This is a genomic window from Frankia sp. CcI156 (assembly GCF_001983015.1).
Classification (GTDB): Bacteria; Actinomycetota; Actinomycetes; order Frankiales; family Frankiaceae; genus Frankia; species Frankia casuarinae.
Map to the genome: position 1 here is coordinate 1 of NZ_MOMD01000014.1, position 57,671 is coordinate 57,671.

At 69.2% G+C, this 57,671-nt stretch carries 49 protein-coding genes; 23 read left to right on the forward strand and 26 right to left on the reverse strand.

All coding sequences use genetic code 11. The features are described from left to right. Nucleotides 1–658: 658 nt before the first annotated feature. On the forward strand, nt 659–1,855 hold the full coding sequence (locus CcI156_RS06325) for a Fic family protein (RefSeq protein WP_076804746.1): 1,197 nt from the start codon (nt 659–661) through the stop codon (nt 1,853–1,855). Nucleotides 1,856–1,887: 32 nt separating this feature from the next. On the opposite strand, the gene CcI156_RS06330 is transcribed toward CcI156_RS06325, so the two are convergent. Then, complete coding sequence (locus CcI156_RS06330) at nt 1,888–2,148, reverse strand: hypothetical protein (RefSeq protein ID WP_035730898.1); 261 nt, start codon at nt 2,146–2,148, stop codon at nt 1,888–1,890. 206 nt (nt 2,149–2,354) lie between these two features. Here CcI156_RS06330 and CcI156_RS06335 point away from each other — a divergent pair, with 206 nt between their 5' ends. After that, on the forward strand, nt 2,355–2,630 hold the full coding sequence (locus CcI156_RS06335; RefSeq protein WP_011435128.1) for an SCO4848 family membrane protein: 276 nt from the start codon (nt 2,355–2,357) through the stop codon (nt 2,628–2,630). Nucleotides 2,631–2,885: 255 nt separating this feature from the next. Here CcI156_RS06335 and CcI156_RS06340 read toward each other — a convergent pair whose 3' ends face one another. Then, complete coding sequence (locus CcI156_RS06340) at nt 2,886–3,650, reverse strand: SDR family NAD(P)-dependent oxidoreductase (protein ID WP_011435129.1); 765 nt, start codon at nt 3,648–3,650, stop codon at nt 2,886–2,888. Between the two features lie 348 nt (nt 3,651–3,998). Here CcI156_RS06340 and CcI156_RS06345 point away from each other — a divergent pair, with 348 nt between their 5' ends. Beyond that, nucleotides 3,999–6,218, forward strand: a complete 2,220-nt coding sequence (locus CcI156_RS06345; protein WP_076804858.1) for a RecQ family ATP-dependent DNA helicase — start codon at nt 3,999–4,001, stop codon at nt 6,216–6,218. Between the two features lie 17 nt (nt 6,219–6,235). On the opposite strand, the gene CcI156_RS06350 is transcribed toward CcI156_RS06345, so the two are convergent. The 6 genes from CcI156_RS06350 to CcI156_RS06375 form a co-directional block, all read right to left on the reverse strand. Then, the gene (locus CcI156_RS06350; RefSeq protein WP_011435131.1) at nt 6,236–6,934 is read right to left on the reverse strand and encodes a succinate dehydrogenase iron-sulfur subunit; all 699 of its coding nucleotides are present in this window, start codon (nt 6,932–6,934) and stop codon (nt 6,236–6,238) included. Then, nucleotides 6,934–8,688 carry a succinate dehydrogenase flavoprotein subunit gene (sdhA, locus tag CcI156_RS06355; protein ID WP_076804860.1) on the reverse strand — a complete coding sequence of 585 codons (1,755 nt, stop codon included), beginning with the start codon at nt 8,686–8,688 and terminating at the stop codon, nt 6,934–6,936. Before sdhA ends, CcI156_RS06350 begins: the two co-directional genes overlap by 1 nt. Nucleotides 8,689–8,736: 48 nt before the next feature. Then, nucleotides 8,737–9,198, reverse strand: coding sequence for a succinate dehydrogenase hydrophobic membrane anchor subunit (locus CcI156_RS06360; RefSeq protein WP_011435133.1), 462 nt, complete (start codon nt 9,196–9,198; stop codon nt 8,737–8,739). Continuing rightward, nucleotides 9,198–9,593 carry a succinate dehydrogenase, cytochrome b556 subunit gene (sdhC, locus tag CcI156_RS06365; RefSeq protein ID WP_011435134.1) on the reverse strand — a complete coding sequence of 132 codons (396 nt, stop codon included), beginning with the start codon at nt 9,591–9,593 and terminating at the stop codon, nt 9,198–9,200. The genes CcI156_RS06360 and sdhC overlap by 1 nt, the downstream gene beginning before the upstream one ends. Before the next feature lie 250 nt (nt 9,594–9,843). Further along, nucleotides 9,844–11,868, reverse strand: coding sequence for a serine/threonine-protein kinase (locus CcI156_RS06370; protein ID WP_011435135.1), 2,025 nt, complete (start codon nt 11,866–11,868; stop codon nt 9,844–9,846). A 93-nt stretch (nt 11,869–11,961) separates the two neighbouring features. Then, nucleotides 11,962–14,103, reverse strand: a complete 2,142-nt coding sequence (locus CcI156_RS06375) for a serine/threonine-protein kinase (RefSeq protein ID WP_076804863.1) — start codon at nt 14,101–14,103, stop codon at nt 11,962–11,964. A 76-nt stretch (nt 14,104–14,179) separates the two neighbouring features. Between CcI156_RS06375 and CcI156_RS06380 the strand changes: the two genes are divergently transcribed. From CcI156_RS06380 to CcI156_RS06395, 4 genes are all read left to right on the forward strand, one after another. Next, on the forward strand, nt 14,180–14,659 hold the full coding sequence (locus CcI156_RS06380) for a cytidine deaminase (RefSeq protein WP_011435137.1): 480 nt from the start codon (nt 14,180–14,182) through the stop codon (nt 14,657–14,659). Continuing rightward, nucleotides 14,656–15,960 (forward strand): thymidine phosphorylase, encoded by a 1,305-nt coding sequence (locus CcI156_RS06385; protein WP_076804747.1) that lies wholly within the window; start codon nt 14,656–14,658, stop codon nt 15,958–15,960. The genes CcI156_RS06380 and CcI156_RS06385 overlap by 4 nt, the downstream gene beginning before the upstream one ends. Before the next feature lie 87 nt (nt 15,961–16,047). Next, on the forward strand, nt 16,048–17,148 hold the full coding sequence (locus tag CcI156_RS06390) for an adenosine deaminase (protein ID WP_011435139.1): 1,101 nt from the start codon (nt 16,048–16,050) through the stop codon (nt 17,146–17,148). A 191-nt stretch (nt 17,149–17,339) separates the two neighbouring features. Further along, complete coding sequence (locus tag CcI156_RS06395; protein WP_035730889.1) at nt 17,340–17,930, forward strand: DNA-3-methyladenine glycosylase I; 591 nt, start codon at nt 17,340–17,342, stop codon at nt 17,928–17,930. Between the two features lie 102 nt (nt 17,931–18,032). Here the strand turns inward: CcI156_RS06395 and deoC are convergent, their stop codons facing one another. Beyond that, nucleotides 18,033–18,812, reverse strand: a complete 780-nt coding sequence (deoC, locus tag CcI156_RS06400; RefSeq protein WP_108913196.1) for a deoxyribose-phosphate aldolase — start codon at nt 18,810–18,812, stop codon at nt 18,033–18,035. 40 nt (nt 18,813–18,852) lie between these two features. Between deoC and upp the strand changes: the two genes are divergently transcribed. Beyond that, complete coding sequence (gene upp, locus CcI156_RS06405) at nt 18,853–19,491, forward strand: uracil phosphoribosyltransferase (protein ID WP_011435142.1); 639 nt, start codon at nt 18,853–18,855, stop codon at nt 19,489–19,491. On the opposite strand, the gene CcI156_RS06410 is transcribed toward upp, so the two are convergent. Next, on the reverse strand, nt 19,437–21,479 hold the full coding sequence (locus tag CcI156_RS06410) for a phospho-sugar mutase (RefSeq protein ID WP_076804749.1): 2,043 nt from the start codon (nt 21,477–21,479) through the stop codon (nt 19,437–19,439). The two genes, upp and CcI156_RS06410, sit on opposite strands and share 55 nt — an antisense overlap. Nucleotides 21,480–21,497: 18 nt before the next feature. After that, nucleotides 21,498–22,310 (reverse strand): purine-nucleoside phosphorylase, encoded by an 813-nt coding sequence (locus CcI156_RS06415; protein ID WP_076804751.1) that lies wholly within the window; start codon nt 22,308–22,310, stop codon nt 21,498–21,500. 39 nt (nt 22,311–22,349) lie between these two features. Here CcI156_RS06415 and CcI156_RS06420 point away from each other — a divergent pair, with 39 nt between their 5' ends. The 4 genes from CcI156_RS06420 to CcI156_RS06435 all read left to right on the forward strand — a co-directional run bounded on the left by CcI156_RS06420 (nt 22,350) and on the right by CcI156_RS06435 (nt 27,440). Beyond that, a complete protein-coding gene (locus CcI156_RS06420; RefSeq protein ID WP_076804753.1) occupies nt 22,350–22,736 on the forward strand; it encodes a hypothetical protein in 387 nt (128 codons plus the stop codon). Between the two features lie 190 nt (nt 22,737–22,926). Then, entirely contained in the window at nt 22,927–24,777 is a 1,851-nt protein-coding gene (gene aspS / locus CcI156_RS06425) for an aspartate--tRNA ligase (protein WP_023839884.1), read from the forward strand. A 221-nt stretch (nt 24,778–24,998) separates the two neighbouring features. Beyond that, complete coding sequence (locus CcI156_RS06430) at nt 24,999–26,147, forward strand: glutamate--cysteine ligase (RefSeq protein ID WP_076804754.1); 1,149 nt, start codon at nt 24,999–25,001, stop codon at nt 26,145–26,147. Between the two features lie 75 nt (nt 26,148–26,222). Further along, on the forward strand, nt 26,223–27,440 hold the full coding sequence (locus tag CcI156_RS06435) for an amidohydrolase (protein ID WP_076804865.1): 1,218 nt from the start codon (nt 26,223–26,225) through the stop codon (nt 27,438–27,440). A 106-nt stretch (nt 27,441–27,546) separates the two neighbouring features. Here the strand turns inward: CcI156_RS06435 and CcI156_RS06440 are convergent, their stop codons facing one another. Further along, nucleotides 27,547–27,987 carry a gamma-glutamylcyclotransferase gene (locus CcI156_RS06440; protein WP_011435148.1) on the reverse strand — a complete coding sequence of 147 codons (441 nt, stop codon included), beginning with the start codon at nt 27,985–27,987 and terminating at the stop codon, nt 27,547–27,549. 193 nt (nt 27,988–28,180) lie between these two features. On the opposite strand from CcI156_RS06440, the gene CcI156_RS06445 reads away from it, so the two are divergent. Further along, nucleotides 28,181–29,662 carry an NAD(P)H-quinone dehydrogenase gene (locus CcI156_RS06445; protein WP_076804756.1) on the forward strand — a complete coding sequence of 494 codons (1,482 nt, stop codon included), beginning with the start codon at nt 28,181–28,183 and terminating at the stop codon, nt 29,660–29,662. Between the two features lie 190 nt (nt 29,663–29,852). On the opposite strand, the gene CcI156_RS06450 is transcribed toward CcI156_RS06445, so the two are convergent. The 4 genes from CcI156_RS06450 to CcI156_RS06465 all read right to left on the reverse strand — a co-directional run bounded on the left by CcI156_RS06450 (nt 29,853) and on the right by CcI156_RS06465 (nt 34,181). Next, entirely contained in the window at nt 29,853–30,263 is a 411-nt protein-coding gene (locus CcI156_RS06450; RefSeq protein WP_011435150.1) for a DUF5313 family protein, read from the reverse strand. A 71-nt stretch (nt 30,264–30,334) separates the two neighbouring features. Beyond that, complete coding sequence (locus CcI156_RS06455) at nt 30,335–32,092, reverse strand: biotin carboxylase N-terminal domain-containing protein (protein WP_076804867.1); 1,758 nt, start codon at nt 32,090–32,092, stop codon at nt 30,335–30,337. Between the two features lie 116 nt (nt 32,093–32,208). Further along, nucleotides 32,209–32,460: an acyl-CoA carboxylase subunit epsilon gene (locus CcI156_RS06460; protein ID WP_076804758.1), complete on the reverse strand. Its 252-nt coding sequence runs from the start codon at nt 32,458–32,460 to the stop codon at nt 32,209–32,211. A 125-nt stretch (nt 32,461–32,585) separates the two neighbouring features. Beyond that, nucleotides 32,586–34,181, reverse strand: coding sequence for an acyl-CoA carboxylase subunit beta (locus CcI156_RS06465; protein ID WP_076804760.1), 1,596 nt, complete (start codon nt 34,179–34,181; stop codon nt 32,586–32,588). Between the two features lie 190 nt (nt 34,182–34,371). Between CcI156_RS06465 and CcI156_RS06470 the strand changes: the two genes are divergently transcribed. Then, nucleotides 34,372–35,322 carry a biotin--[acetyl-CoA-carboxylase] ligase gene (locus CcI156_RS06470; protein ID WP_023839886.1) on the forward strand — a complete coding sequence of 317 codons (951 nt, stop codon included), beginning with the start codon at nt 34,372–34,374 and terminating at the stop codon, nt 35,320–35,322. Nucleotides 35,323–35,371: 49 nt separating this feature from the next. After that, complete coding sequence (locus CcI156_RS06475) at nt 35,372–35,881, forward strand: PH domain-containing protein (RefSeq protein WP_011435155.1); 510 nt, start codon at nt 35,372–35,374, stop codon at nt 35,879–35,881. A 38-nt stretch (nt 35,882–35,919) separates the two neighbouring features. Here the strand turns inward: CcI156_RS06475 and CcI156_RS06480 are convergent, their stop codons facing one another. The 3 genes from CcI156_RS06480 to CcI156_RS26635 form a co-directional block, all read right to left on the reverse strand. After that, on the reverse strand, nt 35,920–36,633 hold the full coding sequence (locus tag CcI156_RS06480; protein WP_011435156.1) for a hypothetical protein: 714 nt from the start codon (nt 36,631–36,633) through the stop codon (nt 35,920–35,922). Between the two features lie 29 nt (nt 36,634–36,662). Then, nucleotides 36,663–37,928 (reverse strand): hypothetical protein, encoded by a 1,266-nt coding sequence (locus tag CcI156_RS06485; protein WP_139341431.1) that lies wholly within the window; start codon nt 37,926–37,928, stop codon nt 36,663–36,665. Between the two features lie 874 nt (nt 37,929–38,802). Further along, complete coding sequence (locus CcI156_RS26635; protein WP_049760828.1) at nt 38,803–39,255, reverse strand: hypothetical protein; 453 nt, start codon at nt 39,253–39,255, stop codon at nt 38,803–38,805. Between the two features lie 315 nt (nt 39,256–39,570). Between CcI156_RS26635 and CcI156_RS26640 the strand changes: the two genes are divergently transcribed. Next, the gene (locus CcI156_RS26640; protein WP_254847292.1) at nt 39,571–40,032 is read left to right on the forward strand and encodes a hypothetical protein; all 462 of its coding nucleotides are present in this window, start codon (nt 39,571–39,573) and stop codon (nt 40,030–40,032) included. 216 nt (nt 40,033–40,248) lie between these two features. Here CcI156_RS26640 and CcI156_RS06495 read toward each other — a convergent pair whose 3' ends face one another. Both CcI156_RS06495 and CcI156_RS06500 read right to left on the reverse strand, forming a co-directional pair. Then, nucleotides 40,249–40,845 (reverse strand): TetR/AcrR family transcriptional regulator, encoded by a 597-nt coding sequence (locus CcI156_RS06495; RefSeq protein WP_023839889.1) that lies wholly within the window; start codon nt 40,843–40,845, stop codon nt 40,249–40,251. 358 nt (nt 40,846–41,203) lie between these two features. Further along, nucleotides 41,204–41,776 carry a GtrA family protein gene (locus CcI156_RS06500; RefSeq protein ID WP_011435160.1) on the reverse strand — a complete coding sequence of 191 codons (573 nt, stop codon included), beginning with the start codon at nt 41,774–41,776 and terminating at the stop codon, nt 41,204–41,206. A 335-nt stretch (nt 41,777–42,111) separates the two neighbouring features. Between CcI156_RS06500 and CcI156_RS06505 the strand changes: the two genes are divergently transcribed. Then, nucleotides 42,112–42,729 carry a carbonic anhydrase gene (locus CcI156_RS06505; RefSeq protein ID WP_011435161.1) on the forward strand — a complete coding sequence of 206 codons (618 nt, stop codon included), beginning with the start codon at nt 42,112–42,114 and terminating at the stop codon, nt 42,727–42,729. A gap of 78 nt (nt 42,730–42,807) precedes the next feature. Here CcI156_RS06505 and CcI156_RS06510 read toward each other — a convergent pair whose 3' ends face one another. From CcI156_RS06510 to CcI156_RS06525, 4 genes are all read right to left on the reverse strand, one after another. Then, nucleotides 42,808–44,142: a UDP-glucose/GDP-mannose dehydrogenase family protein gene (locus CcI156_RS06510; protein ID WP_076804764.1), complete on the reverse strand. Its 1,335-nt coding sequence runs from the start codon at nt 44,140–44,142 to the stop codon at nt 42,808–42,810. A 159-nt stretch (nt 44,143–44,301) separates the two neighbouring features. Next, a complete protein-coding gene (locus CcI156_RS06515) occupies nt 44,302–45,207 on the reverse strand; it encodes a TIGR03089 family protein (RefSeq protein ID WP_011435163.1) in 906 nt (301 codons plus the stop codon). Then, nucleotides 45,204–46,784: an LCP family protein gene (locus CcI156_RS06520; RefSeq protein ID WP_083718352.1), complete on the reverse strand. Its 1,581-nt coding sequence runs from the start codon at nt 46,782–46,784 to the stop codon at nt 45,204–45,206. Before CcI156_RS06520 ends, CcI156_RS06515 begins: the two co-directional genes overlap by 4 nt. 275 nt (nt 46,785–47,059) lie before the next feature. Next, nucleotides 47,060–48,709 (reverse strand): LCP family protein, encoded by a 1,650-nt coding sequence (locus CcI156_RS06525; protein WP_023839891.1) that lies wholly within the window; start codon nt 48,707–48,709, stop codon nt 47,060–47,062. Nucleotides 48,710–48,993: 284 nt separating this feature from the next. Between CcI156_RS06525 and CcI156_RS06530 the strand changes: the two genes are divergently transcribed. Both CcI156_RS06530 and CcI156_RS26645 read left to right on the forward strand, forming a co-directional pair. After that, nucleotides 48,994–49,869 carry a glucose-1-phosphate thymidylyltransferase gene (locus tag CcI156_RS06530; RefSeq protein WP_254847293.1) on the forward strand — a complete coding sequence of 292 codons (876 nt, stop codon included), beginning with the start codon at nt 48,994–48,996 and terminating at the stop codon, nt 49,867–49,869. Nucleotides 49,870–49,894: 25 nt separating this feature from the next. After that, nucleotides 49,895–50,206 (forward strand): hypothetical protein, encoded by a 312-nt coding sequence (locus CcI156_RS26645; RefSeq protein ID WP_254847294.1) that lies wholly within the window; start codon nt 49,895–49,897, stop codon nt 50,204–50,206. On the opposite strand, the gene CcI156_RS06540 is transcribed toward CcI156_RS26645, so the two are convergent. Next, a complete protein-coding gene (locus CcI156_RS06540; RefSeq protein ID WP_371681768.1) occupies nt 50,190–52,136 on the reverse strand; it encodes a glycosyltransferase family 39 protein in 1,947 nt (648 codons plus the stop codon). The two genes, CcI156_RS26645 and CcI156_RS06540, sit on opposite strands and share 17 nt — an antisense overlap. Before the next feature lie 149 nt (nt 52,137–52,285). Between CcI156_RS06540 and rfbD the strand changes: the two genes are divergently transcribed. The 4 genes from rfbD to CcI156_RS06560 all read left to right on the forward strand — a co-directional run bounded on the left by rfbD (nt 52,286) and on the right by CcI156_RS06560 (nt 57,625). Continuing rightward, nucleotides 52,286–53,194, forward strand: coding sequence for a dTDP-4-dehydrorhamnose reductase (rfbD, locus tag CcI156_RS06545; RefSeq protein WP_254847295.1), 909 nt, complete (start codon nt 52,286–52,288; stop codon nt 53,192–53,194). A gap of 297 nt (nt 53,195–53,491) precedes the next feature. Further along, nucleotides 53,492–54,370 (forward strand): TetR family transcriptional regulator, encoded by an 879-nt coding sequence (locus CcI156_RS06550; protein ID WP_076804765.1) that lies wholly within the window; start codon nt 53,492–53,494, stop codon nt 54,368–54,370. Nucleotides 54,371–54,419: 49 nt separating this feature from the next. Further along, entirely contained in the window at nt 54,420–56,114 is a 1,695-nt protein-coding gene (locus CcI156_RS06555) for an MDR family MFS transporter (protein WP_076804766.1), read from the forward strand. A gap of 98 nt (nt 56,115–56,212) precedes the next feature. After that, entirely contained in the window at nt 56,213–57,625 is a 1,413-nt protein-coding gene (locus CcI156_RS06560) for a hypothetical protein (RefSeq protein ID WP_076804767.1), read from the forward strand. Nucleotides 57,626–57,671 lie beyond the last annotated feature (46 nt).

A 57,671-nucleotide genomic window follows, 5' to 3' on the forward strand; every position in this document is an offset into this window, starting at 1 on the left:
GCCATCCTCACTCTCGACAACCCCGCTGACCTGCATCAATGACTTTGCGGGTCACCCTGTCGGCTCCCACCCGAAAAGCACAGCCTGACTCTTCGGCTTTTGCTGAYGGAAGTGCAGGGCTCGGTAAATACCGTCTAGTCTTACCGTTTCGCACGTAGGAGCAAACGCAGATTTTCTTCTACCGTTCGCGAGTCGAGGGCTTTCGTGTGTCTACGACAATGGAATGCGATATTTTCTCGATTTCGGCACTTCACGTGATCTGTTCAGGATTGACGCCAATCAATCTCTTCCTGGATTGGATCTTGAATGGGAAGCTACTGCGGGGGTCGGGGTAGCGAGACGAGATAAGCGCCGATCCCGTGCGCAGGCCCCGTACGGGACGTGTGACTCAGGGGCGCTTGGGCGCCAAGCGACCGTGTACACAACCCGACTTGCAACGGCCAAATTTGTAGAGCCTTCACTCATGACCTAGGTACTCCAGCCCGCCGTATCGCAGTCAGTGACGGATGGGGTGGTTTTGGCGACGGCCTGTGCTCGGACCGAGGCGAGTCAAGGGCATGTCGTGCGATGGGTCGGCGGGGTGGCGCTGGGACGGGCTCTGCAAGCGGACTTGGAGCCGCGTGGGAAGATTTCAAGTTCTTGCCCGTAGACTTGGATTGTGGATCGGGATCGGTTCGAGCGCAGCMCTACTGGACATCTCGTCAAGATCACTGGAACTGACGGGCGGTCGGGCGTCGCGTACGAACATGTGGCCTTCCAGCCGGACCCGCTGGCGGGCGCCGAGCCGGCGCTGGCGGGAGGGACGTGGCGGAACGTGGCCCGCGCGGGGCGCGCTCTCGGTCGTCTCGATCAGGCTGGTCGACAGATTCCTGAGCCCGCCTTGCTACTGCAACCCACGCTTCGGACGGAGGCGCAGAGCACGTCCGCGTTGGAGGGGACCTTCGCTCCCCTGGAGGACKTGCTTGCGGCTGAGGTCACAGAGCCGACCTCGCAGAGCGAGGAGGTTCGGGAGGTCCTCAACTATGTCCGGGCGGCGGAGGCGGCCTTCGCGTGGATAGGCGATGGTCGCCCACTCACCGTAGCCGCGCTTTGTCAGGTGCATCGAGATCTCGTGCGTGGAACTCCTGCGGACACCCGTGATGCGGGGAGGATCCGCTCGATTCAGGTTGCGATCGGAAGCCGCGGTGGTGCGATCGACACCGCTCGCTTCGTCCMGTCGCCGCCCGGACTGGAACTGGACGCGGCTGTACGTGATCTGCTGGACTGGATCACCGTGGATTCGAAGTCCATTGACCCGGTCGTGGCTGCGGCGATGGCGCACTATCAGTTCGAGACTCTTCATCCATTCAACGATGGAAACGGCAGAATCGGGCGGCTTCTCGTGGTCCTCGATCTTTGTTGGAAGGGGATACTCTCGGAGCCGTTGCTGGCTGTGTCGCCCTGGTTCGAGGTGCGTCGGGAAGAGTACCAGGACCATTTGAGGGAAGTTAGCGCAACGGGAGACTGGGACGGCTGGATCTCGTTCTTCTCCGAAGGTCTGGTCGAGTCCTGTGAGCGGACTATTCGGACAGTCGACGACCTCCTCGGTCTCCAGGCCGAATACGTGCGACGACTCAAGGTGGCGGGTCTGACCGGTGGGTTGGTCCGCGATATCATCGACGGGCTGATCGGGAGTCCGTTTGTCACGGTGCGTTCGGTCAGTGAAGATACCGGGAGGACTTTGCAGGCGGCGAGCAACGCCGTCGCCAGGCTTGTGGAGCTGGAAATTCTGCGGGAACGTACCGGGCGAAGCTATGGTCGTGTCTTTGAGGCGGTGGAGGTCACCTCAGTGCTACGGGCCCAATCGGGCCGCTGAGGGTTCGCCGGTACCGGCGTCGACTACGAGGGCTATGACGCCACCTCGTTGGAGAGGATCTCCTCCATGCGTTCGGAGATGTCCTGCCGGCCGCTGTGGCCTGCGCCCCGGGCGCCGAGCACGCGCCGTCCGTTGGTCGTCTCGCCCCGTTCGAGGAGTTCGGCGAGACCGGCCGGCACGATGGCGGCCAGCCGCTGGCCCTTGTCCGTCAGGTAGACGACCTGACCAGATGCGGCAGCCTCTCGGACGACCTCGGCAAGTTGGTCATCGGGTGGGAGCGGCATCTCCGTCATGGCGACATCGTAACTTYGGTTCACCCGCCCTACCCTCCGTCGATCATCTTGCCCCGGGGTGGGCCCATGTGGTCCCCTCGCCCAAGAACGGTTCGGCAGCTGGTCGTCGAAAATCTGGCTGCCATCTCACCCTATGGTCGATCAACGTGGCTGAAATCGCGCGCCCACGGAGAGGCCACGGCGCCTGTGAGTGCGAGGCTGGTGAGGTGACTCTGTCGAAGCGTGCGTCCTGGTTCTTGATCGCGGTCGGCGTCTGGACGTGGGCCATCTGGCCAAATTTCCTGCGGAACGTGTGGAAGGATGATCGTTCCTGGGACGACGGCCCGACTGGCTTCTTCACGGTCCACCTGGTCCTGACTGTCGCTTCCCTCGCCATCGGCTCCGTCGTTGGCTGGCTCGGCATCCGCGGCGCACGGGCCGTCCGCCATGGCGATACCGGTGATGATGCCTCATCCAGGCGGCTGATCAATTCGGGTCGTTGACATGCCGAAAGCGGCGGTAGTCTTCGAAACCRCTCCGTTTCATGATCGGCTCTACGTCGTGTGATTCTCCTGGCGTTGGGAAACAGGGGCTGACCTGCGCGGCTGCTTCGCGTTGATCGTCGTGTGTGGTCGCACCGAGTCCCAATTGAGTGATTGAGCGCGTGGGCCCACTCCGGGGGCGCGGAGCGGCGTGTCCCGGAAAATCCGGGACACGCCCGACCAGTCCGGCGCCAGGGGTTCCCGCGCGACGCGGTGTCAGCCGACCTGCTCGGTGGGCCGCATGAGCAGTTCGTTGATCGCGACCCGCCGCGGCCGGGTGACGATGTAGGCAACGGCGTCCGCGATGTCCTCGGACTGCATCGGCTCGATGTCGGCGATGCGGCGCATGACGATATTCCGGATCTCCTCGCGGATATGGGACCTCAGCTCGGTCTCGACGGAGCCCGGTTCGACCACCGAGACGCGCACGTGCCGGGCGGTGACCTCTTGGCGCAGCGACTCGGTGAACGCGTTCACCCCGAACTTGGTGAGGTTGTAGATGCCGGCGCCCATGGTGGCGTGCCGTCCCGCCACCGAGCTGATGTTCACCAGGTCCGCGACCTGGCGGGGGCCGCCGTCCGCGGCAGTGAGCAGATGCGGCAGCGCCGCATGGGTGACGTACAGCAGGCCCTGCAGGTTCAGGGCCACCATCCGGTCCCACTCCTCGGTCGGCGCGTCGAGGATCGGCCCGGGCAGCATGATACCGGCGTTGTTGACGACGGTATCGAGCCGGCCGAGCTCCGCCACGGTGCGCTTCACCGCGTCGGCGGCCTGGGCCTGGTCGGTGATGTCCAGCGGGAGGGGGAGGGCGGTGCCGCCGGCGCCGGTGATGTCGGCGGCGAGGCGCTCGAGCCGGTCGCCGCGCCGCGCGACCAGCGCCATCGCGGCGCCGTGCCGGGCCAGCTCGCGGGCGGTCGCCTCACCGATGCCGCTGCTYGCACCGGTCACCAGGGCAACGGTGCCGTCCAGCCGTTCGCTCATGTGTACGCGCTCCTGAGTCGTGGGCGAGTCGCCGGGTCAGTCAGCGTGGTCAGGCGCCCTACCTGGAGCGGCTGGAAGAGGGTGCCGCGGCCGGCCGCACGAACCGGTGGAACCCGGCGACAGGCACTGTCCGGTCATGCCGGGCGAAGCCTACCGTGATCGGGTATCTGCCGAGCCGTCACGGTGACTCCGTCCCGCTGTGACCTGGGACGATCCGATCTTGTCGGTGGCATCGGGTAGACACCTCTCATGGCAGCAGACGAGACGACCTCCGCGCTTCCGGGGGCTTCCGGCCCGGCGTCGCCGGTCGCGCATGCCCCGGATCGGGCGGAGGCCTGGCCGGGCCCGATGTTCCCGGCGGGCCTGGCGGACCCGGCGGAACCGGGGCCCGGTGGGCTGCGGGAGCGCGCGGAGGAGCTGCTGCGGGCGCTTGCCGGGCCGGCCGCGGCGCTGCGCGAGGACCAGTGGCAGGCCATCGACGCGCTCGTGACCCACCGGCGCCGGGTGCTGCTCGTCCAGCGCACCGGTTGGGGCAAGTCGGCGGTGTACTTCCTCGCCACGGCACTGCTCCGCGGCGCAGCGGGACGCGCTGCTCCGACGGTGATCGTCTCCCCGTTGCTCGCGCTCATCCGCAACCAGGCGGCGGCCGCGGCGAGGCTGGGCATCCGCGCCGGCGAGATTCACTCCGGCAACGTGACCGAGTGGGACGAGGTCTACGCGGCGTTGCGGTCGGGCGAGCTCGACGTGCTGCTCGTCGGGCCGGAGCGGCTGAACAATCCGACCTTCCGGGACGACTACCTGCCCGAGCTCGCCGCCACCACCGGGTTGCTCGTCATCGACGAGGCGCACTGCATCTCCGACTGGGGGCACGACTTCCGGCCCGACTACCGGCGGCTGCGCACTCTCGTCGCCGGGCTGCGTCCGCGGGTCCCGGTGCTGGCCACGACGGCCACCGCCAACACCCGCGTGGTCGAGGACGTCAGTGAGCAGCTCGGAACCTCCGCTCCCGCCGGCCCGGCGTCCGCCGGGACGTTGGTGCTACGCGGGAGTCTCGATCGGGAGAGCCTGCGGCTCGCGGTCGTGTCGCTGCCGCAGGCCGAGCACCGGTTCGGCTGGCTCGCCGACCATCTCGGCGAGCTGCCCGGATCGGGGATCGTCTACACGCTGACGAAGGCGGCGGCGGAGGAGCTGACCATCTTTCTGCGCGGTCAGGGTCATGCCGTCGCCACCTATCACGGTGGCATCGAGGCGGCCGAGCGCATCGTCGCCGAGGAGGATCTGCTCGCGAACCGGGTCAAGGCGCTGATCGCCACCAGCGCGCTCGGAATGGGCTTCGACAAGCCGGACCTCGGCTTCGTCGTCCACATCGGAGCTCCGTCGTCGCCGATCTCCTACTACCAGCAGATCGGCCGGGCCGGCCGGGCKCTCGACACGGCCGAGGTCGTGCTCCTCCCGGCGGCTGAGGACCGGGACATCTGGCGCTACTTCGCGGACACCTCTTTTCCGCCGGAGCACGTCGTCCGCCGGGTGCTCGGAGTGCTCGCGGGCGCCGACCGGCCGCTGTCGACCCAGGCGTTGCTCGCGTCCGTCGACCTCGGCCCCAGCCGACTCGACCAGATGCTGAAGGTTCTCGACACCGACGGGACGGTCCGGCGAGTCAGGGGCGGCTGGGTGAGTACCGGTGAGCCCTGGTTGTACGACGAGGAGCGTTACCGGCGTGTCGCCGCGGCGCGCTCTCGGGAGCAGCAGGCGATGCTCGACTACATCGTGACGACCGGCTGCCGGATGGAGTTCCTGCGCCGGCAGCTCGACGATCCCCACGCGGCGGCCTGCGGGCGGTGTGACCGGTGCACCGGTCGGTCGTGGTCGTCCGCGGTCTCGGAGTCCTCGCGGACGCGGGCCCGGGATGAGCTGCGCCGGGCGGGCGTCCCGGTCGAACCGCGGCGGATGTGGCCGACTGGGATGGGCCGGCTCGGGGTCGACCTGGCCGGGCGTATCCCGGCGTCGGCCGCTGCCGAGCCCGGGCGGGCGCTCGCCCGACTCAGCGATGTGGGCTGGGGCAACCGGCTGCGCCCGATGTTCACGTCTGCCACCCTCGCTGTGCCCGGCGCCGCTGTGCCCGGCGCCGCTGTGCCCGGCGCCATCGACGGCCCGCTTCCCGGCGATCTCGTCGAGGCGGTGGTCGCAACGCTCGCCGGTTGGGGATGGCAGCGGCGGCCGGTGGCCGTCGTGTCGATCGCGTCCCGCAGCCGGCCCCGGCTCATCGCGAGCCTCGCCGAGCGCATTTCCACCATCGGACGCCTGCCGCTGCTGGGGCAGCTCGACCGGGTCGCCGGCGGGCCGCACACCGGGCAGGTGCACAACAGCGCGCACCGGCTCGCCGGCCTGTGGGATGCGTTCACGGTCTCCCCGGCCCTTGCCGCCGCCCTGGGCGAGCTCGGCGGCCCGGTGCTGCTCGTCGATGATCGGATCGTCACCGGCTGGACGATGACGGTCGCCGCTCGCCTGCTCCGGYAGGCCGGAGCGCCGTCGGTGCTGCCGTTCGCGCTCGCGGTGGACACCGCATGACCGGCCGGGAGGAAGGCTCAGACGCGGCGGAACAACAGCGCCCGCTTGACTTCCTGGATGGCCTTGGTCACCTGGATGCCGCGTGGACAGGCGTCGGTGCAGTTGAAGGTGGTCCGGCAACGCCAGACCCCCTCGCGTTCGTTGAGGATCTCCAGGCGCTCGTCGGTACCGGAGTCACGGCTGTCGAAGATGAACCGGTGGGCCGCGACGATCGCCTGCGGGCCGAAGTAGTCGCCGTCGGTCCAGAACACCGGGCACGCGGTGGTGCACGCCGCGCACATGATGCACTTGGTCGTGTCGTCGAAGCGGGCCCGGTCCTCGGTGGACTGCAGCCGCTCGCGGGTCGGCTCGTGGTCGTCCGTGATCAGGTAGGGCTTCACTGCCCGGAACGCGTCGAAGAACGGTTCCATGTCGACGATGAGGTCCTTCTCTACCGGCAGACCTTTGATCGGTTCGATGGTGATCTCCGAGCCGAGGTCCTTCACCAGCACCTTGCAGGCGAGGCGGTTRGCGCCGTTGACCCGCATCGCATCCGAGCCGCACACCCCGTGCGCGCAGGACCGGCGGAAGGCGAGCGTCCCGTCGAGGTTCCACTTGACCCACATGATTGCGTCGAGCAGCCGGTCGCTCGGATCGAACGGCACCTGGTAGCTCTCCCAGTGCGCCTCGTCGACCGTCTCCGGGTCGTAGCGACGGATCTTGAGGGTGACTGTCATCAGTACTTGCGCTCCATCGGCTGGTAGCGGGTCATGACAACCGGCTTGTAGTCCAGGCGGATCTCCGCCTCCGGCGAGGCGRCCACCAGCGGCCCCGACCGGTAGGCCATCGTGTGGCGCATGAAGTTGACGTCGTCCCGGTTCGGGTAGTCCTCACGGGAGTGGCCGCCGCGGGACTCGTTGCGGGCCATCGCCCCGATGACCAGGACCTCGGCGAGGTCCAGCAGGAAGCCGAGCTCCACCGCTTCGAGCAGTTCGGTGTTGTAGCGACGCCCCCGGTCGGACACGCCCACCCGCTGGTAACGCGTCTTGAGGCCGGAGATGTCGCTCAGCGCCTGCTTGAGCGTCGCCTCCGTCCGGTACACCGAGGCGTTGACGTCCATCGACTCCTGCAGTTCGCGCCGGATCGCGGCCGCGTTCTCGGTTCCGGCGCCCGCGCGCAGGCGCCCGAGCAGGTCCTCGACGAACGACGCCGGGTTCTCCGGGAGGTCGACGTGCTGTGCGTTCGCGTTCGCATACTCGGCGGCGGCGATGCCAGCCCGCCGGCCGAATACGTTGATGTCGAGCAGCGAGTTGGTGCCCAGCCGGTTCGCGCCATGCACGGACACGCACGCCACCTCGCCGGCCGCGTACAGACCGGGCACGACCGTGTCGTTGTCCGCGAGCACCTGCGCGTCCACGTTGGTCGGGATGCCGCCCATCGCGTAGTGCGCCGTCGGCTGGATCGGGATCGGGTCGTTGTACGGTTCGATGCCGAGATAGGTCCGAGCGAACTCGGTGATGTCGGGCAGCTTTGCGTCGAGGTGCTCCGGCGGCAGGTGGGTGAGGTCAAGGTAGACGTGGTCGGCGTCCGGGCCGCAGCCGCGGCCGGCACGGATCTCGGTGTAGATGGCGCGAGCCACCATGTCGCGTGGCGCAAGGTCCTTGATGGTCGGGGCGTAGCGCTCCATGAAGCGTTCGCCGTCCTTGTTGCGTAGGATTCCGCCCTCGCCGCGGGCACCCTCGGTGAGGAGAATCCCCATCTTCCAGATGCCGGTCGGATGAAACTGGAAGAACTCCATGTCCTCCAGCGGGATGCCCCGCCGGAACGCCAGACCCATTCCGTCACCGGTCAGTGTGTGCGCGTTGGAGGTGACCTTGAAGACCTTGCCGAAACCGCCGGTGGCGAACACCACCGACTTGGYCTGGAAGATGTGGATCTCTCCGGTCTTCAGCTCGTAGGCGACCACCCCGGCCGCCGCGCCCTTCTGTAGTAGCAGGTCGAGGACGTAGAACTCGTTGAAGAACTCGATGTCGTGCTTGACGCACTGCTGGTACAGCGTCTGCAGGATCATGTGCCCGGTGCGGTCCGYCGCGTAGCAGGAGCGGCGCACCGGGGCCTTGCCGTGGTCGCGGGTATGGCCGCCGAACCGGCGCTKGTCGATGCGACCCTCGGGCGTCCGGTTGAACGGCAGCCCCATCTTCTCCAGGTCGAGGACAGCGTCGATGGCCTCCTTCGCCATGATTTCCGCGGCGTCCTGGTCGACCAGGTAGTCACCGCCCTTGATCGTGTCGAAGGTGTGCCACTCCCAGTTGTCCTCCTCGACGTTGGCCAGGGCGGCACACATGCCGCCCTGCGCCGCGCCGGTGTGCGAGCGGGTGGGATAGAGCTTGGTGAGCACGGCGGTCCGGCAGCGGGTGCCCGCCTCGATGGCGGCACGCATGCCGGCTCCACCCGCACCGACGATGACTGCGTCGTACCTGTGGACCTGCACGCCTACCTCCATCCGTCCGATGCTGGGGTCACGGGATCACCGGCGCGTTCAGATGTCGGGATCGAAGGTGAAGATGACGAGGGTGCCGAGGGCGACGACCAGGAACGCCGAGGTATAGAGTAGCGTCTTCAGCCAGAACCGGGTCTGGGGCCGCCCGGCGTAGTCGTTGATGATCGTGCGCAGGCCGTTGGTGCCGTGCAGCTCCGCCAGGAGCAGCATCACCAGGTCCCAGGTGCGCCAGAACGGTGACGCCCAGCGGCCGGCGACGAATCCGAAGTTCACCCGCTGCACCCCGCCGTCGAGGATGTTCATGATGAACAGGTGGCCGAGCACCAGAAAGAACAACAGCAGGCCGCTGACCCGCATGAATACCCAGGCGTAGAGCTCGAAGTTGGTGCGCGCCTTGGCGCTGCCCGGCTTCCCCCGCCGGCGGGAGAGCCCGGGGGTGCGGGGCGCGACGAGTTCCGGCGCGCGCGGGCCCGCCGGGCCACCGGGGGGAGCGGTCGTCATCAGGTCGTGCTCCCGAACAGCGTCTCGAAGGTGTGCAGCAGCATGCGGGAGGCGGCCGCAACCAGCAGCACGACGAAGATGACGAGCTCGACGTACAGCATCTGCTTCTGGTATCTCGGGCCGGACTCCCAGAAGTCGATCAACATGATCCGGATGCCGTTGAGGGCGTGGTACAGCACCGCCGCGACCAGGCCGACCTCGAGCAGGTTGACGATCGGGCTCTTGTAGACCTCGATCACCTCGTTGTACGACGTGGGGGAGACCCGGACGAGAGCGGTGTCGAGCACGTGGGCGAAGAGGAAGAAGAAGACCAGGACACCGGTGATCCGGTGGGCCACCCAGGACCACATACCCTCTCGACCGCGGTACAGCGTGCCCGCTGGTGCCTTCGGCAATGAAAGCTCCTCCGGATCGGCCCAGCCGATGGGCCGGAAAGGTCATGTCTGGGGGCGCTCTGGCGACCCGACACATCGTCGAGACGATGGTGCATCTCACCCAGATGCTAGTGCCGGGCCTGGTGGAGGGCATGTTCGGGCCGGGCGCGTCCGGGTGAACTCGGCCACAGGCGGCACTGGGACGCCCCACCCCCGGTTCCGGCGCCGTCCGGTGCCGGCCCGCTCCCCGAGCCGTCCCTCGACCGGGTCGTCAGGGCACGAAGGTGGTGGTTCCGGTCGGCGCCGGTGCCGTCGTCGAAACGACGGGCGGCGTTGTGCCCCCTGGAGAGGCCGGCGCCGTCCGGCTCGGCGAGGGGGTGACCCTGGGGGGTGGTGTCTGGGTCGGCGGCGGGGAGGTCTGAACCTGGGTGCTCGGCTGGGGAGTCGGGGTGGGTGTCTCCGTCGTCGGCGTCGTCGTTGGGGTCGCGGACGACGACGGCCGGGGGCGGGGGGTATAGCGCGGGGAGTCCGGGGCGACTACCTCAGACGCGGCGGACCGTGAAGTCACGGCCGGGGGGGATGAAGCGATGGTCGCGATGGGCGGTGGCGTGGTCTGCTGCGCGGTGACATCGTTCGGCCCGGGGGTCGAGCCGCCGGAGGTCAGACCGACGGTCAGGGCGATGGCCGCGCCCATCACGAGCATGGCCGCTCCGGCCACGACCGCGATCGTCCGCTGCCGACGCCGCTGGGGGTCGCCCGGTCCGCGACCGTGTCCGTCGTGGCGGGCAGGCTCGGCGCGGCGCCGGGCCTCGCCGAGGGGCAACAGTCCGGCGGCGTGATTGTCGTCGTCGAACAGATCCAGGTCGGAGGTCGCCGACACGGGGGTGACCGCGCCGATGCGGGTCACGTCGTCGTCCACCGAAGGCCCCGCCACGCTGTTGAGCCCGATGCTGGTCGGCGCGTCGTGGTCGGGGTCGGGCCGCGTCCGGCCGGGCGGTGCTGCGCGGTTCTGCGGCGTGGTCCGATCCGGCGGGATCACGCGGTTCGATGGGCCGGCGCGGTCGGGTTCCCTACGACCGGTGCGCGACCCGGCAGCGCCCGCGGCCGCCACGGCGGCCCCGCCAAGGGGGTTGAGCAGGGGATCCACGGTGACGTCGCGGTCAGCGGGGACGGGCGGCGCGGCGGCGGACGCCGGGCGGTTCGCCGGGCCCGGGACAGCCCCCTGGTCTCCCACGGCCGCCGAAGCTGCCTCGCCCGCCTGGACTCCCGCGGTCCCGGCGACACCGCCGCTCGACCCCGACCGGGAATCCGCGGCCGGTCCGGCGCCTGCTGCCGGCTCGGCCGGGTCGTCGAGGTTCTCCAGGCCGACGTCGACGGAACTCGCGTCCGTCTCCTCGTCAGTCCGAGGACGGGCGTGCATGACCGAAGCCGGTACCGGATTCGCATTGCGCGCGATCGGGATCAGCCGCCGGCGGATCTCCGTCACGTCGGGCCGCTCCTCGGCCGGCCGGTCCATCAGGTCACTGAGCAGGTTGCGCAACGGACCGGCTAGCCGGAAGGCCCGCCGGCGGCCCTCCACCACGGCGGTCAGTACGGCGTAGGTCTCCGGGCCCTCGAACGGAGGCTGACCCTCGACGGCCGAGTACAGCGTCGCGCCGAGCCCCCACAGGTCGCTCGCGGGAGTACCGGAGGAGCCCCGGACCCGCTCGGGAGCGATGTAGGCCGGGGAACCGACCAGGGCCCCAGTGCCGGTCAGGGTCACGTCGCCCTCGGTCGCGGCGATGCCGAAGTCGGTGAGCCGCACCCGGCCGTCCCGCCCGAGCAGGACGTTCCCGGGCTTGACGTCGCGGTGGAGCACGCCCGCCGAATGAGCCGCGGCGAGCGCGTCGGTCAGCGCCAGCCCGATCGCGGCGACCTGGTCGAAAGGCAGCGGGCCCTGGTTGCGGATCACATCGCCGAGGCTGTCCGCGTCGACGAGTTCCATGATGATCCAGTGCCGCTGATGTTCCTCGACCACGTCGTACACCGAGACGATGGCGGGACTGTGCAGCCTGGCCAGGGCGCGGGCCTCGCGAAGAACCCGGGCCCGAATCGCGTCGCGCTCGTTCTGCGCGCCGGCCATCGGCACGAGGATCTCTTTGATGGCGACCGGACGCTGGAGTAGTTCGTCCTCACCGCGCCAGACGACACCGGCTCCACCACGCCCGATGGGCGTGTCGAGCCGGTAGCGTTGCGCTACGTAGCGAGGTGTGCCGTGCCGGGAGGTGTCCGGGGGCACGCTTGCMGATTTAGCCATCGTGTCAAGTCTGACAGATGGACTGATGCGCGCGCCGGACGGCCCGCATCTTTCCGAACACTACGKGCACCGCAAATCCATCGATGACCGACATCACGGACCGGGCCGGAAGGTGGCGAACAACYGGCGCATCAACGGTTGATCCTGCAGCCACAGATCCTCCCTGGTATGCCAGTACAGGGCATATCCGTGGCCGTTGCGAATCGCACCCCGGTTGAGCACATGCACCATGACCCCGTCCGACCCGCGGTACCCGAACTCCCAGTCGGCCTGGTTGGTGCCATCCCCACCATCGCTGGGAGCCAGCCGTATCTGCCGATAATCCCGCACGCTCTGCCGGAAGCCGGCCTCGTTGCGTTGCCAGTCGCCGATGGCAGAGGTGTTTGCCTGCCTGACGCTACCGACACGTAGGAAGGACCGGGTAGCCGGGTCCACGAAGTCGACGTTTCCGGGTCCGCCGGGCCCCTCGCGGCGCTGCCAGTCCGAGGGGTACGCCACGGACCAGCCGGCGGTGGGATCGACGTAGGACACCCAGCCAGGCGGGCCCGTAACCGGGGTGGTTTCCCGGGCGACGGGGTCCCTGGCCGCCGCCGGATCCGCCAGGGCCGACCCGCCGGCTCCGRTCGGCGACGAGATGCCGCCGGTCTGGTTGGCCGAGGTGTCGCGGCTCCTGTCGTCCGGGCCCCCTGTCACCACGATCACGATGCCAATGATCGCGGCGGCGACCAGCGCCACGAGCGTCGCCACGGCGATGGTCACGCGACGTCGATCCCCGGCGCCGGGGTCGCGTGGCGGATCTTCCGCCGGCCCGATTCCTGCCGGCTCGATTCCCGCCGGCCCGTCGGGCGCCGGCCGCAGCCGGGCGGTCGACGGCGGGGAGGCCGGTGCGGCAGTGGCGAAGAGATTAGCCAGTTCGACGTCGCCGCCGGTGAGACCGTTGCCGTGCCCTCGGCCGATGAGCCGGGCCCGGGCCGGGATTCCGCCCAGGGCACGCATCCGGTCGATCGAGTGCATGCGCTCCAACGGCCCGGTGGGACGGGACCGAGGTGTCCGCGACGGCGTGGCCTCCTGACGCGTCTCGGTGTCCTGACGCGTCTCGGTGTCCTGACGCGTCTCGGTGTCCTGACGCGTCTCGGTGTCCTGACGCGTCTCGGTGTCCGGCGTGGTCAGGGCGGCCACCGGTGCCGGGACGGCACTGATCCCGGAGACGGCACTGGTCTCCGACCGGACCTCGGTCTCCGGGAACCCGGTGACGTCGCCGGAGGGGACGGCTTCGGTGGCGGACTCGGCCGGTGTGGTCGGTATGGCCCGTGCGGCCGGGGAGGTGGTACGTGTCGATGAGCGGGGGCGAGTGGGCCGAGAAGGACGCGAGGGCCGGCGGACCGCATCTCGTTCGACTATCTCGCGCAGTCGCCTGCGTACGACGGTGAGCGGTGGTCGGCTCGCCTCGTGCGGGGCCATCAGGTCGTCGATCACCGGTATAAGCGGTCCGGCCAGCCGGAAGGGCTGGCGTCGTCCCTGAACCAGGGCGGCGAGCACCGAAATCGGGTCACCGCCGGTGAAGGGCGGGTAACCTTCGACGGTGGTGAACAGCGTGGCGCCCAGTCCCCACCGGTCACCCGCGGCGCTGCCGGCATCGCCACGGGCGCGTTCCGGCGGCAGGTAGGCGGGGGAGCCCATCACCATCCCGGTGCTGGTAAGCCGGGGATCCCCCTGGCTGACCGCGATGCCGAAGTCGGTCAGCCGGGCCCGGCCGTCCGCGGTCACCAGCACGTTGCTCGGCTTGACGTCGCGGTGCACCACGCCGARCCGGTGCGCGGCCTCCAGGGCGTAGGCGAGGCTGATGCCGATCCGGCACGTCTCCTCGACCGGCAGCGGTCCGCGATCGTTGATGATTGTGGCGAGGGACCGGCCGTCAACGTATTCCATGATGATCCAGGGCAGCTCGCCATCGTCGATGACGTCGAGGACGGCGACGGCACCGGGATGATGCAGCCGACCGGCGGCGCGCGCCTCGCGCAGGACCCGCTCGCGGGTCAGGCCGCGTTCGTCCGCGTTCTCCCCGAGCGGCAGCCGTACTTCCTTGACTGCAACCACGCGCTGGAGCAGCTCGTCGGTGGCCCGGTGCACGACGCCGAATCCGCCGCGTCCGATGACCCCGTCGAGCCGGTACCGTCCCCCGACGAGGGTCACCGCCCTGGCCGAACCCGGATTGTCCGGGGACTCGCCTGCCATCCCGTCGTCCCTTCCGATCGCCGGTGGGGCCCGCGTCCATGGGATCACATCGTGGCCGGATCGTGGGGGGTCGGGCATGCTGGCGACAGCGACCGAACGGACCACGGACATGGGGTGGAGTGTGAACGACAAAGACTGGGAGCGGTTGCGGAACGCTGCTGTCCGTGTCGCACAGAGTGCCTACGCGCCCTACTCGGGTCTGCGGGTTGGTGCTGCCGCACTGGTCGTGGATCTGCCGGACGCCGCCGGACGTACCACCGGTGACGACCCGTGGATCGTCGTCGGCTGCAATGTCGAGAACGCGTCCTACGGCCTCGGGCTGTGCGCCGAATGCGGTCTCGTCTCGGCGCTGCACGCCAGAGGCGGTGGTCGGCTGCTGGCGTTCGCTTGCGTCGACTCCGACGGTGCGCCGTTGGCGCCCTGCGGACGGTGCCGTCAGCTGCTCTACGAGCACGGCGGGCCGGATCTGCTCGTCGCCATGGGCGACGGCGTGCGCACCATCGCGGACCTGCTCCCCGCAGCGTTCGGACCGCACGATCTGCCGGGTGTCGCGTGAGCGGAAGCTTCGACGTCGTCGATCTGATCCGGGCCAAGCGGGACGGTCGACCCGTCGATCCCCGGGCCGTCGACTGGCTCGTCGACGCCTACACCCGGGGTCTGGTTGCCGACGAGCAGATGTCGGCGTACCTGATGGCGGTGGTGTGGCGCGGGATGACTCCCGCCGAGCTGGACCGCTGGACCGCCGCAATGATCGACAGTGGGGAGCGCCTGGATCTGACCGGTGTGGGACGTCCCACCGTCGACAAACACTCCACCGGAGGGGTCGGCGACAAGGTCTCGCTCGTGCTGGTGCCGCTGGTCGCCGCCTGTGGGGCCGCGGTCCCACAGCTCGCCGGGCGGGGGCTCGGTCACACCGGTGGAACGCTGGACAAGATGGAGGCGATCCCCGGCTGGCGGGCGGATCTGTCGGCCGCCCGGATGCGTGAGCTCCTCGCCRAGGTGGGTGCGGTGATCGCCGCCGCGGGTGCCGGCCTCGCCCCGGCCGACCGCCGGCTCTACGCGCTGCGGGACGTCACCGGAACCGTCGAGTCGATCCCGCTCATCGCATCGTCGATCATGAGCAAGAAGATCGCCGAGGGCACGTCGGCGCTGGTCCTGGACGTCAAGGTCGGCTCCGGGGCCTTCATGACGTCGGTGGATGAGGCCCGTGAGCTCGCCCGGACGATGGTTCGGATCGGCGTTGCCGCCGGGGTCCGCACCGAGGCCCTGCTGACCGGGATGGACCATCCCCTCGGCCGGACCGCCGGGCATGCGCTGGAGGTGGCCGAGGCCGTGGAGACCCTCCGTGGTGGTGGGCCGGCGGATCTGGTGGAGGTCACCGTCGCGCTGGCCAGGGTGATGATCGACCTCGTCGCCGCCGAACTCGGCCACCGGTCCGGTGCTCTTCATGATCCCGCGCAGGTACTGGCTGCCGGGGACGCTTTTGCGGTGTGGCGGGCGATGGTCGCGGCCCAGGGCGGCGATCCGGACGCGCCGCTTCCGGCGGCGAGCCATGTCGAGACCGTCCCCGCGCCGGCGACCGGCCATCTCCACCGCCTGGACGCCCGAGCGGTCGGCCTGGCGGCCTGGCGGCTTGGCGCGGGCCGGGTCCGCAAGGAGGACGCGGTCTCCGCGACGGCGGGCGTGCGGTGGCGGGTGGGAATCGGTGACCCGGTCACGGCCGGCGAGCCGTTGCTGGAACTGCACACCGATGACCCGGCCAGCGTCGAGCGGGCCCGGGAGGCCCTGGCGGGAGCGGTGGAGGTCGCCGCGACGCCGCCCCCGAGCACACCGCTTGTCCTCGATCACATCAGCTGAACCGGTCCCGGCGGTCCGGGTCGTCATCGTGCCGTCGCTGTTCTGTCGTACCCGTGGCCTACCGTCGAGACGATGACGGAGGACATGATGACGAACGACGCACGGTCCCCGACGATCACGGTCGAGGATATCCGCCGGGTACCGAAGGTACTGCTTCATGATCATCTTGATGGCGGGCTCCGGCCGGCCACGGTGGTAGAGCTCGCCGACGAGACCGGTTACCGCGATCTGCCGACCACGGACGTCCACGCCCTGAGCACCTGGTTCCGTGGCGGCGCGCACAGCGGTTCGCTCGTCCGCTACCTGGAGACGTTCCGGCACACGGTGGGGGTGATGCAGACCCAGGATGCGATCATGCGGGTGGCGCGGGAGTGCGCGGAGGATCTCGCGGCCGACGGCGTCGTCTACGCCGAGGTACGGTTCGCACCCGAGCTGCACCTCGAGCGCGGGCTGTCCCTGGACGCGGTGGTCGAGGCCGTGCTTGACGGGTTCCGAGCCGGTTCGGCCGGCACACCGCTGCACCTTCGCGCCCTGCTCACCGCGATGCGCCATCAGGCCCGTTCGCTGGAGATCGCGCAGCTCGCGGTCCGGTGGCGCGATGCCGGCGTGGTCGGGTTCGACATCGCGGGCGCCGAGGCGGGTAATCCGCCCACCCGTCACCTGGATGCCTTCCAATACATCCAGCGGGCGAACGGCCACTTCACGATCCATGCGGGCGAGGCGTTCGGCCTGCCGTCGATCTGGGAGGCCGTGCAGTGGTGCAACGCCGATCGGCTGGGGCACGCAGTGCGCATCGTCGATGACATCACGGTCGATCCGGACGGTAAGGCGATCCTCGGTGATCTCGCGAACTACGTGCGCGACGTCCGGGTGCCGCTGGAGATGTGTCCCTCGTCGAACGTGCACACCGGAGCCGCGCCAAGCATCGAGCGGCACCCCATCGGGCTGCTTCGCCGRCTGCAGTTCCGGGTCACGGTCAACACGGACAACAGGCTGATGAGCGGCGTGTCGCTGTCGAGTGAGTTCGCGACCCTCGTGGACGTCAACGGCTACGGCTGGTCCGACATCCGCTGGCTTACCCTCAACGCGATGAAGTCCGCCTTCCTGCCCTTCGACCGGCGGCTCGATTTCATCAACGACGTCATCAAGCCGGGCTATGCGGAGCTCGTCTCCGCGGAGTCAGCCTGATGAGCGGTGGTCCGCTGAGCGGTGGTCCACTGAGCGGTGGTCCGCTGAGCGGCGGTCCGCCGGGCGCTGAACCCGATCTGCTCGGTAGCGGGATCTCCGGGTCCGGGACGTCCGGGCCGGTGAGGCCCGCCTCGGATGTCCCGGTGAGGCCCGCCTCGGATGTCCCGGTGAGGCCCGCCTCGGATGTCCCGGTGAGGCCCGCCTCGGATGTCGTGGTGGGAGCCGATGGTTGCCCGCGATGCCCGTGGGGTCTGTCCACGCCGGAGTACGTCGCCTACCACGACTACGAGTGGGGGCGTCCGGTCAGGGACACGGTCGGTCTGTTCGAGCGGCTGACCCTGGAGGCGTTCCAGTCCGGCCTGTCGTGGTTGACGATCCTGCGCAAGCGGTCGGCGTTCCGGGCGGCGTTCGCCGGATTCGACCCGGCAGCCGTGGCCGCGTTCGGTTCCGCGGATGTCGACCGGTTGCTCGCCGACGCCGGCATCGTCCGAAACCGTCGCAAGATCGAGGCGACGATCGTCAACGCCCGCGCCGTCCTTACGCTCGACCATCCTCTGGAGGAGCTGATCTGGTCGTTCCAGCCGGAGCCGACGGGGCGGGCGGCGCCGGCCACCCTCGCCGACGTGCCGGCGAAGACCCCCGAGTCGGTGGCGCTCGCCAAGGGGCTGCGCGCGGCCGGGTTCGTCTTCGTCGGTCCGACCACCGCCTATGCTCTGATGCAGGCCTGCGGGCTCGTTGATGATCATCTGTCTGGCTGCTGGGTGGCGGGGGGCGTGGGCTAGCCGTCAGATCTCGGCTGTGGCCGTCGGCGGCGGTTCAGTCCGTGGCCGTGAACCGGCCGGATGGGCTGGGTGGAGCTCCGGCGGATCATCCGGGGAAGCCGGTCACCTGGGAAAGCCGGCGAGCACATCCGCGGAGGCGGACAGCCCGAGCCGGGTCGCGCCGGCCTCGATCATCTCGATCGCCTTCTCGGTGGTGCGGATGCCGCCCGAGGCTTTGATGCCGAGCCGGCCACCCACGGCCGCCGCCATCGCCCGCACTGCGCGCACGCTGGCCCCGCCGGCCGGGTGGAAACCGGTGGAGGTCTTGACGAACTCGGCGCCGCCGGCCTCCGCTGCCCGGCAGGCGGCGCCGATGCTCTCGTCCGGCAGCAGGGCCGTCTCCAGGATGACCTTGAGCACGACGTCCGGCGGCACCGACAGCCGGACCTCGGTGATTTCGGTCTCGATCGCTCGCCAGTTCTCGTCCATCGCGTTGGCGATGTCGATGACCATGTCGATCTCCGTGGCGCCGTCCGCGACCGCCCGCCGCGCCTCCTCGGCCTTGATGACGGTCAGGTGCGTGCCGTGCGGAAAGCCGATGACAGAGGCGACGCCGAAGGCCGGCCTGACCTCACCGCGGTCCCGTCGGGTACTCGCGGCGGCCAGGTAGACATGGGTCGGCGCCACACAGACGGCACCGACACCCAGCTTGGCAGCCTCCCCGCACAGCGCGAGTATCTCCTCGCCGGTGGCGGACGGCTGTAGCAGTGTGTGGTCGACCATCCGGGCCACCTCGGCGCGCCGCAGGGTGGGGCGAGCGCCGGCGGCCGGTCGGGAGGGGGACTTCTCGGGTTCCTCGCCGGGACGGTCCGATCCTGCCGGAGCCGTTGTCATACGTTGCATCATTGCCGATCGCCCGGCTTCGCGTACGAGGAGTCCTTCCGTGCAGCTGCACATCGTCGACCATCCCCTCGCGGCCTCGTCGCTGACCGTCCTGCGGGACGAGCGCACGCCTCGGTCCCGGTTCCGGCCCGTCCTGTACGACCTGGCGATGATGCTCGTGTACGAGGCGACCCGTACGCTGCCGACGATGCCGGTCGCCGTCACGACTCCGCTGGCCACGACCTCCGGGGTGCGGCTGGCCGCGGAGCCGGTCGTCGTCCCGGTGCTGCGGGCCGGGCTCGGCATGCTGCCGGCGGCGCTCAACCTGCTTCCCGACGCCCACACCGCGTTCATCGGGCTCTCCCGCGACGAGACGACCTTCGAACCCACGGTCTACCTGGAGGCGGTGCCCAGCGATCTGGCCGGCCGCCCGGTGCTGCTGCTCGACCCGATGCTCGCCACCGGCGGTTCGGCCCTGCACTGTCTGCGGCTGCTCGCCGACCGCGGGGCGCGGGGCGTCACCGTGGTCTCCGTGGTGGCAGCACCGGAGGGCCTTGCGGCGCTGGAATCCGGTGGCCCTGCGGTCGGCACGGCGGACCTGACCGTTGTGACCGCCGTGGTCGACGAGAGATTGAACGAGACGGCCTATATTGTGCCCGGGCTCGGCGACGCGGGTGATCGGATCTTCGGCGAGATGTGATCTCCGTCGCGTCCGTCGAGCAGATTGCCCGCGGCCGTATGCAGGTGGAGCAGGCGTGCCGCGGCCTGGTCCCGAGCCGCGGGCACCGCGTCAACGGCATGCCCCGGCACCGGCTCCACGGTCTCGAGGTACACCTTCAGTTTGGGTTCGGTCCCGCTCGGGCGGAAGATCACCCGGTCCTCGTCGAGGAACAGCATGAGCACGTCGGCGGGTGGCAGAACCGGATGCGCCGCGTCGGCGCGGTCCACGGGGCGTGCGGGTCGAGGGGGAATGCCTCCCGCCGGTGCGTCCCCGTCCCGCGGACCGGCCAGCAGGTCACGGACCGCGGTGACGGGACGCCCGGYGAGGCTGGTCGGCGGCTGGGCCCGCAGGCGGTGCATCGTCTCGTCGATCTGGGTGACGTCGTCGAAGCGCGCCGAGCGTTGCCCCGTGAGATGGACACCGAGTCGTGCGGACAACTCGTCGAGCAGGTCTGGCAAGGTCCGGCCTCGTTGCTTCGCCCGCGCGGCGACCAGGGCGATGGCGAGGGCGGCGGTGATGCCGTCCTTGTCGCGGACCAGCTCCGGGGCGACGGCGTAGCCGAGTGCCTCCTCGTAGCCGAAGACCAGCCGCGCGTCCGCACGCATGATCCACTTGAATCCGGTCAGCGTCTCGGCGTAAGGAACGCCGACCTCGGCGGCCAGCGCACGCAGACCGGAGGAGCTGACGATGGTGGTCGCCACCGGACCGGGGCAGGAGTGCAGGACATGATCGGCGAGAARCAGACCGACCTCGTCGCCGCTGAGTACCCGCCMTCCGACGGCGACGGCGCACCGGTCGGCGTCGGGATCGTTGGCGAGTACCAGATCGGCGTCGATGCGCTCGCCGAGCGCCAGAACCCGGTCCATCGCCCCCGCCTCCTCGGGGTTCGGCCACTGGACTGTCGGAAACTCCGGATCGGGTTCGGCCTGCTCGTGGACGACCCTGGGTGCGGCGAGACCCGCGGCGGTGAACACGGCGCCGAGAACGCCTGCGCCGACACCGTGCAACGGGGTGTACGCAACGGTCAGGGCCGTCGGGTCTGTGGTCACGTCTGTGCGTAGGTCGGTGGCTGTGGCGGTGGCGGTGGCGGTGGCGGTGGCTGCCCGGCCGGCCGTGGCCGCCGCGTGTATGTAGTCGTCGACGACATCCGCATCGAGCCTCCGCCAGGTCTCGGCGAGTGGGATCGCCCGGGCGGGGCCGGCAGCCGCGATCATTCCTTCGATCTCACGGTCCGCCGGAGCCACGAGCTGCGCTCCCCTCGCGGCGTCAGAGGAAGCATCACCCAGGTAGACCTTGTAGCCGTTGTCGGTGGCCGGATTGTGGCTGGCCGTGACCATCACGCCGGCGTCCGCGCCCAGCCTGCGCACGGCGAAGGCCAGCACCGGAGTGGGTAGCGGCCCGGGGAGTACCAGCGCCCGCAATCCGGCACCGGCGAACACCCGGGCGCTGTCGAGGGCGAACGCCTCGCTGCGATGCCGGGCGTCGTAGCCGACGACGACGGTCGCCGTCGAGGAATTCGGGGCCGCGGCCGAGCCCGGTGCGGCGTTCATGGAGCTCCCGGCCGTGGCCGGATCCGGCTTCGGTGCCGCCGGTGCTGGTGGTGCCGGTGCTGGTGGTGCCCTGCTCGTGAGCCAGGTGGCGAGTCCGGCGGCGGCGCGGCGCACCACGGCAGTGTTCATGCCGGCTGGACMGGCGCGCAGTGGCCCGCGCAACCCGGCTGTGCCGAACCGCAGCGGTCCGTGGAAACGTGTGGTCAGTTCCGCGAGCAGCGTGGCATCGTGACCCGCGCCGTCGCGCAGCCGGGCCAGTTCGGCCCGGTCGGCGGGATCCGGATCATCGTTCAGCCAGGCCTCGACCTGCTCGGCGAGCGGGCTGGGCAGGGACGTCGGGCTGGGCAGGGACGTCGGGCTGGGCAGGGACGTCGGGCCGGGCAGGGACGTCGGACCGGGTCGGGACGCGGACGGCATCGCGATTCCGCCGCGGTCCTACAGCCGGGTGACGATGTCGGCGAGCAGGATACCCAGGCGTTCCGCGGCGGCGGCTCCCGCGGTCAGCACCTCGAGATGATCCAGCGGCTTGCCGCTCATCCCCGCCGCGAGGTTGGTGACCAGGGACAGGRCCAGCACCTCCGCTCCGGCGGCCCGCGCCGCGATCGTCTCGTGCACGGTCGACATGCCGACCAGGTCGGCTCCCAGGAGCCGCAGCATGCGGATCTCCGCGGGTGTCTCGAAGTGCGGACCGGGCAGTCCCGCATACACCCCTTCGGTCAGGGTGGGATCGACCTCGCGGGCAAGCGTCCGTAGCCGGGGGGAATAGGCGTCGGTCAGGTCGGTGAACGCCGGGCCGACCAGGGGCGAGCGGCCGGTCAGGTTCAGATGGTCAGCGACGAGGACGGGCTGGCCGACGTACATGTCCGCGCGCAGACCGCCGGCGGCGTTCGTCAGTATGACGGTCGACGCGCCGGCCRCACAGGCCAGGCGGACCGCGTGGACCACCCGGGACAGGTCATGGCCCTCGTACGGATGCACGCGACCCAGATAGATCAACAGGCGACGGTCGCCGAGCTGGACGGAGCGTGCGGTCGGCTTGTGCCCGGGAACGTCGGTGTTGGAGGGGAAGCCGCCGAGTTGGGTAAACGTGACCTCGGTGACGTCGGTCGCCTGCCGGGACAGTACATCGKCGGCCGGGGGCCAGCCCGATCCCAGCACAATCGCGATGTCGTGCCGGTCGGCTCCGGTCAGCTCGGCCAGGGTGGCGGCCGAGGCCGCCGCATTCGGTYCGTCCGCCTGTGCCCTCACCCGGCGACTGTACGGGGTGTGTGGAGGACACTGACGCCCGTGCCCCTGATACCGTCCCACCGTCGTCTCCCGGCAGTGCCCCTGGAGTCCGGCGAGTTCACCGAGGTCGTGCTGCGCGGTCGGCTCACCGACCCGAGCGGACCCGGACGGTTCAYGGCGAAGGTCGAATCCTTCGTCGGACACCGGTTCGGGGCCTCGCGCTGGATCGTGCTGACCGATCGGCGGCTGCTGGTCCTCGCCCCCTTCCCGCGGGAGGGCGACTGGTTCGACGTCGTCTTCGACCGTCGTGAGGTGACGGCGTCCCGAGGCGTCAAGCACGGAGATGTGATCACCGTCGAGCTCACCACTCCCCGCGGCCGTCAGGTTCTGCGCATCCCGGCCCGGCTACGCGGGGAGGCGAGCCGTTTCATCCGCGCGCTGCGCTAACAGTGAACGATCTCGCCGTGCGGCCTGTGCGGCCTGTGTGGCCCGTGCGGCCGCCGGGAGCGGCGGTCTCGCGGTTACCGGCCGATAGGGTCAGGACTGGATCCCGCGACGGGCGCGGTGACATCGCCACACATCTGGCGAGAAAAGTACCCGGCGGGCCGGACCAGACTGCGATGGGAACAACGGATCGATGACTACGACCCAGTCGACCACCGGCGAGCTACCGATCCCGGTGGCGGGGGCCGCCACCTCGGGCGGGCGGCAGCGCACGGCCATGCGCACACATATGTGCGGTGATCTGCGATCGGATCACGTTGACCAGACCGTGACGGTGTGTGGCTGGGTGGCGCATCGCCGTCAGCATGGCCAGTCGCTGACCTTCGTCGACCTGCGTGACCATTCCGGGATCATTCAGGCGGTCGTCGACGGCTCGGTCGACGTCCGGACCGAGTACGTATTGCGGATCACCGGTACCGTCGCCGTCCGCCCGGAGGGGACCGCGAACCCCGCCCTGGCCACGGGCGAGGTCGAACTACGCGACTGCGAGGTGCAGGTGCTCTCGGTCGCGACACCGCCGCCGTTCCCGCTGGACGATCGAGCCGACTCCGTCGATGAGGCCACTCGTCTCGCCTACCGCTATCTCGATCTGCGCCGTGACCGGATGCAGCGCAACCTGCGGATCCGCTCGGCGGTTCTTGCGGCGATGCGCTCGGCGCTTGCCCCGCTGGACTTCGTCGAGGTCGAGACGCCGCTGCTGATGCCCTCGACCCCGGAGGGAGCACGGGAGTTCATCGTTCCGTCGCGCCAGTTCCCAGGCAGTTTTTACGCCCTCCCGCAGTCACCCCAGCTTTTCAAGCAGCTGCTCATGGTGGGTGGGACGGATCGCTATTTCCAGTTCGCCCGGTGCCTGCGCGACGAGGACCTACGGGCCGACCGGCAGTACGAGTTCACCCAGCTCGACCTCGAGATGAGCTTCGTGGACCAGGACGACGTGCTCGACGTGACGTCGGCGGCGGTTTTGGCCGCGGCCCGGGCGGTGACCGGCGGCCCCGTGCCGCCGATCGAGCGGATGTCCTGGCACGAGGCGATGAACCGCTTCGGGGTCGACAAGCCGGACCTGCGGTTCGGCATGGAACTCGTAGAGCTGACCGCGGTCTTCGCGGGTAGCGGTTTCAAGGCGTTCGCCGGGGCCGAGGCCGTCAAGGGAATCCGCGTACCCGGCGGATCGGCCTCGCACAACCGGCGCAAGCTCGACGATCTCACCGCGCGGGCGAAGGGACTGGGCGCGAAGGGCCTGGTCTGGATGCGGGTCGGTCCCGGCGGTGAACTGGAGTCCCCGGTGGCGAAGTTTCTCTCCGCCGAGGAACTCGCCGGCATCGTCGCGGCAACCGCGGCGGTGGCGGGAGACCTTCTTCTCCTGGTCGCCGACGAGTGGGCGACCACCTGCGAGGTACTCGGCCAGCTTCGCAACGATCTGGGCCGCCCACCGGCCGGCGAAGGTCCGTTGCGGTTCGTGTGGGTCGTCGACTTCCCGCTGTTCGTCGGGGTGGACCCTGGCACCGGACGGCCGAAGCCGGGGCATCACCCCTTCACCCGTCCGCACCCCGACGATGTGGACAAGCTGGAGACCGATCCGCTCGCGGTGCGTAGCCGGGCGTACGATCTGGTGCTCAACGGCTGGGAACTCGGATCCGGTTCGATCCGGATCCATGAGAGCGGTCTCCAGCAGCGCATCTTCGGGATCCTCGGAATCTCGCCGGCGGAGGCGAAGGCTCGATTCGGCTTCTTCCTCACCCCTTTTGGCTACGGGGCACCACCGCACGGCGGATTCGCGGTGGGGATCGACCGGTTGGTGGCGATCCTCGCCGGTGAGGAGAACATCCGGGAGGTCATCGCCTTTCCCAAGACCCAGTCGGGACTCGACCCGTTGACGGGCGCCCCGACGCCCGTGACCGATCGTCAGCTGCGTGAGCTGGGGGTGCGGGTGGTCACGGCACCGGCACCGGCACCGGGACAGGGGCAGGGCCCGGTAGCCGTCTGAGTGCGTCGGGCCTGGCCGATGAGCGGTGCGGTGGTCGGGGCCGGGCATTGCCGCGACCAGGCCTTTGGCCAGCTTCCCCGGTGGGGTGGTGGGGTAGGAACGGGCCGAATGGGGTAGTCACCTTCTGCTGCCCGTGAGCCGAGCCGGTGGGTGACGGCTGTCTGGTGCTGTTACCGACCCCGAGCTGTTACCGACCCCGAGACCCGACCCCAGGAGGCCAGGTGCAGATCCCTTTCTCGTCGTCGTCGAGCACCAGTCTCGGCATCGAATGGGAGCTGCAGCTCGTCGACCAGCAATCGCGCGAACTTCGCGGCGAGGCCAGCGGGATTCTTCACGAGCTGCGGGCGAAGGTCGGGGAGTGCGAGGCGGCCAAGGCCAAGCACGAGCTGTTCGAGTCGACCATCGAGGTCATCACCGGGGTCTGCGACTCGGTGGAGGAAGCGACCGCGGACCTGTCTGGAACCGTCTCGCTGCTGCGCGATCTGGCGGAACGGCGCGGGATCGGGCTGATGTGCAGCGGCACGCACCCAGCCAGTGACTATATGGGACAGCGCATCACCGAGGATCATCGCTATTTCCGGTTGGTCAGCCAGATGCAGTGGTTGGCCCGGYGGCTGCTCATCTTCGGCGTCCACGTACATGTCGGAGTGCGGTCTGCGGACAAGGCCATGCCGATCGTGAACGCTCTGATGGCCTATGTCCCACATTTTCTCGCCTTGTCGGCGTCGTCGCCCTACTGGCTGGGCGGAGACACCGGGCTGGCCTCATCGCGATCACAGGTCTTCGCGAGCCTGCCCACCGCGGGGCTGCCGTACCCGTTGGAGGACTGGCCGGGTTTCGAGTCGTTCATGGAGACACTGATTGTCTCCGGCACCATCGAGACGATCCGCGAGGTCTGGTGGGACATCCGTCCACATCCCAACTTCGGCACCGTGGAACTGCGGGTCTGCGATGGTCTGCCGTCCCTGATGGAGGTGGGGGCGGTTGCGGCTCTCGCGCAGTGCCTGGTTGACCGCATGAACACCCAGATCGATCGTGGGTATCGTCTCCCGACCCCGCAACGATGGCTCGTGCAGGAGAACAAGTGGCGGGCGGCCCGGTACGGTCTGGACGCGCAGATCATCGTCGATGGTCGGGGCGGTATCCGGCCGGTCCGGGATGACATCACCGATCTCGTGGAGGATCTGCTTCCGGTCGCCCACCGTCTCGGTTGTTCATCCGAGCTCTCCGACACGCTGACCATCCTGCGGACGGGCGCGAGCTATATCCGGCAGCGGGACGCCGCCCGGCGGGCCGGTGGAGATCTCACCCGGGTCGTCGATACCCTTCTCGAAGAGATGAACACCGGCCGTCCGGTAGTCGACGGCTAGACACGCCGGCGAATACCCCGAACCGCCTGCGTTCAGGGCCCGCGTGGCGTGTGCAGGGAGGAGCCCGGCCGGCAGATGAAGGTTGACGAGACCGCGGCGGTCGCCGGGTGGGTGGCCGCGCACGAATCCGAGCTGATCGCGTTGCGTCGCGATCTCCACGCTCACCCGGAGCTCGGCCGGCAGGAGCACCGCACCGCCGRGCAGGTCGAGGCGCGGCTTCGGGCCGCGGGACTGTCGCCGCAGCGCCTGCCGGACCTTCCTGGCCTGTGGTGTGACATCGGTGCCGGCGTCGATCATGATCCAGGCGCTCCCGTGATCATGCTGCGGGCCGACATGGACGCTCTTCCGCTCTCGGATATCAAGGACGTGCCGTACCGCTCCACCGTTCCGGGTGTGGCTCACGCCTGCGGACATGACGTACACACGACCGTGGCGCTCGGCGCCGGACTCGCGCTTGCCGAGGTCGCACGCGTGTCCACGCTGCCCGGGACCGTGCGCCTGGTGTTCCAGCCCGCGGAGGAGCTCATGCCGGGCGGCGCGTTGGACATCATCGACGCGGGCGTGCTGAAGCCGGTGACCACGGCGATCGCGCTGCACTGCGATCCGGCGCTCGACCTGGGCATGATCGGTCTGCGGACGGGTCCGATCACCTCTGCCGCCGATGCCGTCGAAATCACGCTGGCCGGGCCCGGCGGTYACACCTCCCGGCCACAGAACACAGTCGACCTGGTGTACGCGCTCGTCCGCCTTGCGGCCGATCTCCCTGCCGCGTTGGGGCGACTGGTCGATCCCAGGTCGGYGCTCTCCCTGGTCTGGGGTCAGGTGCAGGCGGGAACCGTTGCCAACGCCATCCCTCGTACCGGTCAGCTTCGAGGCACGGTCCGCACCCTGTCCCGGGAGACCTGGGAGAGCGTGCCGGCGCTGGTCACTCAGGTTGCCGAGCAGCTCGTCGCACCGTACGGAGCACAGATCGTGGTCGACTACCGCCGTGGCGTGCCGCCCGTGGTGAACAGCGTGGATGTCGTCGAGGTCCTTCGGACCGTCGTCGACCGCGTGTTTGGTCATGGGGCCTCCACCATGGTGGCGCAATCGCTTGGTGGCGAGGACTTCGGTTGGTATCTGAACCACGTGCCGGGGGCCTTGGCCCGATTGGGCACTCGGACACCCGGCGGCCACACCTACGACCTTCACCAGGGCAGCTTCGACGTGGACGAGAGGGCGATCGGTGTGGGCGTGAAGCTGCTTGCCGGCGCGGCTCTCGATCTGCTGACCCATACGCCCCCGGCGCCGTGACGCTACGTCCGCCTCTGTCCGGATCCGCGGCCGCGCCTCATGGTGTGATGCGTCACGCTGCCGTGATGCGTCACGCTGCCGTGATGCGTCACGCTGCCGTGATGCGTCATGCGGTCGGTCGCGAACGGAGTTCGGCCACGTAATCGGCGGGTGCCCCGGCCTTCTCCGCGGAATCGGCGATCATCTCGAGGTACCGGCGCGACGGGAGTCCTCCCTCGTAGGCGTCGAGAACATAGGTCCAGGCGAGGGCCTCCCCATCAAGGGTGGAGACCCGCACCCGGATGCGGGTGTACAGGCCGGTGTCCGCGCCCTCCCAGACGTCGAGCCGTTCCAGGTCGTAACGGTCGAGGTCGTACAGAAGGACGTACGCGTGAGCACCCGGAGCCTCGACGATGGTCGGCAAGGCTCCATCCCAACCGACGTTTTCACCGCCGAACGTGAGACGCCAGCCATTGATCCATCCAGTGCCGGTCACGGGCGAGTGCGGGGCCCGCTCCTTCATCTGCGCCGGGTCGAGGTTGCCGGCGTAAGCCGCGTACAAGGTCATTGTGATCTCTCGGAGGGTTACGGTGCGTGATTGTAACTGTAATTTCCGCTCATGAAAGGAGGAAGATGGCCCTACCTGACATCGCCGATGTCGGACTCCGTCTGCGATCCTACGGAGCCTCCCGCACCGGCAGGAGAGCGGCCGCGGCGGCGGGGCAAGATGATAAGGAAGCGATACCGGATCGGGAGGGCACGTGACTCGCATCGTCATTCTTGGTGGAGGGMCCGGAGGCTACGAGGCGGCTCTCGTCGGCGCCTCACTCGGCGCGACGGTCACCGTCATCGACTCGGAGGGGGTCGGTGGTGCCTGTGTGCTCACCGACTGCGTTCCCTCCAAAACCTTGATCGCAACTTCGGAGACCATGACGAACCTCGCTCTAGCTCCCGGCCTGGGTGTCCGCCCGCATAGTCTTGGCTCTGGGCCGGAACCGGCGTTGCCCCCCGTGGCCTGGGGGATCAGTACCGGCACGGACTCGGGCACCCGGCCGCTCACGCCCCCGGAGGTCGTCAATGTGGATGCGGAGCAGGTGTACGAACGGGTCCGTGATCTAGCCAAGGCCCAGTCCCTGGACATCGAGCGCCGGCTCGAGCGCGAGAAGGTCGATGTCGTGCACGCCTCTGGGCGCCTCGTCGGGCCGCACGCAGTCGAGACCAGCACCGGTGAAACCTTCGTCGGTGATGTGATTTTGATCGCGACCGGCGCCTCACCACGCKACCTCCMCACGGCCCGGCCAGATGGTGAGCGGATTCTCACCTGGCGCCACCTCTACGACCTCAAGGAGATACCCGAACATCTGGTCGTCGTCGGTTCCGGCGTCACCGGAGCCGAGTTCGCCAGCGCGTATCGGGCGCTTGGCGCCGAGGTCACGCTGGTTTCCTCGCGCGAACGCGTGCTGCCGGGGGAGGACCCGGATGCCGCCCGGGTCATCGAGGATGTGTTCGTGCGGCGTGGGATCGAGGTGCTCAACCGATCGAGGGCGGCGTCGGTACGGCGCATCGGGGACGGTGTGATCGTCGAGCTGACCGACGGCCGGACCGTTACGGGAAGCCACGCTCTGATGGCGGTTGGTTCGGTACCACGCACCAAGGGCCTGGGACTGACTGACGTGGGGGTACGGCTTGGGCCTGGTGGGCATGTGAACGTGGACCGGATGTCGCGGACCTCGGTGCCGGGTGTCTACGCGGCCGGTGACTGCACCGGAGTCCTCCCGCTCGCATCGGTCGCCGCGATGCAGGGGYGTATCGCCATGTGGCACGCCCTCGGCGAGGCCGTCACACCCTTGCGGCTCGGGACGGTGTCGTCCAACATCTTCACCGAGCCGGAAATCGCCACCGTCGGAGTCACGCAGGTGATGAAGGACACCGGGGCAGTCGCAGCCGAGGTGACCACAGTTCCACTCTCGCGGAATCCGCGGGCGAAGATGATGGGTATTGAGGACGGCTTCGTGAAACTGTTCTGCCGTCCGGGGAGTGGAAGTGTGCTTGGCGGTGTCATTGTCGCGCCGCGTGCATCCGAACTCATCCTCTCTATCTCGCTCGCGGTCGAACACGGTCTGACCGTCGATCAAATCGCACATACGTTCTCGATCTACCCGTCGCTCTCCGGATCGATCACCGAGGCGGCTCGCGTCCTGCGTACGCGCGACTTCTTCGCGGGATTCGACAACCCAGAGTGAGCAGGGGCCCGGCAGGGCCGCGCGCGGCACCTCCTGCCATCTTGGGCTGCCGTGTTGGGCCGCGGACGGCAGTCGCCGCTGCCGGGCGCTGCCCGCAGACGCAGACGAGTGGCGCGGGCACCGACCCGTCCCGACTCTCATGACGAAGGTCGGCGCGGCGAGTACTGCCGACGCCTGCCTGTGGAGAAGGCTACGAGTTGTCCCCGTCCCCCTCGTCCTCATCGTCGCTCGTGGGGAAAATTGGAGGAAAGCCATGCTGTTCCAGCCGGCGGTTCCGGAAGAACCCGCTGGTGGCGAAGCCGAGCCCGATCCCAGAAATCAGAAGAAACGCGACGACGATGGCTCGGACTTCGAGCTCACCGGGCAGCAGGGCAAAGATCAGCGCGAAGGGCAACATCAGCAGGAAGGGCCGTGTCGCCTGGCGCAGCCTCCAGCCGGGGCCGGTGAGGTCATGCGAGACCCAGTCGTTGTAGGCCGGAGGAAGGGTCCCCCCAAGCAGGTAGTGCACTCGCCCGGTCAGCGGTGGTCGCTGAACGACCGGGCGGGCCACCGCCAGCTTCCGGTCCTGGCCGCTCACCGTCGGGCTGTCGTTACCGTCCATACCTCGCAGCCTATGAAGTCTGCGGTGGAGAGGTGGCAGTCGACGGTGGGCAGGTCGAGCTTCAGTGTGCTCTAGTCTTTGATCTCACAGAGCACGGTGCCGCTGGTGACAACGGCGCCGACGGTCGCAGCCAGTCCGGTGACCGTGCCATCCCGATGCGCGTTGATCGGCTGTTCCATCTTCATCGCTTCCAGAACAATGATCAGATCACCCGCGGAAACGGTGTCGCCGTCGTTGACCGCGACCTTCACGATGGTGCCCTGCATGGGACTGGCCAGGGCGTCGCCCGTGACCCTGGCCGCCGCCGTGCCGCGAGCGCGCCGCTTGGGCGCYGCTCCCCGGGAAGCGGCGACGGGGGCAGAACCGAATCCGGCGGGTAGCACGACTTCGAGGCGTTTGCYGCTCACCTCGACAACCACGGTCTCCCGCGGCTCGGGGGTGGTGTCGGCCTCAGTCCCTCCCGCGAAGGCCGGGATGGTGTTGTCGAACTCGGTTTCGATCCAGCGGTTGTGGATACGGAAAGGCTCTGCGGCGTCCTCCGGGGCGAAGGCGGGATCCCGTACGACCGCGCGGTGGAACGGCAGCGCCGTCGCCATTCCCTCGATGACCATCTCATCGAGGGCACGCCGAGCCCGCTGCAGAGCTTCCTGCCGGGTTGCTCCGGTGATGATGAGCTTTGCGAGCAGGGAGTCGAAGGCGCCGCCGATGACGCTGCYGCTTTCGATGCCGGTATCGAGCCGGACGCCGGGGCCGGCCGGCGCGATCAGCTTGGTGACCGTGCCGGGTGCGGGAAGGAAGTTACGGCCGGGATCCTCACCGTTGATGCGGAATTCGATGGAGTGACCGCGAGGAGCCGGATCGGTGAAGTCGAGTGCCTCACCCTCGGCGATACGGAACTGGGCACGAACCAGGTCCACTCCGGAGACCTCTTCGGTCACCGGATGCTCGACCTGGAGGCGGGTGTTGACTTCAAGGAAGCTGATCATGCCATCGCGGGCGACGAGGAACTCGACGGTCCCGGCCCCGACATAGCCGGCTTTCTTGCAGATCGCCCTCGAGGCGTCGTACAGCGAGTGGAGCTGAGCCTCCGAGAGAAACGGTGCCGGCGCCTCCTCCACGAGCTTCTGGTAACGGCGCTGGAGTGAGCAGTCGCGGGTACCGACCACGACGACGTTGCCGTGCGTATCCGCCAGGATCTGGGTCTCGACGTGGCGCGGCTGGTCCAGATACCGCTCGACGAAGCATTCCCCGCGACCGAACGCCGCGACCGCCTCCCGGACGGCACTGTCAAACAGTTCGGGGAGCTCCTCCGCGGTCCAAGCGACCTTCAGTCCGCGCCCTCCGCCACCAAAAGCGGCCTTGATGGCAACCGGAAGGCCGTACTGCCCGGCGAAGGTGACAACCTCATCGACGCCGGCCACGGGGTCTGCGGTGCCGGGCGCGAGCGGCGCGCCGACCGCTAGTGCAATATGCCGGGCCGCGGTCTTGTCTCCGAGACGGCGGATGGCCTCCGGCGGCGGGCCGATCCAGGTGAGGCCTGCGGAGATCACGGCCTCCGCGAAGTCCGCATTCTCCGAGAGAAAACCGTATCCCGGGTGGACGGCGTCGGCCCCGGAGGACTCGCAGGCATCGAGAATTTTGTCGATGCGCAGGTACGAATCACCAGGGGTCGCGCCTCCCAACGCAAATGCCTCGTCAGCAACGCGTACGTGCAGGGCATTGATATCTGGTTCCGCGTAGACTGCGACGCTGGTGTATCCGGCGTCGCGGCAGGCGCGGGCCACTCGAACCGCGATTTCTCCCCGATTGGCGATGAGGATCTTACGCACGTCGCTCCCGTCCTCGTCCGGCCTGCCTGCGTGTAGGTGAGTCGGGCCGCACATTTTGCTGTCATTGTACCCAGATGTGATGCTGCAGACATCCCGACGTCATGTCTATCGGTTGATCACCAGTCGGCTCGAGTGCGCGCACCCGGCGTCATCCCGGACCTTTGCCACGCCCCCGGTCCGGTGGTGAGACTGCCACGGAGCGCCAGCGTCGGGCTGGCCCAGGACGAACGGCGGGTGGCCGGTGCCGACGAGGGAACGGCGCGAGCCGTCAGGAGCGCCACCACGGCGGCGATCTCCTCCGGCGTCGCCTCACCGCGGATCAGCTRCAGCCGAGGCTGACTCGCCCGCCTGTCATCGTCCTGAACCACGTTTTTCTCCTCGGTACCTCGAGTAGCTGGTGCGTCGTACGTATGCCGTCCGTGGGCCCGCGGCCCGGGAGATCTCCGCCGCGGGCGGATTCCCCTTCCGGCGAGCCGGCGACGGCAGATCCCGCCTATAGCGGGATGTTGCCGTGCTTCTTCGGTGGCAGGGATTCACGCTTGGTACGCAGCAGACGCAGTGCTCGAATGAGCTCGCGCCGCGTTTCCGACGGGCTGATGACCGCGTCGAGATAGYCCCGTTCCGCCGCGATGTAAGGGGTCGCGAAGTGATCGGTGTAGTCTTGGATCAGCTCGGCCCGACGAGTCTCCGGTGACTCGGACCTGGCTAGATCCCGTCGATAGATGATGTTGAYGGCACCCCGGGCGCCCATCACCGCGATCTCGGCGGTTGGCCAGGCAAGGTTGATGTCCGCCCGCAGGTGCTTGGACCCCATGACGTCGTAGGCACCGCCGTAGGCCTTCCGAGTGATCACCGTCACTTTCGGTACGGTGGCMTCTGCGTAGGCGTAGATCAGCTTGGCGCCACGGCGAATGATGCCGTTCCACTCCTGGGAGGTGCCGGGAAGGAAGCCGGGGACGTCGACCAGAGTCAGCACCGGGATGTTGAATGCGTCGCAGGTCCGGACGAACCGGGCGGCCTTCTCGCTGGCGTCGATGTCGAGGGTGCCGGCGAACTGCATCGGCTGGTTGGCGACCACCCCGATAGAACGTCCATCCACCCGGCCGAATCCGACGATCATGTTCTGGGCGAACTGAGCGTGGACCTCGAGAAAGTCACCCTCGTCGAGGACCCGCTCGATGATCTGGTGCATGTCGTACGGAGTGTTCGGGGAGTCGGGGATGAACGTGTCGAGATCCGGGTCGATCTCGGCGTCCAGATCGTCCACGGCGTCGTAGCTCGGGGCGTCGTCGAGATTGTTCGACGGAAGGAACGACAGCAGCGCACGGGCGAGTTCGAGGCACTCCGTCTCGTCGGCCGACTGGAAGTGCGCGACACCGCTGCGGGAGTTGTGGGTGTGTGCGCCACCCAGTTCCTCCATGCCCACGTCCTCRCCGGTGACCTCCTTGATCACGTCGGGGCCGGTGATGAACATGTGGCTGGTCTGGTCGACCATCAGGGTAAAGTCGGTGATCGCCGGAGAGTACACGGCGCCACCGGCGCATGGCCCCATGATCAGTGAGAGCTGTGGGACGACGCCGGAGGCCATCACGTTGCGGTAGAAGATTTCGCCGTACAGACCGAGGGAGACGACACCCTCCTGGATACGCGCTCCGCCGGAGTCGTTGATGCCCACGACGGGGCAGCCCGTCTTCAACGCAAGATCCATGATTTTGACGATCTTCTCACCGAAGACCTCACCCAGGCTGCCACCGAAAACGGTGAAGTCCTGGCTGAACACGCAGACCTGCCGGCCGTCGACAGTCCCGTACCCGGTCACCACGCCGTCGCCGTACGGCCGGTTGGCCTGGACGCCGAAGTCGTGCGCGCGATGGCGGGCGAAGGCGTCGGTCTCGACGAACGACCCGGGGTCGAGGAAGGCCTCGACCCGTTCGCGGGCTGTCATCTTGCCCTTGGCATGCTGCGCGTCGACCGCTCGCTGGGACCCGGCGTGGACGGCATCATCGTTCACGCGCCGCAGGTGGGCGAGTCGGCCTGCGGTGGTGTGCGGGTCGGGAGCGGAATCCTCTGCGGACGCGGGAAGAGCCATAACCGGCAGCGTACGACCCCCGTGGGTCCACGCGTGTGATTGATGTGCAGCGGATCTCACCGGATAGGCGAGATTCGTGGGCCTCCGGCGAGTTGACCGTATCCCGGATCAGCTCGCCGATCGTCCGCCGATCGTCCGCCGATCGTCCGAGTCGCCGACGGGTGACCGGACGGTCTGGCAGGGTKGACCGGTGCCACCCTCGAAGGAGCCCGCACCCGCGGGACCCTCTCCCGAGCAGCCCGCGTCCGGCAAGCTCCCGTCCGGCAAGCCCTCGCCGGCGTCCCCTCGGGCCCGCCCTGCCGGAGAGGGGCGATTCTCGTCCGTCGGAACACGTGAACCGCTGGACGCCGCACGCCTCGCGGCCCGTGCCGCCGCGGTCGGTCTCGACCTGACGGTGGTAGAGGAGACCGACTCGACCAACGCCGCGCTGGCGCGCATCGCCCGGGGCGAAGACACCGCCCGGGGCGAAGACACCGCCCGGGGCGAAGACACCGCCCGCGGCCGGGGACGGGTTCTCGTCGCCGAACGGCAGACGGCGGGTCGTGGTCGGCTCGACCGATCATGGGAGTCTCGCCCTGGTGCCGGGTTGACGGTCTCGCTGCTGCTGCAACCCCGGCTACCGATGTCACTGTTCGGCTGGCTGCCCATGGTGGTCGGAACCTCGCTTCTGGCGACGCTACGCGAGGTGGCGGCGGTTCCCGCAGTCCTGAAATGGCCCAATGAYGTTCTCGTTGACGATGCGAAGCTCGCCGGCATCCTGGTCGAGGTCGTCCAGGTCCCACTATCGTCACCCTCGGTGATTATCGGTTTTGGGTTGAATGTCATGGCGGAGCGTGACGAGCTCCCGGAGCGGTCGACAAGCCTGCTGCTCAGCGGCGCGCTTCCGGCGGCTCTGGACCGGACCGAGCTGCTCGGGGTGGTACTCGCGGATCTCGTCGGGGCGATCACTGGCTGGGAGGCCGACCCGCAAGCGGCTCGCGCGGAGTACCTACGGGTGTGCGCGACGATCGGCAGGCGGGTGCGCGTCGAGCTGCCGGACGGTTCGGCGGTGCTCGGGACCGCCACCGACGTTGACCCCGACGGCCGGCTCGTCGTCAACGGGCGACCCTACAGCGCCGCCGACATCGTTCACCTGCGGTGACGAGGGACCCGGCAGTGATCTGTCCGCCCGAGATGCGACGATCGTTGCCGTGGCGTTTCCCGACGATATCCTCACCCAGGACGAAGAGGTTGTCCTTCATGTGCACCCGCACTGGGTCAGCCTGGTAGTCCCGGCGTTCTGGACGGTTGCCGCCCTCCTTTTCGCCGTGCTGGGGGTTTTCTTCGCACCCGGAGGGGTGTTGCAGAAGCCCATCCAGTATCTCGTGCTTCTGGTCGCCTTCGGTGCGATCGGTTACCTGAGTGTGATGCCATGGTTACGTCGGATGACGACCCATTACGTCGTGACGAACCATCGACTGGTGATCCGCGAAGGGGTCGTCACGCGGGTCGGGCGTGACGTCCCGCTCGCCTGGTTGGTTGGCGCGACGGTGCAGCAGAACGTCATCGACCGGCTTCTGGGCTCGGGTGAGCTGATCATTGAGGCGGTGGGGCAGCGGGGCCGGGTCAGCCTGTCGTGTATGCCGCACGCCGAGCGGGTGCAGGAAACCCTCGCCGATCTCTCCGCGCCCTACCAGTCACGGGGCTATCCGGGGGCCTGACGCCGGGACGGCCGGAGGCGGTAAGCACGGCAGATCCGTCACACCGGATCGAACTCCCGCCACCATGCGAGCAATTTGTCGGCCTGCGGATCCTCCGTGGCGAAGCCGAGACGCTCGTCGTCAACCGTCCAGAACACCGAGAACCGGCCGGGTCTTGCATCGCACAGGAAGGTGCCACGGCGTCGGGAGCCGCGTGCCCAGCGTTCGATGCCGGTCTGTCCCTGATAACAGTCGCCGACGTCGGCGAGGGCTGCGGACCGGCGGGCGATGTCGCGGGTCAGGGCCGAGGCGTCCCGGTAACGCAGGACGAGGATTCGAGCGGGGGCTGGAGCGTCGGTCGCCACCCCGGGGACGCAGCTGAGGGCCGCCTCCACGCCATCGGGTACCGCCTGTCCCTCGCTGGGCGGCGCACTCGTGCATTCGTCGACCGCGAACGGCTTGAGCGAGGACCGCAGCCGGGCCTCGGCGGCGTCGAGCGTCGGGCCCGGCGACGGTCCGACGCCGGGCCCTCCGGAGGCCACGGTGCCTGCGGTGCCCGTCGTGCCGGACGCCGACGGGTGGCGACCGGCGGGGCTGTCGCTCGGATCGTGGGTCACGGCGAGTCCGATGGTGATGCCACTCGCGATCAGAGCCGCGATGATCAGGACGATCGCGGTGAGGGGTCCACGACGCCACCACGAGCCGGTTCCACCGGATGGATCCTCGTCACCGTCGGCCGGATTCCGCGGGAATCCGTCTTCGGAACCGTTCACAGGTATCCGGCCTCCCGAGGAAGGTCAGCTCAATGGCGGAGTGGATCGAACGACTTCCACCATCTGTTGAGGTTACCCGGATCTTGATCATCCGCGGAGAACGCGATTCGATAGTCGTCGTAGGTCCAGAACTCGTAGAAACGCTTCGCGAAGAAGTAGCACAGCCGGGTGCCACCGGTCGACTCGGCCGRCGAGCTCCACTGCTCCGAGCTCTGCTGGCCATCGTCGCAGTTCCCCWCGTCATAGTAGTACGTTTCACGGGCGCCGATCTGCCGGTCCATGGCGGACTGACTCGGGAAGTGGAAGGCGGTGACCTCGATGCCGCTGGAATCCTTGCAGACGAGGGCGGCGTCGGCGTAGGCGCTGTCACGGTGTGCGGGGACGGCGCATCCCGTCATGACGACCGGGTTCAGTAGTGAGCGGAGGATCTCCTGTGGATTGCCGGCCGGCTGTCCACCGCTCCCCGACGCTTCGATGGTCGATGTTCTGGCGACGGATTGTCMGCTCGTCGTGTCGGCGCCGTCCCCGCCGGTGAAGACGACGACTCCGAGCAGGATCACCAGGGTCAGGAGGAGACCGCCGCCCGCGAACAGCAGGCGTCGATCCACGCTGACCTCGTGCCGGGAGGCCGTGCCGCGCTTGGCCATGGGGGCCAGGGGGGCCACGGCGCGCTCGGTGAGCCCGGGTCCGGCCGCGCCGGCGGGGATTCCCGTCGGGTGGACGGGCGGCTCCGGCGGAAGTCCCGGCAACAGCCCCGGTAACGACGAGGGCCGTCTGGAATCCGCAGGCGCGCCGAGCCGCACGGCGGTGGCCGTGTCGACCGAGGGGGCGGACGTGCCGAGGAGATTGACGGGCGCCGACGCTGGAAAGCCGCCGGTCGGGACAGGCGTCCCGCCCGTCAACGGGTGGTCGGCGGGTGATACGGGAAGCGGAGATGCGCCGGATGTGACCGGAGTTCCGCTCACCGAAGGGAATCCGTTCGGCGGGTTGACACCGATTGTCGCTCCGGGAGTTGGCGCCGGATAACCGATGGGCGGTGCGGACGGCTCGGCCTGCGCGTCAACGCCGTTCGTGGACCTGCCCCGGGCCTCGAAGGCTCCGAGGAAGGCCGTGTCACCGTTCGTGYCGAGCCCGGTGCCGGTTTCGGCCGCGAGGGTTCCGGGCTGGTTCGCGAGGGTTCCGGGCTGGTTAGGGTCGCCGCCCTGGATGCCGGGCCGTCCGGTGGGCGGGGTCAGGCGATAGGTGAGGTCGCCGTCGTCCGGCCACGGTGACGATGGGGTGTGGTGTGGGGACATCGACACTCCGGAGGACGTCTGAGGTCCCGAAGGCAGGGGGGGGCCGAAGGCCACCGGGGAGTCAGAGCTGCCGGATCTGGTTGGCGAGCCGTAGTAGAGCGGACCGGGCGGGCCGGCCATGCCTGTGGGTGGCCCGGGGGGGCCCGGGGGGCCGGGAGGTCCCTGCGTCCCCGACCGAGCCGGCAGGCCAGGCGGTCCCTGCCCGCCCGGACCAGGCTGGTCCGCCCGGGCGGACCAGGCGGGGGGGCCGGTGGGCGGGGCGGAGCCGGGCGGGGCGAGAGATTCGGGTGGCCCGGGGGGAGCGGGAGGCCATGACGGAGTGGAGGGCGCGGGCGGCCCCGGCAGGCCACCCGGACCGGGCAGTCCCCCGAAGCGGGGGGGAACCGTGGGAACCGCGGGAACCGGCGGGCCCGGTGGCAGAACCGGGCCTTGYGGTATGGAACCCGGCGGCGGTCCCGAGCCCAGGGCCGACGGCGGTGGGACCGGATTCGTGTATGGCGGAGGCGACAAGGCATGCCCCGGCTCCACCCCTGGTCCCCGGTGCAGTGGATACAGGATGGTCCGGTCAGGCCCGTCCGGGTCTGCATCGGGGCCGCTCCCTGGCCGCGGCAAGTCCGGCGGTGGCTCGGACACCTGCGACGCTTCGTTGTCGCCTTGGCCGGGGCTGGGCACGGTTCCTCCCGAGATGGGTGACAGGTGCGACCCCAGCGTAGGCCCCTCACCACCCGGATATGGGCGATGTCAGGCTACTGCGTCACAAATACTGCTCTATCACCACCCGCCCGGCCGAAGGCAAGCAGGCAAGATCGAATTCACAGCAAACGGCGCCCCGCCGTGTGGACGTGGCCGCGTCCCGGCGGCGTCCACCGCGACGTCAGGCCTTGGGCACCGGATCGAAATTACTCCACCATTCGTACAGGGCCGCCCCGTCGGGGCCGGTCGCCATGAAGGAGACCAACGTGGAGTTGTAGGACCAGAAGATGAAATGATCACCGTCACGTACGTTGCAGACGGCCGTGCCCTGGGTCGCACCCTCGTGGAAGTTCCAGGTAAAGACCTCGTCGCCGCCCTGCTCGCATTTGCCTCCGGTGGTGGTGACCAGGGACTTGCGCACCTCGACGTCGCTGTTCAGATCACTGGTGGTCGCGTAGGAGTAGGCGGCTACCACCTTCCCATCATCCGAGTTGCAGAACAACGACGCCTTGATGTGGCCGCCCTCGGCTTCGCTGTTGGGCTCGCAGTCCATCATCACGGACGAGTCGAGCTTGGCCAGCAGGGCGTGCTGCGCCGAGGTGAACTGCGCCGAGGGACTCACACTCGGACTCACACTCGGACTCGGACTCGGACTTGGCGAGGGCGATGACGATGGGCTTGTCGAGGTCGGCGAGGCGCTGGGGCTTTCGGACGCGGCCACCGTGCCCGGGTTGTCGGAACCTCCGGAGAGGAGCGCAACCGAAACAACGATCAGGAGGAGTGTCGCCGCCACCGCGGCAGCGATGATGGTGTTACGCCGACGTTGAGAGCCGCCGGGCCGGGGGGGCGCCCCCGGCGGCGGATAGCCTCCGTAACCGTCCGCCGCGGGGTAGCCCTGCTGCTGATAGCCCTGTTGGTAACCCGGCTGATAGTTCTGCTGATATGCCTGTTGCGGATAACTCTCCGTGGGATAGCCGCCGACGGGATAATCCTGGCCGTAGCCCTCGCCGGGTGGGTAGCCCCCACTGGGTGGGTGGACCGCCGTCGGGGGGTACTGATCGGTGCCGCGGTACGGATTCTGTGCGTACTGGTGCTGGGGGTGCTGGTGCTGGGGGTGCTGGTGCTGGGGGTGCTGGTGCTGGGGGTGCTGGTGCTGTGCGTACGGATTCTGTGCGTACTGGTGCTGGGGGTGCTGGTGCTGGGGGTGCTGGTGCTGGGAGTACTGTGCCGTGGGCGGGTAGCCGCCGGGCTGGTTGACGCCGGGTGCGCTGTCGCCGATCAGGTGGGTCTCGTCTTCGTCGCCGAACGGTGCCGAGCCCGCGGAGTACGGCGAGGCGGAATAGGAACCACCAGCGTTGCCGTCAACCCCTTGGGTCTGGGCGTCCGGGTCCTGGGGGCCTGGGCCCGGTGACTGCATGACGTCCTCCTGCGCTGCGCGAAGAGCGGCCCCTGCCCGCACTCGTGATCTTGCTGATCCCGCCGTGGTGCCGGGCGGTTCTCGCAACCGTCCATCTGTGTTAGAGCGGGACGGATCGCCCCGTTCGGCCCAGGTCGGGCTCGATGCTCGATGTTAGGAGCTTTGTGTTCGGAGGGGGATCCCGGGTCGTCTTGGAGACAAGGTGTCGGATCAGGCCGCGTAACGGATCACGATGTCGTCGACGATCATCTCCAGGAACGTCTGATCGACCGGGTCTCCGGTCAGCAGCACCCGTTGGAGGATGACGGCGGTTCCGAGTTCTATGAGTACCGTGCGGTCGACGTCCGGGCGGACCTCGCCGCGGGCGATCCCGCGTTCGATGATGGCTTCCGAGCTCGCCTGGCGTTGCATCCAGAGGCCGCGGCGCAGGGCGTCGCGCAGACCGGGATTGCGCGGCATCTCCGAGATCAGTTCCGCGAGGATCCGTCCCCGATCRCCGCGGATCGCGTCATGGAACGAGGTCAGGAACTCAAGGATGTCCAGGCGGAGGGAGCCGTTGTCGGGTGCCGGCATCCGCTGCTCGGTGAAGGCGTTGACCGCGTCCATCACCAGGGCGAGCTTTGACGGCCAGCGCCGGTAGATGGTGGCCTTGCCGGCTCGCGCCCGGGTGGCCACCCGGTCCATCGTCACACCGTCGTATCCGACCTCGGCCAGAAGGTCCAGGGTGGCGGTGCGGATCGCCTGGTCCCGGCTCTCGTCGCGAGGTCGGCCGCCGGGGTGCGACGACGCGAGCGAGAACGGGGTCACGACACACCCTCCAGGTTGCTGCGGACTGGACGGCGCTCCACGCGGCGTTCCCGGTAGCCGATGTGTCTCGCTGGATGGAGGGCTGTGGGCGCGCGGCGCCAGCCTGGCCCGCCGAGCGTAGCCCACCGGCGAAGGTTCGGGAACCGTTCGGTATCGGAACTGGGTTGTTCCCGACTTGTCCGCCGGGGACGGTGAGAGGGCGGAACGTCCTGTTCCGCTGTCGTGCCGTGTCGGCGGGCGTGTTGGGCGTCCGGGGTGGCGGCGATGCGCGGTGCGCCTGAAACGGCCGGTCCGGTGCCGGAGCAGGTGGCGGAATGCGCGCCGGGCCGGGGTGTCGGGCCGGTGGCCGCTGGTGCGGTCAGATCCGGCCCGCATGCTCCGGGATGTGCCGACGACCGTCCTGACGGGCTCCGCAGCTCGTGGCGGCCTTGGGGTGGTCCGGGTGGAGGAAGACCCACTTCTTGTAGGCCCAGAACCGGAATACGGTGCCCAGCCCGGTGCCGATGATGTTACCGAACAGGTTGAACGCAAGTACGCCCTTGAGATCGAGTACATAGCGTGCGAACCCGAGGCAGCCGAGCGCGATCAGCAACCCGACCGTATTCAGGATCACGAAGAGTGTGTACTCGCGACGTAGACCGGTTCGGGCGCGATGGTTGAACGACCATTGCCGGTTCCCGATGTAGGAAAAGGTGGCGGCGACCACCGTGGAGACGGTCTTCGCGCTGAGCGGACCCATTCCGAGAAGCGTGTGGCACAGGTTGGAGACGAGAAAGTCGATGGCGTAACACGCACCGCCGACCAGCCCGAACTTGCCCATCTCGTGGACGAGTACCTGCACCGGTGAGCGGGTCTGTCGGTGTCTCACCACGGGCGACCCCGATCGATATTTACCACCCAGAGAGAGTACCGGCTGCTCCCGGCCGCCCACCGTGCCACCCCCGTCGACGGTGGCGTGGTGGACATCCGCGGCGAGGCCGGCTCACCGGACATGATGCCGGACGTAGCGGTGAACGCGCCGGCGCGTGGTGGAGTCACCRGGTAGCTGTTCCCATCTCTACGCTAGGTGATGCCACCAATCCGGTGCGGCGGGCAACGTGAGTGGCACAACTTCGGCAAAAACTCGGGAACGTTGGCGAAGCTGGGCCCATGGACGGCATCCTGGCAGTTGGAGAGTGGGGACCATTGATCGGAAGGACGCATCATCATGATCCGCTCGAGTCGTTGGCCGAGCCGTTGATGCCGACGTCAAGGACCGATGACCACGTGGACACCGATGACCACACCGCTGTCGACCCCGTTGCCGATGTCCATGCAGACGATGTCCATGCGGACACCGTGCGCCCCGCGGATACGGTGAGCCCGGTGAGCGGCGCTGCCACGGCGACCGAACTCCTGCTGAGCTACGCTGCAGGTCACCCCGCCCGGCGGCGGGAGGCCGGGCTACCTGCCCTGCCCGGCGCGCGGCCGCGCCTGGGCGTCGCGGTGGTTGCGTGTATGGACGTGCGGATCCAGGTGGAGGCCTTGCTCGGTCTTGTCGAAGGTGACGCCCACATCCTGCGCAACGCCGGTGGTGTCATCACCCCGGATGTGGTCCGCTCGCTCGCCGTGAGCCAGCACGTGCTGGGAACGACGGAGATCATTCTTTTGCATCACACCGGGTGTGGTCTCGAAAGGATCACCGACGACGGGTTCCGGGACCAGTTGGAGTGCAAGACGGGCGTTCGTCCCGAATGGGCCGTGTATTCCTTTCCCGATGTCGAGGAGGACGTGCGCAAGTCCGTCAGGGTGCTGCGTTCGTCGCCGTTCCTGCAGTCCACCACCTCGGTACGCGGGTTCGTCTACCAGGTGGAGACCGGGGCACTGGTCGAGGTTCTGCCGTAGAGCGGTCCACGGCGGCGTGGGGATAGGCCGCATTGTCGGATCGTCGTCGGACCAAGCTTGCTCGGTCCGGTCGGTGGGTCACGCGAGTGGCCGTCCGAGCGCGTGGTAGATCCAGCCGGCATCCCRCCAGACCGCGGGATCCAGGACGTGCCGTCCGTCGATGACGATGGGTCTGCTGACGTGCGGCCGTAGGGCGGCCGGGTCGATCTCGCGGAACTCACTCCATTCCGTCAGGACCAGGACGATCTCCGCGCCTGCCACGGCCCGTATCACCGAGTCGGTGTAGTGCAGGTACGGATAGTGAATGCGGGCGTTCGGGATCGCCGCGGGGTCGTAGACGGACACGTGGCCGCCGGCGCGGTGCAGCGCGGTGGCCACGTCGAGGGCGGGCGAGTCGCGGATGTCATCGGAATTCGGTTTGAAGGCGGCACCGAGGACCGCCACCATCCGGCCCGTCGGCGAGCCCCCCAGCGCCTTGGTGGCCAGCGCCACCGTCCGCGTCCGGGCCCGCGTGTTGACGGCGTCGACCTCGGTGAGGAAGGCCAGCGCGGAGCCGACTCCCAGCTCGTCCGCACGGGCCTGGAAGGCACGGATGTCCTTGGGTAGGCAGCCGCCGCCGAAGCCGATGCCGGCCTGGAGGAACCGGGGCCCGATCCTGGGGTCGTGGGCCAGGGCGGCGGCGAGTTCGGTCACGTCCCCCCCGGTCATGTCGCAGATCTCGGCCATCGCGTTGATGAAGGAGATTTTCGTCGCGAGGAAGGYGTTCGCGGCGACCTTCACGATTTCGGCCGTGACGAAGTCGGTGACGATGACGGGTGTGCCTTCTTTGATCGTTCTGGCGTAGACCGTCCGCAGCCGTGCCTCGGCGGTGCCACCCGGGACGACCCCGAAGACCAGGCGGTCCGGCCGCAGGGTGTCGTCGACGGCGGACCCCTCCCGGAGGAACTCGGGATTCCACGCAAGTTCCGCGCCCGGGGCGCCGGCGGCAAGTCGTCCGGCCAGCCGGGCCGCGGTGCCCGTGGGAACCGTCGACTTGCCCACCACCAGCGTCCCGGGCCGCAGCCCGGCCGCGATCAGACCATTCGTCGCCGCCTCGACGTGGCGCAGGTCCGTCGCGCCGGAATCGGGCCGTTGCGGTGTTCCCACGCAGATGAAATGCACCTCGGCCCGGTCAACCGCCTCGGCGAGCGAACTCGAGAAGGTCAGCCGTCCCGCCTCCAGGTTCTTGCGGAGTAGCCCTTCCAGACCGGGCTCGAAGAAGGGCACCTCACCCGCGGCGAGCCGCTGCGTCCTGGTCGCGTCGATATCGACACCGATGACCTCGAAACCCAGTTCCGCCATGCACACGGCATGTGTCGCGCCCAGATAGCCGGTGCCGATGACGCTGAGGTGAAGAACCGGTGACGTGCTCACGTCTGAGTGACCTCCGCTGCACGTGGTAAAGACGGCCGCCGCGCTGCCCCAATTCTCGTTGGCCGTCGCGCCGTTCGATGGTCACGCCGTCTGTGAGCCGCCCGGATGTCGGGTATGGTCATTCCCCGGCCGCGGCCCGATACGGGGGTCGTACGGGTTTCACCCGAGGCGGGGGAGCGGCAGCGACCGGACCCCCGCGGGCAGTGGGCTGGGCGCGTGCCGCAGGACTGATCGGCCGACGGCGGTGATTTTCTCCGTCTCGATGCGCCGCGGGAGCGCGGCGCTGTCGAGATGCCGGCACAGCACGATCGACGAGCCTGCGACCAGGGGAGCAAGCAGCGAACCGACCAGGCCCTCGGTCGTGGCGAGCGGCGCGGTGAACAGCACCCGGTCCGCGGGTCCCAGGCCCCACGCCCCCGCGATCGCGGTACCCGCGCGCAGCAGCGCGGCCTGCCCAGGCGGCGCTGCCGGGGCGGCGAACCGATCGCCGTGCGGGGGCACCTCCGCGGCGTAGTCGAGAACCCCGGCGACGGGCCTGCGCATCCGACCACCCAGCGGGCGCAGTGACAGGGCCACGATCTCGTCCACCATCAGGCCGAATGCCTCGTCGAGCCGGTCCTCGGCCACGAACAGCGCGTCGAGGGGGGTCGCGACCGGGAGCTCCCCGCCGGCCTTCTCGGCGTCCCCGCCGTCCTGCTCGCCGGCTGCGTCCCGGACGAGGACCGCGTCCATCCCGGCCGACCAGGTGGCGAGCAGGATGACCGAACTGAGCCAGTGCGTCGGCAGGTGGACGCCGACCCGGTCACCGATGCCGAGGCCGAGCGTGTCGACCAGCATGTTCGCGGTCTTCGCCACCCAGTTGTCGAAGGTGGTCGCCGAGAATTCCACGCGTTCGCCGGTCGCGTCGTCGTAGAAGGTGACCAGCGGGCGGGCGGGATCGGTGGCCAGCCGGTGCGCGAGGACGGACGCGATGCCGCGAACCCCCGCCGCGGGTGCGGCGTCGGCGTCCGCGGCCGGGCCAAGCAGYGTCCGTGCGGCGACCAGCCGCGGCACGGAGGCGCTCATGGCGTGCACGAGGGGTCGGAGGGAACGGGACCGACCGGAGCGGCCGCGGTGCCTGTGGTGCCGCCGACGCCGGCCCCGCCGGCCGCCGGGGTCGGCGTCGCGGTGCCGCCGATCGTGGTCGCCCGGGTGTCACCACCGGCGGCGGTCGAGGTCGTCGAGATCCTCGTGCCGACGGTTGCCGCCGCGCCCGGCAGCCCACCGCTGGGCAGGCCGGAGCTGGGCAGGCCGGTGAAGGTGGATCCGAGGACGAGGACGAGGCCGGCCCCGGAGCGGCCGGCGTCCGCGACGATCCGGCTGCCGGGGATCGTCGCCGCCAGGGTGCGTGCCGCAGCCTCCTGGCCCGGGGGATGGCGTACCTCGGTCAGAGTCTGGCGGGTCGATGTCGCGGCGGTCATCGGCCCAGTGAAGCCGCGTGCCCGCAGTCCGTCGACCGTGCCGGTGGCGAGTCYGGCACGTCCCGAGGCGTTGCGGACGGCGGCGATCGAGACCTGGGCGKGGTCGAGAGTTCGCTGTGCGGGAGGCTTGGTGCCCGCGGGCAGCAGCGGAGCGAGGACCTGGTCGAGGCCGGCCTGATCGACGATGAGTACGGCCCCGTGCGGGGGAATCGAACCCAGGTCGTCAACCGCGCCATCGGAGCGCAGCGCGATGTGCGTAGGGACTGTCACGAAGTGAATTCTTCCCGGACCCAGCTCGCTGACCCGCTTCGCGAGCTTGAGCATCGCGGTCTGGTCGAGACCCTGGTCGATCCGCAGCGCGCTGCCGACCGCACCGATCAGTGAAGTGATCTTRGCTGGGTTGGTGAGCACTCCGCTGCTGGTCGCTGTCGCCAGCAGCTTGGAGAGGAACTGCTGCTGGCGCAGAATGCGAAGGCGTTCGTCCCCGAGCGCGTAACGGGTCCGGACGAAGGCCAGCGCCTGATCACCGTTGAGACGGTTCTCGCCGAGCCGTCCGCTCCATCCCGACATCGAGTCGTGCAGGTTGCGGGTGCTGCCGTTCGGTAGGGGCGTCACRCACACGCTCACGCCTCCCACCGCGTCGGTCATCGTCTTGAAACCGGCGAGATTGATCGAGATGGTATGGTCGATCTTCAGGCCGGTCAGGGACTCCAGCGTGGTGACGAGACCGGGGACGTCCGCCAGCCCGAGCACCTCGGTGAGCTTCGACCGGCCGTCGTGGGCGGTGGCCTTCTCCCGCGGCACCACCGGGACGAGYATGTCCCGGGGGAAGGACAGTAACGTGGCCGAGCCGTCCTTGCCGAAGTGGGCGATGATGGTGGTGTCGGACCGGACGCCGTCCACCACGCCGTACTCACCCCCGGTGCCCTCMCGGCTGTCGTCGCCGAGCAGCAGGACGTTCTCCTCGCCGTCCGCGCTCGCCGGGCGGGCACCCTCGATGTCCCAGTCGACGCGCGTGACGGCCTTGTCGAACTGTCGGTAGGCGGCCCACCCGATGGTGCTCAGACCGAGAACCAGCACGGACAGCAGAGCGACGGCTCCAACGGACAGCCGTCGCAGCGGGGAGCGGTGGCGACGGGGCCCACGTGGGTCCAACGCGGACGGCAGGGCCGGCGGGCGCATGGTATCGGGGCTCACCTGAGTCGAAAGCCCTCCTCGTTCAGGCGGCCGGGGCGGGAGAACCCCCGCCGGAACRCATGCCGCGGCCGTCGTGGTCGTGATGTGGCAGCCGTGTCCGTCTAACTGGACGTTCCGGACGGCCAAGACGTTGCCATGACAAGCACGGATGTTCGCGGCGGGGTTGATCTCGTCTCCGGCCGTAGTGCGGACGGCGCGGAATGTGATCGGACGGTCGGGTGAACGATCAGTCAGCCGGCGGTGAGTCAGACGGCGAGCGGTTAGTACGTGCACCCCGAGGTGAGATCCGCGGCCGTTGACGGTGAGGCGGGAGGCGGGTCCGCCGTAGCGGACCCGCCGGTCGCCCCGGCGGCTGTGCCGGTACCACCGGTCGATCCGGCGCCCCCGGCCGCTGGACTCGGGTTCACCCCGTTGTAGGACGTGCCCAGGACGAGGGCGATGTGGCCGGCGGGGACGGAGGCGTCCGCGCGCAACCGGCTGCCGGGCACGTCGGCCTGCACGGCATGGGCGGCGGCCTGTTCGCTTGGGCGGTAGCGCACCTGCGTCGTCTCCACCACGCCGGCCTGCCACGTCTGCGGCGGGCCGACCCGGAAACCGGCCTGCCGCAGCGCCCCGGCGGCCTTGGCGGCGAGGCCCCCCACTCCGGCGCCGTTGTAGACGTCGATCAGCACCTGCGCCGGGTCGACCGTCGGAGTCGGTGCCGGGGTAACGGAGGACTCCCGCGTGTCACGGGCCCGCCCGCGCAGCGGAGCGAGGAACTTCTCCAGCGTCTCGGGGTCGTAAAGCTGCACGGAGCCGAACCTCGGCAGCTCCCCCACGGCGTTGCCGCCCTCGGCCGGCGTCGGGGTGTGTACGGGGATCGTCTCGAACCGGATCTGATCGGCGGACATCCCGCGCAGCCGTGTCGCGAGCGCGCGCATGTCGTTCATGCTGGTGCCGTCATCGACGGTGAGCGCCCTGGTCGCGGCCTGGAGCAGGTTCTCCAGCCTGACCGGGTTGGCGAGCACCCCGGTCGTGGTTGCCTGGGTGAAGACGGCGCCGATGAACTGCTGCTGACGGCGGATGCGATCAAAATCGTTGTCGGGTAGGCCGTGGCGTTGGCGGACGAAGGCGAGTGCCTGCTCTCCGTTGAGATAATTCTTGCCTACCGTGCCCCGCCACTGTGACCACGGATCGTACAGATTGGACTTTCCGCCGTTTGGTAGCGGTTTTACGCAGACGGTGACACCGCCGATGGCGTCGGTCATCTCCTTGAAACCGGCCAGATCGACCGAGACGTAGTGGTCGATCTTGATGTCGGTGAGATTCTCGATCGTTCTGATCAGGAGACTGGGACCGCCGAGGGTGATCGCCGAGTTCAGCTTGCCGAGGCCGTGCCCCGGAATGCGCACGAGGGTGTCCCTCGGAAAGGAGACCATCGTCGTGGTCCCGTCCACGTCGAGGTGGGCCAGCATCGTCGTGTCCGACCGTTCGTCGGTCACCGCTCCCTGGCTCTCGTACTCGCCGCCGGTGCCCGCCCTGCTGTCCGATCCGACCAGCAGGAAGTTCCGGGTGCCCTCCGCGGCCTCCGCCGGCCGGTCCCCGCCGAGCCCGAGGCGGATCCGGTTGATCTGGGCGTCAAAATACTCGTAGGCGGTCCAGCCGCCCACCGCGGCAAGGAGTACCACGGCGGCGAGCATCGCTGCGACTACCGTGAGCAGGCGGGACGTCAGAGACCGCTCCCGGCGAGTGTCGTGTTCGTCGTCGCGTGCCTGGTGGTCGTCGCGTGCCTGGTGGTCGTCGCGTGCCTGGTGGTCGTCCCGGGTCGGAGACGGGCCTCGATACGCACGGGCGGTCGGATTCAGACGATTTCGTCGCCGCGGGGGCGGGCCCTGGGACCCCGCGGACAGACGCGGCGGCGCGTCGGTCACCGTGTCCCCCTCCCAGGCGGCCCGAGATGTCTGCTGAGTCTGGAACGATCAGATGCGCGGTAAGGTTTCCCGCCGACTGGCCGCCCCGAACCCTGCGACTACCCAACGTACCCGTATTGGGCGGGGTGTGCCTGTCGCCGGCCCGGTGCGCCTGGAAATACCCGTTGCACATGTGGGTGTTCACGGTGACGGGCGGGCAAAGATGGATCGAGCCGTCATGTGATAGGAATCACATCGGCGGTTACTTTCTGTCAGCTCAAAGCGGCACGATAGGGTTTCGGATCATGAAGGCCCTCGTCCTTGCTGGTGGTTCGGGAACCCGTCTGCGGCCGATCACCCACACCTCGGYCAAACAGCTTGTTCCAGTGGCGAACAAGCCGGTGCTTTTCTACGGCCTGGAGGCCATCCGTGACGCCGGTATCACCGATGTCGGGATCATCGTGGGGGAGACGGCCGGCGAGATCCAGGCGGCGGTAGGTGACGGCTCGGCATTCGGGATCCAGGTCACCTACATCCGCCAGGACGCGCCGCTCGGACTGGCACATGCCGTGCTCATCGCCCGCGACTTCCTCGTCGATGAACCGTTCGTCATGTACCTCGGCGACAACCTGATTATCGGTGGGATCTCCAGCCTGGTCGAGGAATTCCGACGGACCACTCCGGACGCCCTGATCCTGCTGACCAGGGTCGACAACCCCTCCGCCTTCGGTGTCGCCGAGCTCGGTGCGGATCGGCAGATCATTCGACTGGTCGAGAAGCCGCTCGTTCCGCCGAGTGACCTGGCGCTCGTCGGCGTCTACATGTTCGGCACCCCCATCCACGACGCCGTGGGGGCGATCAAACCGTCGGCCCGCGGCGAGCTGGAGATCACCGAGGCGATCCAGTGGCTCGTCGACGGCGGATACGAGGTCGCCTCCMACCTGGTCGAGGGTTACTGGAAGGACACCGGCCGACTCGACGACATGCTCGAGACGAACCGCCATCTCCTCGCCGGAGCTGGAGATCACCGAGGCGATCCAGTGGCTCGTCGACGGCGGATACGAGGTCGCCTCCCACCTGGTCGAGGGTTACTGGAAGGACACCGGCCGACTCGACGACATGCTCGAGACGAACCGCCATCTCCTCGAGTCGATCGAGCCGGCGATCCGTGGCAGCGTTGACGAGCACAGCACGATCGTTGGCCGTGTGGTGATCGAGGAGGGCGCCTCGCTGGTCCGGTCCACCGTGCGCGGGCCGGCCATCATCGGCCGGGACACCACCCTCGTCGATACCTATGTCGGCCCGTTCACCTCGATCTTTCACTCCTGCGTCATCGAACGGACCGAGATCGAGTACTCGATTGTGCTGGAGCGGGCGACGATCCGTGGGATCGGGCGGATCGAGGACTCGCTGATCGGCCGGGATGTCGAGGTCGTCCCCTCCGCGGCCCTGCCCAGGGCGCATCGGCTCATGCTGGGCGACCACTCCCGCGTCTCGGTGGCTACGACGGGGACCTGAGGCCTGCCCGGAGCGGATGTCCCTTGCGCATCCGTGACGGACTTCGTGGGGCGGGCGTCGGCCGGTGACCGCCCGATCCCGATCCCGGACCCGATCCCGGACCCGTGATCGCGGCCTCCCGCGTGCCCCTGGCTCCGCCCGCCCGCACCGCGACGGCGAGGCAGAGAACGACGAGCACCGCCGACAGCGCGAAGACCGTGATCGTGACGCCGATCGGGAACGGCGCCCAGCGRCCGGCCCCCGCGACGATCTCGGGAACGCGGGCCGGGGTGAAGGACACCTGGCGCGGCAACCAGTAGTACGAACAGACCGCCAGCAGCCCCAGACCCTGCATCAGCAGCGCGCCGACCAGCGTGACGGCGGGTGCCAGTCGCTCCCGGCCGCGCAGCGCCGCGCGCAGGCCCAGAGCGAACACCACCCCCAGACCGACCAGCCCCAGGTAGAGATACCGGCCCTGGACGGCGATGCCGCGGGTGTACTGCTGGTACTCCGCCCAGCTGCGCTGCCCGACCATCAGATAGGCGAAGGCGACCGGGAGCAGCAGTACCGCCGGCCCGGCGGTACTCGCCAGCCGGTCCGGCCGCGCGGCGCGGCGGGGTCCGGCGGCCAGCGCGGCCGCGCACAGTCCGACAACCGCCCCGGTCGCCACGACGATGGCGACCGGGGAGAGCTGGGGCGGCTCGAACAGGCCAAGCCCGCCCCAGAAGCGGCTGATCATAGTCCGGAAGAAGTACCAGAACCAGGTGAGGAAGGAGTCCGGAAGCAGCAGTGGTTCCCGCCGCGGCGGGTTCGTCGCCCACCCGTTCGGCTGGACGGAGTCGTACAGGACGTAGTTCCTGATCCACCACCAACCTCCCAGGGCGAGCCCGAGGCCGACCGCCAGCGTGGCCGGCGTCCATGGCAGGGAGCCGATCGCGCGACGCGACGCGAAAAGCCGGCCGGCCGGATACGCGGACCGTTCCGGTGCCTGCCGCCCCGCACGCCGCAGGCGCCACCAGCCGACCAGATAGGCGGCGACGATCATGGCCGGCAGGGCCAGCGCGAACGCCTTGGTCAGCAGGGCGATTCCCAACCAGATCCCGGCCCGGGCGGCGGTGCGGCGACGCATGTCGCCGCGCAGCACACCCACGAGAGTGACGGTCAGCCCGCCGGTGGCGAGCATCAGGAGGCCGTCATTGTTGAAGGTGGCACCGACCCTGGTGAACCCGGGCACGGCGAGTGGCAGGGTCGCCGCGGCGAGGGCCGATGGTTGATCCAGTCCGAAGCGGCGTGCCGCCAGCCATGCCAGCAGGGGCAGCGGCGCGACCACCAGGATGTTCAACAGACGCAGGACGAAGACCTGCTGGTCATAGGCCCAGTGCTTGGAGCCCGRCAGGGCGTCGAGCAGCCTGGCGCCGACCACGTAGATCAACGGTGGATGCTGCACCATCTGGTTGGAGAGACGGCCGTCGCCGACGGGGGCAACCCCGCCGAGGGCGTCGAACGACTGGYGCTGGCCGCGTGGCGTCGGATCGATCTCGGCGAAGGACGGGGAGCCCCGCCGTTTCCCACCGGCCTGGAACATGTCCTGGAAGCGGCCGCGGTCGAAGTCGTCAGAGGTCGCGGCTACACCCGTCGAGATGATCTTTTTGCCTGGTGCGGGCCAGCCGACTCCGTGCTGCAGGCCGTAGACCATGTCCACGTGCTGAGCCTCGTCGTATCCCGTCCAGGTCGGATACACGAACGCGTAGCTGAGCAGCAGGCCGAGGTGAACCGCCGTGATGAGGAGCAATAACACCGGCACGCGCCGCGGACCGGGCATCGACACCGCCTCGGCGGCTGGCCTCGTCCCTGCCGGCCTCGTCCCTGCYGGCCTGGTCTCCGCCGCGGGATCGGGCGTGGAACCGGTGGTGTAGATGCAGTCGATGATCGACGGCTCTGGGGCATCCATGGTTGACGCCAGCGTAGACGACCGATGTGAGAGGTTGGACGAGCTCGGCGTGGGGTAACCGTTGCCTGTCTGTCGCACTCTTCTCGACACGGGCTGATCCTGGGYGGATCCTGAACYGGGCGGGTCACGGTGTCTGCGACACTCGGAAGGTGCGTTTTCTCGTGACCGGTGCCGCCGGTCAGCTCGGGGCCGACCTCTGCCGGCTGCTCGAGGCCCGAGCCGCGGAACCGGGCTCCCCGGTGTCCGGCTGGGCCGGTCTGACTCGGGCGGAATTCGACATCACCGATCCGGCCCGGGTGCGCGCCGTCCTGCGCGACCAGGCGCGTCCTGCGAAGATCCAGGGTGGGCTGGTCGTCTTCAACACGGCGGCCTGGACAAACGTCGACGCGGCGGAGTCGGACGAGGCCGGCGCCTATGCGGTCAACGCCACGGGGCCGGCGCACCTCGCCGCGGCCTGCGCCGAGGTCGGCGCGACCCTGATCCATATTTCGACTGACTACGTCTTCGACGGGCGGGCCGCCAAGCCCTACGAGGTCAACGATCCTACCGGTCCCGTCTCGGCGTACGGCCGGACGAAACTGGCCGGGGAGGAGGCTGTCCGAGCCCTGCTGCCCGATGCCTCGTATGTGGTGCGCACCGCATGGGTCTATGGCCGGACCGGCAGCAACTTCGTGAAGACGATCTCACGCCTGGCCCGTGAGCGGGACACGCTGTCCGTTGTGGACGATCAGGTGGGCTCGCCGACCTGGTCGGCCGATCTCGCGTCGGGGCTGCTCGAACTCGCTTCYTCGACGRCACCGACCGGCGTCTACCACTGCACGAACGCCGGCGAGACCACGTGGTTCGGCTTCGCCCGCGAGATTGTCGCCGCTCTGGGCCAGGACCCGGCCAAGGTGACGCCGACGACGACGGAGGCATTTCCCCGTCCGGCCCGGCGCCCGGCCTACGCGGTGCTCTCCGGGCGGTCATGGGTGGACGCGGGACTCACTCCTCCGCGGGCCTGGGACGCCGCGCTGTCCGCGGCCTTCGCCGCGGCGGGCGACGCGCTGCGCGGCTGATCGTTCTGCCGGGTACCGATCTTTCTGTCGATCGTTGCGCGACCGGCCAGCGTCGACCCACCGCACCCCGGCCGTGGGCGGGGGCGCGCCTGACTCTCGCCTGATGTCCGGTCCCCGCCCGGCCCCGTCTTCCCGATCTACCTGGCCCGATCTACCTGGCCCTTCGGCGACGGTTCCCGGTGGGCGCCGATCGTGTTGACTGTCACAGTAGAATTTTGCACGATGAGAATAAGTGCGCGTGCTGCAAAGTTATCGAGAAAGAGGATATCGAGGGAGCGGATCGAGATCGGGGAAGCGGTGACGGGGAAGGATCCGACGGCGGCACCCGCGGCGACCGTCCCGGGTCGGGCTGGCGAGCCCGGGAGGTCGTCCGGGCCGGGGCTGCGGGAGCGCAAGAAGCGGCAGACCCGCCGGGCCCTGCGGGCCGCGGCCATCCGGCTTGTCGCGGAGCGTGGTCTGGAGAACGTTTCGGTCGACGAGATCGCCGCCGCGGCCGAGGTTTCCACCCGGACGTTCTTCAACTACTTCCCGACGAAGGACGACGCGATCGCCGGCATCGATCCCGAGGACATCACCGAGATCAGCACGGCGCTGGCGGAGCGTCCTCCCGAGGAGGAGCCGCTGGCGGCGTTGCGGGCGGTCATGCTGGACCGGGCCGCCCTCGTCGCACCCGATCAGGTCGAGCTGTGGCGCGTCCGGCTCGCGATCATCCGTGCCCATCCTCATCTGACCATGGCCTACGCGGCCAGTTGGAGTTCCTACGAACGTGCTCTCGCCGAGGCGATCGGCCGGCGTTGCGGGCTCGATCCCGATCGTGACCCCTACCCCGTCGTGCTGGTCGCGACGACGTTGGCCGTCGTGCGGACCCTGACCGTGCGGTGGCAGGAGTCCCCGGATGACGCTTCGTTGCCCGACACTCTCGGCCGCGCCTTCGACATCCYGGCCCGCGGCCTGGCTCCGCCCGGCCCCTCCGGCCCCTCCGGCCCCTCCGGCACCTTGGGCACCTTGGGCGGGTCCGGCGCCCCACCCGAGTCCGGCGGGTCGGACGGATTCGACGTGGTGGGCACCCCGAACGCGCCGATCATGTCGTCCCACCGGGAGCACCGGGAGCACCGGGAGCACCGGGAGCACCGGGAGCACCGGGAACGAGAACAACGAGGACAGCGACCCGAATGAGATCGACCGAGCACGTCGACGTCAGCGACGACCATGAAGGGAGCCGGTCATGACGCAGGCTCGATCAGCGGAGTCCGCCGAGCCCGTGGACTCCGTGGACTCCGTGGACTCCGTGGACTCCGTCGAGTCCGCCAGAACCGGCGCCGGCACGTCTCCGGCGCCCCGCGGCGGCGCCGTGATCCCCTCGCCGGTCTCCGACCAGCGCCGGCTCTGGCTGATCATGGGAGCGCTGCTCCTCGGAATCCTGCTGGCCTCGCTGGATCAGACGATCGTGTCGACGGCACTGCCGACGATCGTCGGGGATCTCGGCGGCGCCACCCATCTCTCCTGGGTGGTGACTGCCTACCTGCTGGCCTCCACGGTGTCCACACCGGTCTGGGGCAAGCTCGGTGATCTGTACGGCCGCAAGATCCTGTTCCAGGTGGCGATCGTCATCTTCCTGGTGGGCTCGATGATCGCCGGTGCCAGTACGTCGATGGGGCAGCTGATCGCCTTCCGTGCCATCCAAGGGCTCGGCGGCGGCGGGTTGATCATCAGTGCGATGACGATCATCAGTGATCTCGTTCCGCCGCGCGATCGAGGCCGTTACCAGGGGCTGTTCGGCGCGACGTTCGGTGTGTCGTCGGTGGTCGGTCCGCTGCTCGGCGGCCTGTTCGTCGACCATCTCTCCTGGCGCTGGGTCTTCTACGTGAACCTGCCGGTGGGCGCGGTCGCCCTGGTGGTGACGGCGTTGGCGCTCCCGGCGACGAGGAACCGCATCAGGCACGTCATCGACTACCTCGGCACCGTGCTCCTGGCCATGGCAACGACCAGCCTCGTGTTGCTGACCAGCCTGGGCGGCACCACCTACGCCTGGGGATCACCGGAGATCATCGGGATGGGCGTCGCGGGAGTCGTGCTCCTCGTCGGGTTCGTGTTCGTCGAACGAGTGGCGGTCGAACCCGTGCTGCCGCTGACGCTGTTCCGGGTCCGGGTGTTCTCGGTGGCCGGCGCGGTCGGCTTCGTCGTCGGCTTCGCGATGTTCGGCGCGATCGTCTTCCTGCCGCTGTTCCTCCAGGTGGTGAAGGGAGTCGACCCGACGGACTCCGGCCTGCAGATGCTGCCGGTGATGGGTGGGCTGCTGCTCAGCTCGATCATCTCCGGYCGGCTCATCAGCCGGTGGGGCCGTTACAAGATCTTCCCGGTCGTCGGTACCGCGATGATGTCGATCGGCCTGTTCCTGCTGTCGTTCATCAGTCCCGACATCTCCACGCTGCAGCTCACGTTGTCCATGTTCGTCCTCGGGGTCGGGATCGRCGCGGTCCTGCAGGTCCTGGTCATGGCCGTGCAGAATGCCGTCGACTACCGGCAGATGGGCGTGGCCACCTCGGGTGCGACCTTCTTCCGGTCCATCGGCGGGTCGTTCGGTACCGCCGTGTTCGGCGCGATCTTYGCGAACCAGCTCAGGGGTAACCTCGCCGAGCGGTTTGCGGGCATCCCGTTGCCATCCGGTCTGTCCGCCTCCGGTTCCAACCTCAGCCCCCAGGTGCTCCACAGGCTGCCCCCGACGATCCGGGACGGATTCGTCCAGGCGTTCTCGGACGCGATGCAGACCGTCTTCCTGGTGGCGGTGCCGATCGGTCTGTGCGCCTTCGCGCTGGCCTGGTTGCTGCCCGAGATCCGCCTGGGAAACACCGTCGGCGGCCCGCGGCCCGCGGCGCCGGGCTCGGCGAAGGCGGATGAGACCGCGGAGGTCCTCAAGTAGCCGCGATTTCGACCGCGCGTCGGCGTCTGCGCGGGACGCCCCGTCGGCACGCGGTCTTTCTGCTGCTGGTCGCCGCCGGGATCGCCGCTCGGGTCCTGGTGATCRTCACCTACCCGCCCGCGCTGATGTACCTCGGGGATTCGGCGGCCTACCTCGACCAGGCGTGGCGGGACATTTGGCCGGGCGACTGGCGGCCGTCGGGCTACCCGATGTTCCTGCGGATCCTCGACGGCCAGGCCCACCTGACGCGGGTCGTCGTCGTCCAGCACCTGCTCACGCTGGGCGCGGCGGTGGCGCTCTATGCGGTGGCGCTGCGGGTCGTCCGCCGGCCGTGGCTCGCCGCCCTCGCCGCCACCCCCGCGCTGCTCTCCCCGTGGGTGCTGGACCTCGGCCAGTTCGTCCTCGCCGACAGCCTGTTCGGGGTGCTCGTCTCGGTCGGCGTGGCGTTGCTCGCGTTACCGGGACGCCCTCGGCCCGTTGCCTGCGCCGCCGCCGGCCTGCTGCTCGGCGCAGGCCTGTGCGTGCGGACAGTGGGCTACGGCCCGCTGGCGGTCGGCCTGGTCGTCCTGCTCGGCACCGTGGTGGCCGACCGGCGGCGCGCGACTTCCCGGGCCGGGTCGGTTGCCGCTCCTCGGGCGGYCCGACCCGTCCTCGCCTTCGTGCTGGCCGCCGCCGCGCCGATCCTGGCCTACTCCGGGTGGAGCGCCTCGGCGGGAGGGGGCTTCRCCGTCTCCGCGCACTCCGGGTTCTTCCTGTACGGGCGGGTGGCGCCGTTCGCGGATTGTTCCGCGCTGTCACGAGCGGACCTGCGCACCCTGTGCGACCCACGGCCGGTCGACGAGCGTGGTTCGCCGGTTCGCTACCTGTGGCCGGCCGGCTCCCCTCTGCGTCAGGGGCACCGGCACATCCCACCGGGGCGGGAGGACCTCGCGGCCGAGTTCGCGGACGAGGTCGTGCGTCACCAGCCGTGGATGCTGGTGACGACGTCGGCCCGGTACCTCGTCGGCTATCTCTCCCCGGTCCGGCATGAGACGACGAARACCTCGCGGGCGGACACCTGGGAACTGCCGTCCGGCGTGACCAACGTGCTGACCCCGGACGATCCGCATGCCGACGACGGCTATTTCGTCGCGACCGAGGTGCRCAACCCCACGGCGGGCTGGCTGGCCGGCTACTCTCGCCTGGCCTACGCTCCGATGCCGCTTGTCGGCCTGGGTCTGCTGGCGGGTCTCGCGGCAGTACTGCTCGAGGCCGTTCGCCGGGTACGCAGGAGTGGGGTGACGGCGGCGTGGCCGGGGCTCGGGCGGCTGTTCTGGCTGGCCGCCGGGGCCGGCCTGTCGACCCTCGTGCTGTCCGCGCTGACCTCCGGATTCGACTACCGCTACCTCGCCGCGGTCATCGGGCCGATCGGATCGGCCGCGGTCCTGGGCGCGGCCGGCTTAGTTGCCGCGCTCCAAAGCCGGACCGCCGGACAGCGCCGACCGCCGGATAACAGCCCGCCGGACAGCTGACGCCAAGCGGACGATACCGTCGTATCCGCCAAACGATCGTCGCTGA

Bases quoted from the DNA above. Each gene is read 5' to 3' on its own strand.
- CcI156_RS06330 (WP_035730898.1), bottom strand. From the start codon at position 2,148: ATGACGGAGATGCCGCTCCCACCCGATGACCAACTTGCCGAGGTCGTC.
- CcI156_RS06360 (WP_011435133.1), bottom strand. From the start codon at position 9,198: ATGACGACCGCTCCCCCCGGTGGCCCGGCGGGCCCGCGCGCGCCGGAA.
- CcI156_RS06380 (WP_011435137.1), top strand. From the start codon at position 14,180: ATGCTGGCGACAGCGACCGAACGGACCACGGACATGGGGTGGAGTGTG.
- deoC (WP_108913196.1), bottom strand. From the start codon at position 18,812: ATGCAACGTATGACAACGGCTCCGGCAGGATCGGACCGTCCCGGCGAG.
- aspS (WP_023839884.1), top strand. From the start codon at position 22,927: ATGACTACGACCCAGTCGACCACCGGCGAGCTACCGATCCCGGTGGCG.
- CcI156_RS06440 (WP_011435148.1), bottom strand. From the start codon at position 27,987: ATGACCTTGTACGCGGCTTACGCCGGCAACCTCGACCCGGCGCAGATG.
- CcI156_RS06450 (WP_011435150.1), bottom strand. From the start codon at position 30,263: ATGGACGGTAACGACAGCCCGACGGTGAGCGGCCAGGACCGGAAGCTG.